The organism is Halorientalis brevis, assembly GCF_023077655.1.
The window spans coordinates 496,002-553,672 of the sequence record NZ_JALLGV010000005.1 but is presented as its reverse complement, the minus strand read 5'-3'; the positions used below and the strand labels follow the sequence as shown (position 1 = coordinate 553,672).

The following is a 57,671-nucleotide window of genomic DNA, read 5'->3' as shown; positions in this document are numbered from 1 at the left end:
GTGGGGTCTTCGACCTCGTACGTCCCGACCGCGGGCCCGCCCGAAAACAGATCGGCGAGGCCGGCGGGGTCGTAGAGGTCGTCGCCGTTCAGCACGGCGAACTCCCCGTCGAGATGCTCCCGGGCAGCCTGCACCGCGTGGGCCGTGCCGAGTTGCTCCTCCTGGACAGCGTAGGAGACTGGCACGCCGCGGTAGCTGTCGCCGAAGTGCTCCCTAACGACCTGCTGTTCGTACCCGACGACCAGAATCAGTTCGTCGACGCCGGCTTCGACCGCGGCGTCGACGGTGTGTGCGACGAGTGGCCGATCGGCGACCGGCAGCATCGGTTTCGGCAGCGACTCGGTCAGCGGACGCATCCGCGTTCCCTCCCCGGCGGCCAGAATCACAGTCTGCATACTCGGCCCGTCCGCTGGCTCCTAAATATGCCTACCGACCGTTCGTCACCGTAGCGACTCCCTTCCGTTCGCCCCCGCTCTGACATGCGCCGTCTTCCGGTGTGTTTCTACACCGATTCGTCCGACTCGTCGTCCAGGTCGGTGCTGTCCCCTCGATCGCTGTACCCCTCTCGACCGACCGCGTCGCTGTCGACCATCGTCAACACAGACTGTCGCACTCCGCCTTTCGACTCGTAGGTCTCCTCACCGAGCGGTCCGAGTATCTCGCGGAGCGGTTCCGATCCGTCGACGAGATCGACCGACGCGTCGCCGTGTTCCGCGAGCAGTTCCTCGAGCGAAATCGGATACTCGTACGCGTCGAGCGCGTCCGCGAGTTCCTCGCCGAACGCGACTCCACTCTCCCGATCGTCCTGGCTTTCGTTTCTCTCTGACATGGTTGGGTTGGCAGGCTTCAGTTGGTGACGCCACCGGTGGCGTCTCCGAAAAACCGCGTCAACAGATACCTGTCTACGCCACGGGATCAGCGCAGTTGTCGCCACGGCTGGCACGTGCAAGCCGGAGGACCGACGCGGCACCGAGCGCGACAGAGGCGGGATTTGGCTGTGGCTCGCCGATGGGGCGGCTCGCCGGACAAATCGCTGAATGGAAGGGGCGGGATTTGAACCACGTCGCCACGTTCCGGGTCACTCCCTTCAGTCGCTTCCCGGGCTGCGTGTCGCCTCATTCAAATCCCACGTTCAACTTCTGCACAGCGATCGCACTCGGCGATAAAACGCCTCGCGGGTGCTGTAAAAAGTGGAAGGGGCGGGATTTGAACTCGCCGAGACGCTCGTGCTCGCTCACTTCGTTCGCTGTGCGCGCTGCGTCTCGTCTGCTCAAATCCCATCATCCATCACGCGATATCGATGTGGCTCGCCGATGGGGCGGCTCGCCGGACAAATCGCTGAATGGAAGGGGCGGGATTTGAACCACGCGAAGCCCTAAGCGGGGTAACCCACGGCCGGGGTTCTGGCACGTCCGACCGTCGGCGCTCTACCACTGAGCCACCCTTCCAAACACCCGAATCTATGGATGCGAGCGGTATCAAGCCTCCGGTGACCCCGATCGGTACCCGCTCGTTTCCCCGTTGGAACCACTACTCTGCCCCAGCTCCAGGTCGTACTCGCGGGCCTGCGCTTTGATGCGCTCGGCGTCAGCGACGACGTGTTCACCGCGGTCGTACAACACGCGGCCGTCGACCATCGTGAAGACGACGTCGTCGCCGTGGGCCGCAAAGACCAGATGCGACAGGACGTCGTTCACTGGCGTCGTCCGGGCCGCGTCCGTCCGCAACCCGACGACGTCGGCTTTCCAGCCCGCTCTGAGTTTGCCGACCTGCTCGAACCCGGCCGCGCGGGCCCCGTTGGCGGTCGCCATCTCGAAGATCGTCGCCGCTGGCGTCGTCGTCGGGTCCAGCGTCTCGACTTTCTGGAGGAGGCTCGCCTGGCGCATCTCCGTGAACGGATCGAGCGTGTTGTTGCAGGGCGGGCCGTCGTTGCCGAGCGCGACGTTGATGCCGCGGTCGAGGTAGTCCACGACCGGCGCGACGCCCGAGGCGAGTTTCATGTTCGAGGACGGGCAGTGACAGACGTGCGTGCCCGTGTCTGCGAGCACTTGCCGTTCGGACTCGTCGGTCCACACGCAGTGGGCCAGGACGACGTCTTCGCCTGTCAATCCGACCTCGTCCAACCAGTGAATGTTTCGTCTGCCGGTCGCTTCCTCGACGGTTTCGACCTCGTCGCGGTTCTCGCTCGCGTGGGTGTGAATCCGGACGCCGTCGTAGGCGTCGGCCAGGTCACGGACGCCCCGCAGACAGGCTTCGGTACACGTCACTGCGAACCGTGGCGTGAGCGCGTACCGAATCCGGCCGTCCTCGTTCCCGTGATACTGCCGAATCAGTCGCTCGCTCTCGGCGAGCGCGTCCTCGGTCGACTCTTCCAGTCCCGGCGGCGAGTTCTTGTCCATCAGAACTTTCCCCATCCGGGCGCGGATGCCCATCTCTGCCGCCGCCTCGAACGCCGACGAGGCGTGGTCGACCGACAGGTGGTCGATCACCGTCGTCGTCCCCGATTCGATACACTCCAGGTAGCCGAGTTCGGCCGCGAGTCGCATGCCGTCGGCACCGAGGTCGGCTTCCATCGGGAGGACGTACTCGAACAGCCACTCCAGGAGTGCCCGATCGTCCGCGATCCCTCTCCCGAGCGATTGGACCGAGTGGACGTGTGCGCCGACCATCCCCGGCGCGACGACGTCGAACGCCCGTCGCTCGCGGTTCGGGTACTGATCGAGCAAGTCCGCTGCGGACCCGACTGCCTCGATGCGATCGCCGGCGACGACGACCGCCCCGTCCTCGATGACCGTGTCGGCGTCGGCGACGACGGTGCCCCGGAGTAACATCCCCTCGTCAGTACTGGACTCGTGTAGAAAATACCTTGGTCGATTGCGCGTTGCGAACCGGTTCGGTTCGCCACGGATATGGTTAGTTACTGAGTGATCGACGAAGACGGCAGCCTTATGCCTTGACACACCATACCAATGATCGTGCGAGAGCACCGGGAACAAGCCGGACGACCTGGTCCAGATCGCCGCATTCGGCGGGACGCATCAGGTTAGGGGCAACAACCGAACTGCCCGTAACAGGGCAACAAGGATACTGCTCCGAAGGAGAACCGCACCGGTCCAGTGCCACTCCACCCGGACCGAGTGGTGGAAGGCCAAGTAACGGACGTCACGTGAGTGGCGTTCGTGAACCTGGGAGACCAGCACAGCCGTGCGGACCGGGGAAAACATCTCCCGTCCGGGTTCTAGCTGGTGTTCTCGCCCCCGGTTCGATTTTATCCAGGCCAGGAACCAACAGCGCCTCCTGTCTGAACCACGTAGCCCGACGCATGTGTGGCCGCACCTCGCTGTTTGCCCCGCGAGCGGAACTCGAATCCCGATTCGACGCGCGCGTGCCCGACGACTACAGACCACGGTACAACGTCGCACCCTCCGATCCGCTCGAAGTCATCACCGCCGACCAGCCGGACGTCGTCCAGCGATTCGACTGGGGATTCATGCCTCGCTGGGCCGATGCTGACGATCAGGGGTTCATCAACGCCCGGGCGGAAACCGCACACGAGAAGCCGGCGTTCAGCGACGCCTGGGAGTCCCGGCCCTGTCTCGTGCTCTCCTCGGGCTTCTACGAGTGGAAAGAGACCGGCAGGGGACGGAAACAGCCGTATCGGGTCTCCCGCGAAGACGACCTGGCGTTCGCGATGGCCGGGCTGTGGCAACGGTGGGAAGACGACGGCGACCGCCGCCAGACTGTGACGATACTCACGACGGACCCGAACGAACTCGTCGAACCACTGCACGACCGCATGGCCGTTGTCCTCCCACGCGAGGCCGAAACCACCTGGCTGACCGCGGGGCCGGACGAACGGGCCGACCTGTGTCGCCCGTATCCGAACGACGACCTCGACGCGTACCCCATCTCGACGGCCGTCAACGATCCGTCGAACGACTCACCGGCCATCGTCGAACCCGATCGATCCGAACAGACCGGTCTCGGAGAGTTCGGTAGCTGACCGGTCAATTCTCCCGGCGTCTGGTCACCAACAGTGCGAATCCGACGAGTGCGATCCCGGCAACTGCGCCGGTAAAGCCGGGCCCCTCGGCCGTCGTCGCCTGTGCCGTCGTGCCTGCCGGCTCGTTGCTGGCCGCTGCCGGACTGGCCGTGACCGTCTCGGTCGTGGACGCTCCCGCTGACGCGTCCGTTTCCTCGGTCGTCGGTGTGTTCTCGGTGGTGGTCGGCCGCGCGGTCGTGTTCGTCGTCCGCTCGTCCGCTTCCGTCGGTGTCGGCTCCACGGTGGTCGCGAGCGGTGGTTCGGAGACCGGCGTCGTCGGCTCGCTCGGTTCCGTCCAGGGGTCCCGGACGTACCCCCGGGCCTCCGCATCGTAGTTGTACGCGCTCACGCTCACGTTGGCACCTGGCAGCACCTCGGACAGATTCAGCGGCAGGGCGAACGTTCGGTTCGCCTGAACGGTGGTTTCGATCGACTGGCTGAACATCTCGTTCTCTCGAACCCGGAAGTTGAGGATGGTCCCAGGTGCGACAGTGGTGGTGCCGTTGACCGTCGCGTTACTGGTCGGCGGGAGCCGTAACTGATCCTCCTCGCCGGCTTCGATCGTAACCGACCGCTCCGTGAACTGCACCGTCGCTTTGACCCGTTCGTCGCTCGAGATTACCTGACTGTCCTCGTCGAGCTCGAACGTGGCCTCGTATCGGTCGTCTGCTCGCACCGTTGCCCGACCGTCGGTGAACTCGAGTGCGTCCGGGTCCATCGTGACGTACACCGTGTCGTTTTCGGGGGCCGGAATCACGTGGAACGCGTCGTTCTCGAAGCTCCGACCGATGGCGACTTCCGGTGGCTCCCTCGCCCAGTTCTCCTTGTCAAGTTCGAGCGAGAACGACGTGTTCGGTGACTGGACCAGTGACCGGAACCGTTCGGTGTCGTCTTCGCCGGGCTGTGCGTCCAGGATACCGAACACGCCCTGCGTGTGAACGGTTGCAACCAGTACGTCGCCCATCGCTACGCTGTCCGTCTCCGTCAGGTTCATCTCTTTCCGTGACTCGCCGAACTGCTCCCCGGGCGCGGTCCCGAACGCGAGAGAAGACACGGACGGTTCACTGAGAACGAGCAGGTCGATGTCCTGGAGTTCCCCGTCGGTTCTGACTTTCAGATCGTAGGTCGCTGGCTCGATCGGCTCGTCCAGCGGTTCAGTCGTGAGGTTGACGCGCTCGACGTCGTCGCCAGCCTCGGCGCTCCAGGCTTGTCGTTCACCGCTCCCCGTGTGATTCCCGGCGAGGTACGTGTTCATCCTGAGCGACACCTCCCCGTCGAAGTCGTCGTCGTCGAACTTGATCACCGCGCGATACCCCTTGTCAGCCGTCCCGGCGATGAGCCGTCCGCTCTCTCCGTGACCGATCGTGATGTTGATCGTCGCGCGATCACCGACTGTCTCCCTGACAGTACCCTCGGCGAACGACGCTTCGGACGCCGCCGAGAGCGCCACGGGCGACGTCGCCGCAGGTGCCGTGCCGTCGGTTTGGAGGGTCTGTGAGACCGCCTCGCCGTCGTGCTGGCCCGGTGCTGCACCGACTGCGGGGCTGCTCGTTGCGACGAGCGAAAGAAGGAGAAGCGATACGAGGGCCGGAGTGAGGTTCGTCTCTGTCATCGTTTGAAGCGAATGCGTCGACCAGCAGTGATCGTGCCTTCTCTTCACTCGCTTCCCGCTTTGTTACACGACTCCTACCATCTCGTAATCTTTCTATACCGGCTTGTTTCATCATCTCGGTGCCACGAATCGCGTTTCAAGGAGACCCTGTACGCCTGTAATCTGGCGGTACGACCCGCTCCGAGAGATCGCGGGGAGCGTCACGACGAAAAATAGCGATCAGCAGGCCTGCGCAACGTGAACGCGTTGTGACCGGGTCGAACGGTCGGAGCCGGTCAGAGACGGCTGGCTTAGTACGACCGTTCTTTCGGTTCGTAGGTCTTGTCCTCGCCTTCGAGGATGACGGGCTTGTAGTAGAGTTCCGGGCTGCCGTCGTTCCAGGCGATCATCGTGTGCTTGATCCACTCCTCGTCTTTGCGCTCCTGGTGCTGTTCGCGCCAGTGGGCGCCGCGGAACTCTTCGCGGGCCAGTGCGCCGAGCGTGATACACTCGGCCACGTCGATGATGTTGCGCGTCTCGATCGTGTGGATGAGGTCCGTGTTGTAGGTGCGCGACGGGTCACGGACGTAGACGTCCTGATACCGCTCGCGAGCGACGCGGAGGTCTTCGAGCGCCTCCTTGATGTTCTCCTCGCGGCGGAAGACGTTGACGTTGTCCGTCATCGTCTCCTGGACGTCCGCACGGACTTCGGCGTGGTTGACGCCGTCGTCTTTCTCCAGCAGCTCGGTGACGCGCCGTTCCTCGGCGTCGACGTGGTGCTGAATGACTTCCTGGGGCTCGACGAGTGCGCCGTCGGCGGCGACGTCCGCGTCGCCAGCGTCGACGGCACCCGGGGAGACCGGGGTATCGAGGTCGCTCTCTTCGCTCTTTGCCGAGAGGCCGGTCGGGATCTCCGCTTCGCCGAGGTCGCGACCGCCCGCGTGTGCGCCGGCGCGGCCACCGAAGACCAGCAGTTCCGGCAGGGCGTTGCCACCGAGACGGTTCGCGCCGTGCATGCTGACACAGGCACACTCGCCAGCGGCGTAGAGACCGTTGATACAGGTCTCGCCGTTCTCGTCGACCTCGATGCCGCCCATCGCGTAGTGCTGGCCGGGCTTGACCGGCATCGGCTCTTCGAGGCCGTCGACGCCCTCGAAGTCCTCCGCGAGGTGGAGGATGTTCTCCAGGCGGTCGAGGATGCGCTCTTCGCCGAGGTGGCGCATGTCGAGGTGGACGTACTCGTCGTTGATACCGCGACCTTCGTTGACCTCAGTGAGTTCGGCGCGGGCGACGACGTCACGAGAGGCGAGTTCCCCTTCGTTGTTCGCGTACCCGTACTCGAACATCAGGCGTTCCCCCTCGTCGTTGTAGAGGATCCCACCTTCGCCGCGGACACCCTCGGAGATGAGGACCCCCGTCGACGGCAGCGTCGTGGGGTGGAACTGGATCATCTCCATGTCCTCGACCGGGACGCCGGCGCGGTAGGCCATCGCCGGCCCGTCGCCGGTGTTGGCCACTGCGTTGGTGGTGTGGTCGAAGGCCTGTCCGAGGCCACCGGTCGCGAGGATCACGCCACCGGTCGCGCGGAAGCCGGCGATCTCGCCGGACTTGATGTCGTAGGCAACGCAACCGTGACACACGCGGTCCTCGGGATCGTCGTGGTCGGTCACCGCGAGGCGGGTCACGTACCACTCGTCGTACACCTCGATCCCTCGCTTGACCACCTGCTCGTACATCGTGTGGAGCATGTGGTGGCCGGTCTCTGCGCCCGCGTAGGTCGTTCGCGGGAAGGAGAGCCCACCGAACGGACGCTGGGAGACGCGACCGTCGTCCTCGCGGGAGAACGGCATACCCCAGTGTTCGAGGTTGATGACTTCCTCGGGCGCGTTCTTCGCGAACGTCTCGATCGCCGGCGCGTCGCCCAGGAAGTCCGACCCCTTCATCGTGTCGTAGGCGTGGTCTTCCCAGGAGTCGGCGTCGCGGAGCGCGGCGTTGATACCGCCCTCTGCCGCGCCCGTGTGACTCCGAACCGGGTGGAGCTTCGTCACGATGGCCACGTCGGCTCCTTCTTCGTGGGCCTCGATTGCCGCCCTGAGGCCTGCGCCGCCACCGCCGATGACCAGAACGTCGTGTTCGTACATTATTGTATCACCAGAATTTCAGGTTGTTCTTGACTGCTTCGCGTTTCAGTTCCTGGATGTGCTCGGTGAGCGGGATGTCCTTCGGACACACCTCGGTACAGGAGAACTGGGTCTGGCAGCGCCAGACGCCGTGTTCCTGCTCGATGATGTTCAGCCGGTGCTGTTTCATGTCCTCGCCCTCGCGCTCGTCCATCGCGAACCGGTAGGCCTTGTTGATAGCCGCCGGGCCGAGGTATTTGTTGTCGCCCGCTGCGATGTTACAGGAAGACATACACGCACCGCACCAGATACAGCGCGTGGACATCTTGATCTTCTCGCGGTTCTCGCGGTCCTGGCGCTGTTCTTCCAGGTCGCTCACGCTCGGCGTGTCGTTCGTCTGGAAGTACGGCTCGACGGACTCCATCTGGTCGTAGAAGTGCTGCATGTCGACGACCAGATCCTTGACGACGTCCTGATGCGGGAGCGGTTCGATGCGAACCGGGTCGTCGAGGTCCGAGAGCTGGGTCTTACAGCCGAGACGCTGGCTGCCGTTGACGAACAGCGCGTCAGAGCCACAGATCGCCTGCCGACAGGAGTGTCGGAAGGTCAGACTCGAATCGAAATGGTCGCGGGCGTAGATGAGCGCGTCGAGCACGGTCATCCCCTTGAAGTACGGGACGTGGAACGTGTCGAAGCGCGGTTCCTCTTTACCCTCGACTTCCGGGTCGTAGCGGAAGACCTTCAGCTCGATCGTCTCGTCGGCGTCGCCGAGTTCTGCCTTGGCCTCCTCCTGGAGGTCCCGCTGTTCGGCGCGCTGGCGTTTGCGCTCCATGCGCTGTGCCTGGGCCGGCGACTCCTCGGCCTCTGCTTCGCTTTCCTGTGCCTCTGTTTCGGATTCTTGAACTCCTGTACTCATTAGATGATCCCTGCCATGACGAGCGCCGTTCGAGTCCCCTGCGCGATCAACACCAGGCTGGCGACGACGAGTACCCACTTGACTGCCTGCTTCTGGCCGCCGTCGAGGCCCTGGTTGATCAAGGCGTTGAACACGCCGTTGACGCCGTGGAAGGTCGCGGTCACGAGGAACGCGACCATCGTCCCGAAGTACCCGACTTGACTCATTCGGGCTTGGGTCCCCATGAACGTAATCTCAGCGGCGTGGTTCACGAAGTGCAACAGCATGAAGTGGAACGCGAGCACGCCGATCAGGAACACCGCTGTAAGTCGCTGGAGGAACCAGCGAGCGTTGCCACGATCGAACGAGGAGTAGTGCTCAGCCATCTCAGAACGCCCCCGAAACGAAGGTTGGAACGCTCGCGACGACGATGGCGCCCGACAGCACCAGCGACGCGTAGAAGCTCTTGTCCTGTGCCTCAAGTCCGATGCCGAGGTCGACGAACAGCAGCCGAATTCCGTTGAGGATGTGGAACACCGCAACGGCCAGCAATCCAACCTCGAGCACGCGAACGATCGCGAGGGCTTCAAGGCCCCGGATGGTCTGCGTGTAGGCTGTCGCCCCCTGCGTCGCGGTGCTCAACACCGCGATGTGGGTGAACAGATAGCCGACCAGCACCCAGCCGGTGAACTTGTGGAAGATCCATGCCCACATGCCGGCCGAGAAGTCTTTCCACCGTCCGAAGTCCTCGACGGTGCCCCGGTCGTACGACTGACTCATAACGTTCGGAGCCAAGGACCGGGGGTGTTTAGTAGTTTCTACATGGTCCTGCACCGTGTCGACAAAACCGCCTGTAGAACCCCTCTTGTTCCACCATTCCACGCATCGAAACGGCAGGATTAATTCACGCTATCTTCTGATCGAACGATGTTCGAGAGACTGGAACACGCGGGCGACTGTCGATCGACGTGTCGCGCCACTCCCCGAATCAGTGCCGACGGAAAACCAGTGACACGTGAGGACGAAACTTCACGCGAAGTCTCGTCGGTGCCACCCACCAATCGAGAGCACTTTCCCACAGCGCTCCCCCATCCTGTGCTGGCAGCGCCATCACCGTTGTAAATTGCTCCATAACCGCCGATACCGGAACGGTAGTTACCACGTAACGGCACGATGGTTCCCGATTACGCCCGAATCCCGTCGGAATCAGTTCCACTGACTCTGTCAAAACCCACGCTCGTCTATCCCGCTTGCCGAGTCAACTGGACGAGTGAGAGGACGAAAAGGCACGTGATGGTGACACAGAATACCAACAACCGGTAATCTTCCAAGAACCCGCCCGTTGGGACGCTTGCGAGGACCACGAGGCCACTACAGGTCGCAAGGAAGAGGTAGTACTGCGCCCAGTCCCCGTTCCCGCGTCGTCGTTGCTGCGTGTCGTGGAGGTAGCGTGCCAGATCAGTCGCGTGGGCCCCGGGTCGTATCTCCTTCCGGTCGGCGTCGAAGTCAATGACGTCGACCGCATCCATCCGGGGAAGGTGGTTCTGGTACAACCCGATGTAGACGCGTTTCCGCTCGGTCGACGTGACCTCCGACACGTCTTTGTCGTTTTCACTGCTCGCGACGTACTCGGCCATCTCACCGAGTTGAACGCTTTCAGACGGCGCCGACAGGAGGTGCTGGAGCACGTGTCGTCTCCGCTGATTGCTCAGAATGTCGAACGCGTCGTCGAGCGAAAGCTGAGACGAACCCTCGATGCCGACGCGGCCGCCTCTGGCGTCGCCCGCCACCGATCCGTTTCTCTTCCCAACTGTTTGCTCGTTGCTCCCTTTCGCTTCACCGCTCCCTTCCCACTGAAGCATGTTGTTTCAAATTTGGATTGTCACCTGTGTAAACTCTTTCCTAGTTCGATTCTGTTTCTCTACATAGGATATTTATTATTTTCTCGGCGATACATCTCTCGGACGTGTAAACTGGCAGGATATGTCGCAATCGGTGGGCTCGGATCGGTAGGCGAGCAGGCTAACGTGGACCCGGCGCCGCTCGGGAACGACTGGGGCTACGTCTTCGATGGGCCGCCCGGGTTCGCTGCCTGCTGGTCGCGTTCCACGGCGCGGAGCGTCCGACCGTCGAGTCTGACCAGGTGGCAGAGCGGATTACCGGGGTACACGAGTGGGTTCTCTAACACGCCGACGAGGACGCCGGTGAACGGTGCGAGCACGGTGTCCGACTCGGATTTGAAAGGGTTCGTGATGGTACAGATCCGGTCACCCTCGTAGACCAACGACCCCTGGTCGTAGTGCATCTCGACGAGCCCACCGGCGTCGGCCCGCAGCCACGTTTTCTCTTTGCTCCCGTCGATGACCGTCCGCCAGCCCGGCCAGTGGACTGCGTCAGTCGGGTGGAGGCCGTACTCGGCCAGGACGCTCACGACGCCGTCCAGCGCCCGGTCGATGAGAGAGCGCTGGAACCGGTGTGCCTCACCCATCTCGACGGTGATCGTCGGCACGCCGGCGTCACTGGCTTCCCGACGGAGCGACCCGCTCGGGCCGGTACTCGAAATGATGACGTTCGATGCGAACGCCTTCGCCAACCGACTGACTTCGGGATCGTCCGTGTCTGCTCGGACGTGGAGCATGTTTGTTCGCCCACGCGTGGACGTGTGGAGATCGATGCCCAGATCGCACGGTTCGATGAAGTTCTCGAAGATGCGGGCTGCGATCCGCTTCGCGTTCGTGCTCCCCTCTGAACCGGGGAACGATCGGTTGAGGTCCCTGTCGTAGATCGGGAGATACCGTTCCTGTGCCATGAACGCGGGGACGTTCAGGACGGGGAGGCAGACGAGTGTGCCTTCGAGTCCCCCGTGGTCCCACTCCTGGGCGACCTCGCGCACCACCTCGACGCCGTTGAGTTCGTCGCCGTGCACCGCCGCGCTGAGAAAGATCTTCGGTCCGGGTTTGTCGCCGTTGATGATCGTCACGGGGATTCGGATCGGGTCCCCGAGGTAGGTCTGGCTGACGCTGTATCGGATGTCCGCTGTCTCTCCGGGCTCCACCCGTCCGCCGTTGTAGGTGAAAGCCGCCGAGTCACTCATGCCCCGCTCTCGGTGAGGGAGGTATAAAAACAGTCGACAAACCTCGACTGCGAGAACCGCCAATGTCAACGCCATGTCGCGAAAATTCGACGTTTTCCGGCCGGCAACAGCAGGCCTTTTTCCGGGGCCAGTCCAAGCCGTGTTATGACTGACAGCGCTGATCTCACCGTCGGGGTTCTGAGTCTCCACAACAGCAAGGAAACGAAAGCGATTCTCAACGCGGTCGCCGACCTCGGATACGGCACCGAGTGGCTCCGGGCCGAGAACACGGCCGTCGACATCCAGGACGGAACCGCCCGCCTGGAACCGGACGTCGACGTCATCGCGAACAGACTCCTCCTCTCGAAAGACGAGCACCCGGCTGAAGGGCTGGGGCTGGCGCACACCTTCGAGCATCTCGCACCGATGCTCAACCCGCCGAACGCGACGTTGACGGCGATGCACAAGTTCGCGACGGGCGTCGCACTCGCTCGCCAGGGGATTCCCGTGCCGGACGCGCTGCTCGCGCTCTCGGGCGACCGGTTGAACGCGGCGCGCGAACGGTTCGGTGACGAGGCCGTCTACAAGACGGCGATCGGAACCCACGGCGGCGGGGCCTGGAAGGTCGACCTCGACGATCCGGTGAACCCGCAGGTCGGCTCTCGGCAGGCGTTCCTCCAGGAGTTCCTCGAACACGACGAGACCCAGCACAGCGACCTCCGCGTGTACGTCGTCGGCGACGAGATCGTCGGCGCCATGAACCGCTACGCGCCGGACGGCGAGTGGCGCACGAACGTCGCACTCGGCGGCGAGGTCGAAAACGCGACCGACCAGATCGACGAGGAAATCGCCGACATCGCGCGACGGTCGGCCGACATCGTCGGCCTCGACTACGCTGGCGTCGACATCGTGGAGGGGTCCGACGGCTGGTACGTCCTCGAAGTCAACCCGACGGCCGGCTTCAAGGGGCTCTTCCAGGCGACGAACCGGAGCCCGGCGCCGTACATCGCCAAACTCGCCATCGAGCGGGCCGGCGGCGACGTCGACGACGAGAAGGTCGAGCAGTTGGCGGCCTCGCTCGACGACTCCCGGCCAGCGTGCATGCCTCGACCCCAGAAGAGTAGCCAGACGAAACCGGTCGTCATCGGCTACATCGAGGAAGTCGTCGTGAGCGGGACCCGCGGCTCGGAGACGGTCATGGCGAAAGCCGACACCGGGGCGACCCGGACCAGCATCGACTCCCGACTGGCCGCCGAGATCGGCACCGGCCCGATCAAAGACATCGTGACGGTGAAATCGGGGAGCGTCAAGAAAGGCAAATCCCGGCCGGTCGTCGACCTCGTGGTCGGCGTCGGTGGCACTCAGCACACCGTCACCGCGAGCGTCGAAGACCGCGATCACATGGAGTACCCCGTGTTACTCGGCCGGGACATCATCGAGAACTACCTCGTCGACATCAACCGCCGCGCCGACGAGAAAGGGGGCGACCGGATCGAGAAAGAACTCGAAGAAGAGGAGTAAGCTCGGCGCCACCGTCGTACGCGGTTCTCCCTGGCCTGTGCTGCCGTGTGACCGAGCGCGCTAAGTTCACCTTTCGACGAACTTCCCGTCGCCGGTGACGTACAGCCACTTACTTACTAACCATGCCGGCGGCGTTCACGCGTCACATGTACGAGACAATCCTCGTTCCGATGGACGGGAGCGATGGATCGAACAGGGCAGCAGAGCACGCGCTCGAACTCGCCGACCGGTTCGACTCGACGCTCCACGCGCTGTTCGTCGTCGACACGCGGCGGTACGGCGAACCCGGTCTCAGCAGCACGGAGATCGTCGTCGACGAACTCGAAGACCACGGCCACACCTTGGTCGACGAATTCGCCGATCGCGCGGACAACATCGACGTCGAGACCGAAACCCGGGTCTGTCACGGCGTTCCCCACGACGAGATCATCGAGTACGCCACCGACGTCGACGCCGACGTCATCGTGATGGGCTATCAGGGCCACACGCACCGCCAGAAGATCGGGAGCGTGGTCGAACGCGTCGTCAGGGAGGGCAGTCGACCGGTCTTTACCGTCTGAGGGCCGTCACTCCGAACTGAGTACCTCGGTGACGTCCTCCTCTGCTCGCCAGAGATAGAGACTGGCGTAACTCCGGTACGGTGCCCATCGCTCAGCCCGTTCGACCATCTCCGCCCGGCTCATCGATTCGTCGAAGACGGTCTCCATCCCTTTCCTGATGCCGAGGTCACCGATCGGGAACACGTCCTCGCGGCCGAGTGAAAAGATGAGCTGCATGTCCGCCGTCCACGTTCCGACGCCCGTGACCTCGGTGAGTTCGGCTCTGACCTCGTCGTCGCTCATCTCGGCGAAGTCGGCCTTGCTCCAGCCGCGGTCGACGAACGCTTCGGCGATGTTCTTCACGTACTGGACTTTCTGTCGGGACAGCCCTACGTCCCGGAGAACGTCTTCGTCGGTCGCGAGCACTGTTGCTGGCGTCACCTGAACTGCCTCGAACAGTCGCTCGCGCGTCGCCGCAGCCGACGCCATCGAAACCTGTTGGCGGAGCACAGAGGTGACGAACCGCTGGTAGAAATCCTCGGCGGGCTCGATAATCAGTTGGCCGTGTGCCTCGACGAGCGGTCCGAGATACTCGTCGCCAGCCAGCGTCTCGTGTGGATCGGACACGGCCGACCCCAGGTACCGAATCGAGAAATGCGTTTCTAACAGTCGGCGAGCCAGTGTGACGACTCCGACTCGATCGCCTCCGCGCGGTCCTCGTCGGTTTTCCTGACGTCCGGCTGCTGTTCGATGATCTCCGCCGGATTGCCGGCGACCGTGGCGTTCGCCGGGACGTCCTCGGAGACGACGGCGCCCGCGCCGATCGTTGCACCCTCCCCGACGGTGATCGGGCCGATCAGCGTCGCGTTCGCGCCGACCGTCGCACAGTCCTCGACGGTCGGATGTCGTTTCTCCCTGCGCATCGATTTTCCGCCGAGCGTGACGCCGTGATACAGCAACACGTCGTCGCCGATCTCGGCGGTCTCGCCGATGACGACGCCGGTGCCGTGGTCGATGAACAACCGATCGCCGATGGTCGCGGCCGGGTGTATCTCGACGCCGGTCAGAAAACCCGCCAGTTCCGAGAGAACGCGAGCGACGAGTCGATGGTCGGTCTCCCAGAGCACGTGCGCGATCCGATACAGCCAGACCGCGTGCACACCTGGATACAGGAGTGCGACCTCGAGGGTACTCTGTGCAGCCGGATCTTTCGCGAGGGCTGTGCGGACGTCCTCGATGACGTGCGTGCGGATCGTGTCGAGTCGTTCGAACATTGTTAGGGGTTGGGGGTCGTGGAGTTCGGTCGGTCTCGGTTCAGTGACTGTAACGTTTAGTTCCCGTGCCGACGGCGAGGAGAGAATCAGCAACAGCGACAGCGTCGCTCGATACGTGCGAGTGGCTGCTCCCGGTGCAGACGGACCGAACGGCGCGAGCGAACCGTCATGTTACTGTGTACTCGTGGGTCAGACCACATAAATGCTGCCGAGAGCGGTGCGACGTACGGCGGTCGCGGTGCTCGCAGTCGAGCCGCGAAAGAAAGTCGAGTCCGTTGCTGGCCTCAGAAGCCTTTGCCGAGGAGTTCGCGGGCGATGATGTTCTTCTGGATCTCCGTGGTGCCCTCGTAGATCTGGAGGATCTTCGAGTCGCGGTAGAAGCGCTCGACGTCGAAGTCGTTGACGTAGCCCGACCCGCCGTGGACCTGGACGGCCTCGTTGGCGACGTCGACGGCCACGCGGGAGGCGTACTCCTTGGCCATGGAGGCGAGTTTCGTGATGTCTTCGCCCTGGTCGACCTGCCAGGCGGACTTGTAGGTCAGGTTCCGCGCCGCCTCGATGTCGGTGAACATGTCCGAGAGCTTGTGCTGGATGGCCTGGAACTCGGCGATCGGACGGCCGAACTGCTCGCGTTCCTGCGCGTAGTCGAGCGCGCGCTCTGCGGCGCCCTTTGCGACGCCGACGCCCTGTGCGGCGACCATCGTCCGGGTCTCGTCGAAGAACTGCATCTGCTGGAGGAAACCCATGCCGCGGTTGCCGATCAGGTTCTCCTCGGGAACGCGGACGTCGTCGAAGATGAGTTCGGCCGTGTCCGAAGCACGAATGCCGAGCTTGCCCTCGATCTTGTCCGCTGTGAATCCGTCGCGATCGGACTCGACGACGATCTGGGAGAAGCCGTTGTAACGACCCTCCGCCTCGGGATCGGTCTGCGTGAGGACGACGAAGTAATCACCGATCGAACCGTTGGTGATCCACATCTTGTTGCCGTTGATGACCCACTCGTCGCCGTCTTTCTCGGCCTGCGTGGACACGGAGGAGACGTCGGAGCCGGTGTCGGGCTCTGAGATGGCCGCGCCCATGATGGCGTCACCGGACGTGATCGGTTCGAGGAAGCGCTCTTTCTGGTCTTCCGTCCCGAAGCCCATGATCGCGTCGGCGCCGAACGACGACGACTGGATACACAGGGCGATGCCGGGATCTGCGGCGAACAGTTCCTCGGAGAGGATCGCCACGTCGAGCGCGGAGTAGCCCGCGCCACCGTAGTCCATCGGGATGTTCGCGCCGAGCATCCCCATCTTGGCTGCCTCGTCCATGACTTCCTGGGGGTACTTCTCGTCGACGTCGTACTCCGTGGCGACCGGCTCGATCTCGTTCTCGGCGAACCGCTTTACCTCACTGCGGAGTTGCTCCTGTTCTTCCGTAATCTCGAAATCCATGTCCGGTTCTTCGCAACAGAACTATAATACTTTGTTGCAATCTCGAACTAGCGAGTTAAAAACTGTTTATAATGTTGTAGACAGGAATCGCCGGACTGCAGCCTTCTATCTCGGTACTGTTAGCTATCTCACGAAAACGTATAACTGAAAATACAATATCGGCGTGGGCGAACTGCTCAGTACCCTTTGCCGAGGAGTTCGCGAGCGATGATGTTCTTCTGGATCTCCGTGGTGCCCTCGTAGATCTGGGTGATCTTCGAGTCGCGGTAGAACCGCTCGACCGGGAAGTCGTCGACGTAGCCGGACCCGCCGTGGATCTGGACGGCTTCGTTAGCGACGTCGACGGCGATGCGGGAGGCGTACTCCTTGGCCATGGAGGCGAGTTTCGTGATGTCTTCGCCCTGGTCGACCTGCCAGGCTGCCTTGTACGTCAGGTTGCGCGCCGCCTCGATCTTCGTGTACATGTCGGCGAGCTTGTGCTGGATGGCCTGGAACTCGGCGATCGGGCGACCGAACTGCTCGCGCTCCTGGGCGTACTCCAGGGCCGCGTCGGCAGCGCCTTTGGCGATCCCGACGCCCTGCGCAGCGACGCCGGTCCGGGTCTCGTCGAAGAACTGCATCTGCTGGAGGAAGCCCATGCCGCGGGTGCCGATCAGGTTCTCCTCGGGGACGCGGACATCGTCGAAGATGAGTTCGGCCGTGTCGGAGGCGCGAATCCCCAGCTTGCCGTGGATCTTGTCCGCTTTGAAGCCGTCGCGGTCGGACTCGACGACGATCTGGGAGAAGCCGTTGTACCGGCCGTCGGCGTCGGGGTCGGTCTGACACAGGACGACGAAGAAGTCGCCGACCGTCCCGTTCGAGATCCACATCTTGTTGCCGTTGATGACCCACTCGTCGCCATCTTTCTCCGCCCGCGTGCTCACGGAGGAGACGTCAGAGCCGGTGTCGGGCTCGGAGATCGCTGCGCCGCAAACGGATTCGCCTGCGGCGACAGGCTCGAGGTACTTCTCTTTCTGCTCTTCCGTCCCGAACTCCATGATGGCCTCGGTGCCGAAGGAGGCAGCCGAGATGCAGAACCCGATGCCGGGGTCGATCGAGAACAGTTCCTCGGCGATGATGATGGTTTCGAGGGTCGAGTAGCCCGCACCGCCGTACTCGATGGGGATCTGGGACCCGAGCAACCCCATCTTGGCCGCTTCGTCCATGACCTCGTGCGGATACTTCTCTTCCCGGTCGTACTCGTTCGCGACCGGCTCGATCTCGTTTTCACCGAACTTCCGGACTTCGGACCGGATCTGTTCGAGCTCGCTTGGCAGTTCAAAATCCATGCCTGGGTGTGAGGGAACATGACATTATAATCTTTTGCAATCAATAGAAAACTTGTAAACTGTTGTTGCCCGTCACTGAAACACTGTTAATTTGTACACTTATCGTTTAAACCGCGAGCACACTGTTAATCGTTGGCATGTGGAACGAAAACGTTGAAAGCCCCCCATGGAGAGAATAACAATGTTCGACTTATGCAACTCGAGGACATCGAGACCATCGCGGTTCTTGGCGCAGGCAACATGGGCCACGGGATCGCAGAGGTCGCTGCACTCGCGGGATACGAAGTTCGACTTCGTGACATCAAAGAAGAGTTCGTTCAGAGCGGCTACGAGGACATCGTCTGGAGCCTCGAAAAGCTCGCCGAGAAAGAGCAGATCAGCGAGGAAGAGGCGCAGGACGCCGAAGACCGCGTGACGCCGCTGGTCGACATGGAGGAAGCCGTCGGCAGCGCCGACGTCATCATCGAGGCGGTGCCCGAGAAGATGGAGATCAAGCAGGACGTCTACGGCGAGGTCGAGGAGTACGCGCCCGACCACGCCATCTTCGCGACGAACACCTCGTCGCTTTCGATCACGGACCTCTCGGAGGTCAGCGAGCGTCCCGAGCAGTTCTGCGGGATGCACTTTTTCAACCCGCCGATCCGGATGCAGCTCGTCGAGGTCATCTACGGCGAACACACCGACGACGAGACCATCGAAGTCATCGAGGAACTCGCCGAGGACTTCGGCAAGTCCCCGGTCCGCGTCCGCAAGGACTCGCCAGGCTTCATCGTCAACCGCATCCTCGTGCCCCTGATGAACGAGGCCTGCTGGATCGTCGAAGAGGGCGAGGCCACCATCGAGGAAGTCGACTCTACGACGAAGTACGACGTGGGCCTTCCGATGGGCGCGTTCGAGCTGGGTGACCAGGTCGGCAACGACATCACCTACCACGTCCTCGAGTACATGAACGAGGTCGAGGGCGAAGAGTACGCACCGTGCCCGATGCTCGAAGAGAAAGTCGAGAACGAGGAACTCGGCAAGAAGACCGGCAAGGGCTTCTACGACTACGAGGACGGCGACGGCGCCGACGTCCCGACCGACGAGATCCGCGAGGACGTCAAAGAGCGCCTCCTGGCGACGATGGCCAAGGAAGTCGCCTACCTCGTCGGCGACGACGTCGCGCCCGCAGCCGACGTCGACGAAGCGACGATGCTCGGCGCCGGGTTCCCGGACGGACCCGCCAGCCTCTGTGACGACTACGGGCTCCAGACGCTCGCCGACACGCTCGACGAACTCCACGACGAGACGGGCGAAGCCCGCTACGACGCCCACGACTACCTCTACAAGGCCGCCGACGAGGGCGGCTTCTACGGTGGCGCCGACGAGGACGAGGACGCCGAGAACTTCGACCTCATCGAATTCGAGCGCAGAGACATCGACGTCCCCGAGGGGCACAGCGAAAAGCAGGTCGCACACATCACCATCGACCGCGCCCACCGGATGAACACCATCAGCCTCGAACTCCTCGCAGAACTCGACGAGGCAATCGACATCGTCGAGGACGAGGACCAGCTTCGTTCGATCCTCGTCACGGGCGACGGTGACAAGGCGTTCTCGGCAGGCGCAGACGTGCAGGCGATGGCGACGAGCGCCGACCCGCTCGACGCGATCGACCTCTCCCGGACCGGCCAGCAGACGTTCGGTCGTCTCGAAGAGTGTCCTGTGCCTGTGGTCGCCGGTATCGACGGCTACTGTTACGGTGGCGGCATGGAGCTGTCGATGTGTACCGACATCCGCATCGCCTCCCAGCGCTCTAGCTTCGGCCAGCCCGAGCACAACCTCGGCCTGATCCCAGGCTGGGGCGGCACCCAGCGCCTCGCGAACCTCATCGGCGAGAGTCGCGCGAAGGAGATCATCCTGACCGCGGACCAGGACTACAGCGCCGAGGACATGCAGGAGTACGGCTTCGTCAGCGAGGTCGTCGACAACGACGAACTCGAAGACCGCGCCTTCGAGCTGGCCGCCGAACTCGCCCAGGGTCCGCCGCTGGCCAACGAGTTCTCCAAGAAAGCCATGCTCAAGGGCCGCGACGACACCGAAGCCGGGCTGGAAGTCGAAGCCCAGGCCTTCGGCCACCTCATCGGCACCGACGACATCATGGAAGGCATGACCGCCTTCATGGGCGACGGTGAGCCCGATTTCGAAGGTGAATAATCGGGCGAACGTCGTCAGATCGGCGGTCTGACGGAAGCGACCCCGACTTCCAGGGCGAGTAGCGCCCCACCAGCGTCCGAGTTTTCCTTTACTTTCACCGTGGCTGGTCTAGTATTTTGTGTGGCAGTGGCATTTCTGGTCGACAGTCATTTCGATCACGGCGGCTCTGACCGACAACTGCAAGTCCATCACGTTATCCCGGTTCGATGCTTCCGAGAGGCGAGCGGAGCTGACGTTTCAGAAGCCCATCATCTTGATAGTTTAATGCTGCTCTGTAACGAGTGCCATCCGAAAGCCGACCATAGGCTCATTGAGTCCGAATCCAGTGTCGAACGCCCTGGGAACAGACACTGTCATCCTCACCCAATACGAGGATGAAAAGCAGGGTTTATTACTTGCCCACTCTCAGCTATGAATGCGCACCGTTGGTGTAGTCCGGCCAATCATCTTGGCCTTTCGGCAAAGTCGCGGCACTCGTGTCCGCCTTTGGAAGACAGCCGAGGACCTGGGTTCAAATCCCAGACGGTGCATTCTCAACTTTCCTACTGGATAGCCGCTGTGCTGTGACTCATCTCTGTCTCGCAATCCGCGATCCGGCGTTCTCTTCGACTTTCCCGGGTAGGTTTCGATGCGGGTGACGACGCCGATCGCACTCGGACACAAATGTTTGGAGGGCGAGTAGTGTTTATATACTGTCAGCAACGGGTACGATTCAAGACCTGTTACTGACCCTGGTATATTTAACGACAGATACGTAAGCAAACAGCATGTCACCACCCGACACCTCTCAACATTGGCGGGAGGCTGAGGAGGAGTACACGGACGAGGTCATTGGGAACACGACGATTCCCCAGTTGTTCGAGGAGAGTGTCGAGCGAAACGCCGATCGTGATGCCCAGATGTACAAGGGTGGGATCTATCCACGGTCGCTCACGCCGGGGATTCTCCCGGAGCCGAAACCCGGTGAGTTCACGACGATCAGCTACGAGAAGATGGCCCAGATCGTTCGCCGACTCGCGACCGGGTTCCGTGAACTCGGGCTAGAGCCCAACGAGCGCGTCGGCATCCTCTCGAACACTCGGATGGAGTGGGCGCTGTCGGACTTCGGATTGCTGGCGGCTGGTGGCGTCGTCACGACCGTCTACACGGAGTCGTCGCCCAAGCAGATCAGGTACCTGTTGAACAATCCCGGTGCGATCGGCGTCGTCGTCGAGAACGAGCATCTGCTCGACCGTATCATCAAGGTGCAGGACGACCTCAGTCTCGAGTTCGTCGTCGTGCTGGACAACCTCACGAAATACGAAGACGTCGACCAGATTTACACGCTGGACGAGGTGTACGACCTCGGTGCGGAGCACTTCGACGAGGACGAGTACTACTCGATGGTCGAGTCCCGGAACGTCCACGATCTGGCGAGTCTCATCTACACCTCGGGAACGACGGGGAAACCGAAGGGCGTGAAGCTGACTCACCACAACTTCCGTGCGAACATCAACCAACTGCGCAAACGAGCCGGTCCGAGACCGGACAAAGGTGACGACGTGCCGGTGATGGACGCCGGAAAACGCTCGATTTCGTTTTTACCGCTGGCACACGTCTTCGAGCGGACGGTCGGGCACTTCTACATGTACGCGTCGGGAGTGACGGTCGGGTACGCGGAGAGTCCGGACACGGTCAGCGAGGACATCAAGAAGATCGAACCGTACGGCGCTGCCAGCGTGCCGCGGGTGTACGAGCGCATCTTCGACGAGATGCGCGACCAGGCCAGCGGCTCGGATTTCAAGGAGAGCATCTTCGAGTGGGCCGTCGACGTCGCTCGCGAGTACGGGAAGACCGACGACCCGGGGCTGTCGCTCAAACTCAAACACGGCATCGCCAACCAGCTGGTGTACAAACAGGTCAAGCAGCAACTCGGCGGCAACACCGGCTTCCTCATCAGCGGGGGCGGGAGCCTCGACAAACGCCTCGCGGAACTGTTCGACGGGATGGGCGTTCCGATCTACGAGGGCTACGGGCTGACCGAGGCCTCGCCCGTCGTTTCGGCGGCTCCAACAGAGGATCACCGGTGTGGGACGCTCGGAACGCCCGTCGCGGACGTCGAGATCAAGATCGACGATTCCGTCGTGTCACAGGATCAGTTCAGCCAGGCCGAGGGTCAGGTCGGTGAACTCCACATCAAGGGCCCGAACGTCACGGAGGGCTACTGGGAGATGGAGGAAAAGACTGAAGAGGCGTTCACGCCCGACGGCTGGTTCAGGACCGGTGACATCGTCGAAGCCCGTGACGACGGGTATCTCGTCTATCACGACCGCTTGAAGAACCTGCTCGTGCTCTCGACCGGGAAAAACGTCGCACCCGAACCGATCGAGAGCGAGTTCTCCACGTCCTCGCGAATCGAGCAGATCATGGTAATGGGCGACGACGAGAAGTTCGTCAGCGCGCTCATCGTGCCGAACTTCAACGCGATCCGTCGGTGGGCCAAGAACCGCGACATTAGCCTGCCGAACACCAAAGAGAAAGTCTGTGAGAACGATCAGGTGAGCGAGTGGGTCAACGAGGACGTCCAGCTGGTCAACCGAAACCTGGAGAAACACGAGACCATCAAGCAGTTCGAGCTCGTCCACATGGAGTGGACGCCCGAAAACGACATGCTGACGCCGTCGCTGAAGAAGAAACGGCGAAATATCAAAGCGGAGTTCAGGGACAAAGTCGACCGCATCTACGACGAGCAGAGCGAAGCGGCGACGGCCGACGACTAGTCTCTCACCGCATCAACGAGGACAGCACGCGCGACTCGGCTTTTCTGAGGTGTTCGTCGACGGTGCTGGGCGCACACCCGAGGGCGTCGGCGATGTCCTCGTGAGTGGCCTCGCGGGGGATCTCGTAGTATCCCTCCTGGATCGCCGTCTCGAACACTTCGTGTTGGCGTTCGGTGAGGATCGAGAGGATGTCCTCACGGTCGGGTGAGTACTGCCCGGCCTGCTCGACGGCGAAGCGAACGCCGTCGGGCGTCTCGCCCAGGGCCTGCCGGAGCATGTCGTGTGTCCCGACGATCGTCGTCCGGAGTCCGCCCTGGTTGGTGTATTTCAGGGGCGTGTCGATGATGAGCGCGTACTTCTGTGCGAGCGCCATCAGACTCCCGGCCGGTTGTCCCGGTGGAACGTGGAGGTAGAGGTGAAAGACGTCCTCTTGGACGTCGAGGACGTCCCAGGCGAGCACGGAGTTCGACTCGTCAATCGACTCGCTCAGTGCTTCGTGGTCGCCGCGGAGTCGGTAGAGCAAGACGCCGGTCCCGTCGCCCAGCGCGTTGACGTGCATGAGCGACACGCGCGAGACGTCGGGGTGGTCGGCGATGACCTTCCCGGCAGGATGAATGGCTCCGTTCTCCGGTGTGATCGTGAAATCGAAGTACCTCATGTAGCGCCCCCTTCAGCGACCGAATGTCATCGTTCCTTTCGTTCCCGACACATTATGTGTTTCGGCACACATCTCACTTGCCGCCAGCACAACGGACGCTCTCCCGCGGCTGCGCGAATGCTCCCGGCGCCTGTCACTCCGACGCGTCTTCCAGTGCGACCATCGGGCGTGGATAGTCGCTGCCGAGTTCGACGCCGTGTGTTCGTTGGGTTTGCGTGTCCATTCGCCACGGCTCGTGGACGTACTCGGGCGGAAGCCCGTCGAGTTCGGGCAGCCACTGCGTAACGTACTCGCCCGCTGGATCGTACCGATGGGCCTGCCAGAGCACGTCGAATCGCTTGTCGCGGGAGTCGTTGCCCGTGCCTGCGACGTAGGCCCAGTTCCCCCAGTTGCTGCAAACGTCGTAGTCGATCAGTCGCGACTCGAAGTACGACGCGCCCGTCCGCCAGTCGAGGCGGCGGTCGTTCGCGAGGAAACTCGCGACGTTCTGGCGGCCCCGATTCGACATGTACCCCGTGGCGTTCAACTCCCGCATGTTGGCGTCGACGAAGGGAACACCCGTCTGGCCGTTCGCCCACCGAGAGAACGCGTCCTCGTCGGTGTGCCACTCGACGTCGCGGTCTCGAATCCCGCCCGGCCGAAAGAAGGCCGCGCCGTGTTTTGCGAACTGGAACTGGAAGAAGTCGCGCCACGCGAGTTCGAAGCCGAGCCAGTACGTCGAGTCGTTCTCGACGCGCTCGCGTTCGTACCGGTCGATTTCGGCATAGATCTGCCGCGGCGAGAGACAGCCGTGTGCGAGCCAGGGAGAGAGTTTCGAGGAGTAGTCGGCACCGAGGAGACCGTTCCTGGTCTCCTTGTACTCTCGGAGGCAGTCGCGGTCCCAGACGTACTCCGCTAGGCGGTCGAGCCCGGCCGTTTCCCCGCCATCAAACGCGTAGACAGCTCGCTGGTCCCGCCCGAGTGGGGCGTCGTCGAAGCCGAGTGCGGCCAGCGTCGGTATCTCGCTTACGTCGAGCGTCGAGCTGGGGACCTTGTTCGGGCTCGGGAGTGGCTCTCGGGGTTCGATCGTCGCTTCGACGTCCTGTCGCCAGGGCGTGAACGTGTCGTCGATGTTCTGAACCGGTGTTGGGAGGTCGGCCGGATGATACAGCGTGTGCGTCCACGCGGTCTGCAGGGCCCGGCCCTGATCGCGTAATGCGGTCCGAACGGCGGTTTCGACGTGTCGTTCCTCGGGTGCGGGAAGCGTCTGCGAGTAGACGGCGTCGGCGTCGTATTCGCTCGCGACGGCCGGAAGCACCGTCGACGGACGGCCGTATCTCACGACCAGTTCGCTGTCCAGCCCCCGTAGCGTGGCACGGAGGGCCTGGACGCTCTCCCGGAGAAACTGGGCACGTCGGCGGCCGGTCTTCGGGAACCCGAACGTCGTCGTCGCGAACGCGTCGGGATCGAAGACGAAAACCGGGACGATGCGGGTTGCCGACTCGAGTGCCCGCGTGAGCGTGGCGTTGTCGTGGAGTCGGAGATCGGACCTGAACCAGACGACTGCTGTGTCTTCTGTCATCGGTGGGGAGACCGGGAGTCGGTCTCCTGCTAGTTGGTCTGGATGGACATCAACGTAGTTACTCCGTGACCACGGTCACGGTGCGCGTCCGCGGCCCGTCACACTCCACCAGCAGCACGGACTGCCAGGTTCCCACGTCGAGTTCGCCGTCGACCACGGGAACCGTGACGCTCCGGCCGAGCAACATCGATCGGAGGTGCGCGTCGGCGTTCCCGTCGAGTCGGTCGTGATCTCATCCCTCCTCGGGGACGATGTCCGCGAGCGCCCGCTCGATGTCCCCGAGCAGCCTCGGCTCGGCTTCGTTCACGCTCACACCTGCTGTCGTATGGCGAACGAACACCGTACAGGTACCAGTCGCGTCCTGCGGCACTGCGTCGTTCACCTGTTCTGTGATGTCGACGACCGTCAGTCGGTCGTCCGTACTCACTTCGACGGTCGCGTTACCACTCATACAAAGACGGACGATCGACCGGCGCTTGAATGCTGGGCTCGGGGTTACTCCTGGCGGTCCGAAGGACTCGTCTGTGACCAGAGTCCCTCGAACAGCTGCCGGTCCTGGGAGTTGACGTGGTAGGCTGCCGACGCGACGAGAATGAGGAGATACGTCGCTGCGACGGCGGGCGCACCAACGGCACCGAGCAGCGGCGTCCCGATAGACGCCGAGAGCACCGTCCCGAACCCGAGGATACCGAGAATGAGATAGTATTCGGCCCAGGTGATGCCGTACCGTGGGACGACCTCCATGTACGTCGTGATCTCGGCGGCGCGATCGCGGAGCCGCACCTCCTTCGAGTCAGTGTCGTAGTTGACGATCCCGAGGTCGTCGAGTTTCGGGAGATGCGTCTGGTGGAGCGAGACGTACACGCTCCGTCGTTTGTCTCGTGGCGCCGGTGACTCGCCGGTTTCCCGGGTCGCAACGTCCTCGGAGAGATCACGGACGCTCAACGTCCCGCTGTTCTCCCGAAGACACTTGATCGCCAACCGCCGCCGGTCGTTCCGTAAGATGTCGTGTATCTGACTTGCTTCCAGTGATTCCTTCGTAGTAGTTTGGGCGACCATACTCACCTCCCGGATTCGTTCGGTTTGCACGCACGTCCCTGCGGCTGCTCGTGGCTGTCCCTTACGATTCGTACCACTTATCTTATTCTATAGACGGATTTCTCCAGTGTTAATCTCTCCTAACAACTCATTACCCTATATAACGAACAGATTAATATGGGTGGACAGAATACCTCAGATAACCACAATTGGTTGGTGGGGTTACATGAGTGGGGCAACACAGGAGCCCGTCTCCGGTCGGGGGGCCGGCGTCGGGCCAGACAGTCCGTCGACAGTGGAATCGGAAACGGCGCAGTCGCTGCGTCGAGAAGATGCGTTCGAGGTTCTGAGCAACGCACGCAGACGACACGTCATTCACTATCTGCTGCAACAGGAGGATCGGGTGACGTTACGGGACCTCTCGGAACAGATCGCAGCGTGGGAAAACGACGTGGAACCGGTTGACGTCTCCTCGAAGCAACGCAAACGCGTGTACACTGCACTGCGTCAGTCGCATCTGCCGAAACTGGACGACAAGGAGATCGTTCACTTCGACGCGGATCGTGGGACGGTCCAACCGACCGATCGCCTGTCGGATCTCAAGGTCTACATGGAGGTCGTTCCAGAACACGAGATCCCCTGGAGTCACTACTATTCGGGGATCGGTGTGATTTCGGCGTGCGTCACAGTGCTGTCGTGGACGGGACTCGTCCCGTTCAGTGAACTCCCCGGCCACCTCCTGGCGGGCTTGACTGCCGGCCTGGTGTTGGTGTCGGGTCTGGTCCACGCGTACGAGACCCAGAAAAGCCACCTCGGGTCTGACGGTCCGCCGCCGGAGTGCCGACGCTGACGGATCCGAAACCTTTCGCTACTGGTTCCCCGTGTAATTGCTGATTACGGCCGTTCTCGGGCCGTTCGACGTCTCTCCGTCTGCCCTTCGCTTTCGTTCACGGCCTCCATTCTTGATTTCAGCATTGGATTGCTCGGTTCCAGTATGTGTATACAAAAGGACGTGTGGCCAGTACGATGGGACAACACGCACTGATGAGGGCACAGTCGGTCGGGTTGTCGGATTCAGTGACGGGGGACCATGGGGTGCGTGGGACCAGCCGCTCCGGCAGGGAGTGGCATCGAGAGTGAGACCTATGACAGACAAGAACATCGAACTCACGCGACGCAAAGTATTGGGCGGTATTACGACAGTCGGCGTTGCAAGCGCGGCTGCGGGTGCGGGGACGTTTGCACTGTTCTCCGATTCAGAGAGTACTACCGATCAAACAATTAGTACTGGGACCGTGGATCTGAACGGGAGTGAACCGACAGTACAAAGTCTCACTGCGGAAGATCTCGCGTCGACTTCGACGTTTAGCGGCAAGTTCGAGACGACCTACGAAGGAAGTCTCAACGGGGACATCTACCTCGGTATGACCATCACCGATGACTCCGACTACGATACTGATGGTGATGGTACAAACGAAATCGATCCACTATCCACAAAAGTAAATCTTGAAACCGGTGGTGACAACGTCGTTACAATTGGTGCCAAAAACGATGATGGCACCATTGACGGTGAAACCGATGTTATGACTAAAGGGGAATCAAGTGGCGATTCTGGAACTCTACCGACCGAAGTCGCAAACGAAATCAACACGAGCGCCGAACTCAACAATCCGAATCCAGATACGCTGCAGTCTCTTTCCAGCCAGTTGAAAACAGACGAGAACGATAATCCGACGTTCAAATATCTGACCGACGTCTCGGAGAATACAACTATCAATATCCAATTGAAGTGTAAGATCTCGGACCTCGGTAATGACTACCAGGGGAAGGAGCTAGTCCTCAATCTCCACATCTATGCTGTTGAGACAGGTCAGGACCCGACCTACTTGTAATAACGACCACAATTCCTTTTAGTACTTGCCGTGAGCACGAAACGCCAGGCCGTCGGGTTCGCTGTGTTGCTCGTAGTAGTTCTGCCGTTTCTGTTGGTTGCGGCCCCCGACCTCGCAGGGGCGGACCACAGTTATGTGGTTCTGTCATCCAGCATGTCGCCATCGATCAACGCTGGTGACGTGGTGTTCGTCTCCGAAGACGACCCAACGAAAATTCGCGAGAACGATGTTATCACGTTCAATCCGAGCGGTGGACCGCTCTCGGAGCGCGATGAACTCATCACCCATCGGGTCGTGAACGTCACCGAGAGCGATGGAACGCTGTATTTCGAGACGAAGGGCGATGCGAACGATTCGCCGGACGCTGAACCAGTCCCAGCAGAGAACGTCGTCGGACGGGTCACGTTCACTATCCCGTTCATCGGTCACGTCGTCTCCTTTGCGAGCTCGGGCGCAGGCACGTTGTTGCTAATCGTCGTTCCGGCCGTGCTCCTCGGACTACTGGAACTGCGGGACCTGTACCGCGCGACGGAAGCCGCTGACTCCGACTCTCCGAAATAGGTCCCACCAATGTCACTAAACCGAATCGCACTGCTGGTCGTGATCATCGTGTTCCTGAGCGTAGCCGGAGCTGGAGTGGGACACACCACTGCGTCGTTCAAATCCGAGATGACGACAACGGGGACTGTCGAAACCAAGCCGGACTTCACGATGACGGCGAAGAACTTCAGCGTTGCTGGGATTTCTACTGTCCGGGACGGAGACACGAGATACACCGTCCGTGTGTCGGTTCCGGCGACTGCCGAGGTTCGCTCTGACCAGTTCGAGTTGACAGTCGGCGATGGCGGCCACCAGGTCAAGCCGGTCAAGGCTGCTTGCAATCAGGTGTCGACTGAACGAGTTATCTGTACGCTGGAAGTAGCGGGCGCTGATCTTCGGGGTCACGCCGGACAGTCTGGGGCAGTTGCGACCACCGTTCGAGGATGGTGGGAATACGACCGCGATTTCGTGTCCCACGGCCGCATCGAACTGATCGATACCGAAGGCAGTCACGGGCCGGTCAGCGACACGAGTGCACAGACTGCGACGGTGAAAGAGTCGAGCAGTTCTGATCTCAGCACCGTTAATCAGTCACAGGGGTCGGCCAATCAGTCAACGCCTGTCGCGACGTCTCTGTCCGGGACAAGTACTGCTACGGACCAGACAGTAAACGGCACAGACAACGAGACGACTGCATCCAACCTGAGCGTTAATTCCACTGGTTCGACTACCGGTTCGGCGGGAGGGGCGAACTCAACCAATCCAGGCTCGAACGAACAGTCTTCAGCAACCGACGACAGCACGGGTAACAGTGATACCGCGGAGGCCACGTCGTCACCAACGGGCGAGACACAGACCTCGGCGTCAGCCGACGATTCGAAAACTGTGTCCGAAAGTACTCCGACATCGTCGACTGACGACCAATCCGCCTCGAAGAGCGACTCCGCAGACGGATCTACGGGTGAGACGACGAGCGACAGTGACGGAGATGCAGATGCCGACACCTCGCCTCCGACATCGACGAGTTCCGATAGTACTGATTCGATGACTGATGGAGAGGGTTCGGACACGACCGAGACACGGACTGCATCGAAAAGTGAGGGTTCGGACACAGATTCGGCTGACGAATCCACTGATTCCGGGACGGATTCGACGACAGTTACCGAAGGTGAGGAATCGATTGATTCGGGGACTCGAACGACGGATTCGGATACAACGACGGAGTCCGATTCGACAGGGAGTACTGATAGCTCGACAAGTGGAAGCGCTACAACATCAGATACGGACTCTGACTCGGATGACCAGACGAGTGACTCCGAATCTACGCAAACCGAGGATACATCCGGTTCGGGTGAAGAGGAAGGTACCTCGGATGGTAGTAACTGAAAAAGAGGTCCTGTCAGAGTTGCCGGTCAGGCAAGCCACTCGTCGGGTTTCGTGTCGTAATCGACTTCGGTGGCGGCGATGTCCTCGACCTCTTCCCAGTCTAAATCGCGGATCTCGATTTCCTCGCCGTCGAAGCGGATGAGTTTGCCGCGCTCTTCGGGTTCCGGCTCTCGGTCGCGTCGTTTCGCGACTTCGATGTCGTGCTCGTCGAGTTCCTTGACGATGGTCTTCAGGTTCACGGGCCGACCCCAGAGGTGGAAGACGCGTTCGAGCGTCTTTTTCGCCTGCTCGATGTCGAGCATGACGCCGTTGTACTTGTGGGCCAGCAGCAGTTCGTTGCGGTTGTTGTAGTTGCCGTCCTGGACGACGATGGTCGGTTTCCCGAAGTTGGTGAACCGCAACATCAGCTTCTTCTTGACGTCCTCGTAGTCGGTGCTGGTGACCCGGTAGTCGCCGGTCGACTGCGTGAACTCGTAGGTGAAGTAGTGGTTGTCGTCCACGAACTCCTGGGTGAGAAACTGATCCAGGAAGGTCACGTCGTTGTGACTCTCGCGAATCTCGCGCATCCGGTCCCAGCCGCGGGTGTAGTCGACGTCCGCGAGCGCCTCCGCGATCGAGTCGTACCGGGAGTCGTCGAACATGTACCGCGAGGTCCGTTCGAGTTCCTCCTGGCTGACCCGGCTGACGAACCCGCGGTTCTGCGGTTCGACCAGCGAGTAGTGACGTTCGGCCAGTCCCTCGTAGGTCAGCACCTTCCACGGGTACTTCTCGACGTCGAGCTCGCCCTCTCTGGCGCGGTCGAGTTGCGTCGCGTCGACGCGCGGGTCCTCGGGATCGAGGTCGTCGAGCGAGTTCGCGTCGATGGCGGTGATCTGCTGATCCGGGGCGATGAGGCTCTGCACCTCATCGAAGTCCACGCGGTCGTGGAAGTTCCGCCAGGTGATCCCGTCGACGCGGAGGATGTGTTCGACGACCTCGCGACGGTTCGTCGTGTTCTCGACGTACTGCCAGAGTTCGAGGCCGAGTTTGTACGGGTTGAGCCCCGGCGAGCCCAGCACCTGCGCCATGTGGTCGGCGTAGTTGATGAACTCGTCAGCGCCGGCGAAGGCCTCCTTCGTCATCATCACCGACTCCCAGTAGGCGGCCCACCCTTCGTTCATCACCTTCGTCATCTTCTGGGGGGCGAAGTAGTACGCCTCCCGGCGGAGGATCTCTAAGATCTCTCGCTGCCAGTCGGTCATGCCGACGGCCTTCTCGGCGTCCTCGTCGTACTGCATCCCGTGTTTTCGGAGGAAACCGAGCACGTCCTTTTCGGGCTCTTCCGGGAAGGTGACGTCGTCGTCGTCGGGACGTTGGGCTTCGAGCCACTCCTCGTCGAACACCTGGCCTTTCACCTCGTCGGAGAGGTCGAGTTCGTCCAGTTTGTCCGAGAGGTCCTCGACGTCCTCGTCGGCGTCGACGAACTCGTCGGGGTGTTCGGTCTCGACGGGGGCGAACCGCTCGTGCTGGTCGATGTTGTCCTCCAGGCAGAGGACGTTGTCGATCCACTTCTCGACGGCCGCACGGTCGATGTCCGGGTCGAGCATGTACTCCCGGATGGCGTCGGCGTGACGCGCCAGCATCGCGGCGGCGTCGGGGTCGTCCGCGAACATCCCGAACCACTCGTTGTTCTGGAAGAAGTCCGCGTGGGCCTCGACGTGGGTGATGACCGCCTTCTGGTCGGCCATCGTGTTCGACTCCTGGAGGAAGGCGTGGCTGGGGTTGTCGTTGTTGACGATCTCGAAGGCCTTCCCGCCGAGGAACTGGCTCTGTTTCTGCTGCTGGTCGTACTGCATCCCCCAGCGCCAGTGCGGGTAGCGCTGCTGGAACCCGCCGTAGGCGATGAGTTCGTTCATCTCGTCGTAGTCGACGATCCAGTAGTTCACCGGATACGGCGCCAGCCCCAGTTTGTGGGCCAGGTTCGAGGCCTCCGTGACCGGTTCCTCCAGGCTCTCGGCGATCTTCTTGGCTTCGTGTCTGTCGGTCATTGCGCTTCCTCCTCCGTGGACAGGATGGTGTAGATGGCGTCGACGACGTCCTCCGGGCTGGAGACGTAGGCGACGGCGACGTCGCCGCTCTCTCGGAAGTGTCGCTCGACTTCTTCGGCGTGGGTGGCGTTGATGGCGTTCCCGCTCGGTTGGGTCTCCACGTAGGCGTGGAGGTTCGCGGGGATCTGCTCCATCAGCGGGATGACCTGCTCTTCGGTGTCGTTCGAGGAGTTCTCGGAGTCGCCGGCCGCGAACACGTAGCGGTTCCAGTCGGCCCAGGGGTACTCCTCTTCCAGGATCGCCGCCGCGAGTTCGTACGCGCTGGAGATGCGCGTCCCGCCGCCCGAGCGGATGCCGAAGAACTCGTCGCGGTCGACTTCCCAGGCTTCGGCGTCGTGGGCGATGTAGACGAACTCCGCGTGGTCGTACTTGCCCGTGAGATACCAGTCCAGCGGCGTGAACGTCCGCTCGACGAGTTCGCGCTTTTTCTCACGCATCGATCCGGAGACGTCCCGGATGTTCACGACGACGACATTCTTTTCGCGCTCTTCGATGATCTCGGGGTAGCGGTAGCGCTCGTCCTCGCGACGGAAGGGAATGCTGTCGACGCCGTCCCGTCGGATGCGCTCTGCCGTCGAGGACTGCTCGACGTTCGCCTCCATCTCCTCCATCGACGTCCAGGTGGTCTTCTCGTCGGAGCTGAGGTCGGCGTACTCCTCTTCGAGCCAGGCCTTCGACACCGGGATGTTCTCGCCGCGGGCCCACTCGAACACCGAGGACGGCCCCATGCCGTCGACTTTGAGCGCCTCGCGGACGTACTCCCGGTCGAAGTCCATCGCCAGTTTGCGCTTGAGGCCCTTCTTGAACAGGCGCTCGAAGTCCAGCGTCGAGGAGGGACCCGTCCGGGTCATGTCCGTGAAGTCGCCTTCCTTCTCTTCGATGACCTTCTTCCCCTTGGGTTCGAGATCCAGACCGAGTTCCTCGTCGAGTTCCTGGGCGAACTCCTCGGGGTCCATCTCGTAGTACTCGTGTTCGCCGCCCTCTTCGCCGGGTTCGCCGTCCTCGTCGCCGTCGCCGGGCTGTGGCTGCGGTTCGCCGACGGGTTGGCCCTCTTCGGCGCCTTCGCCCTGGCCGACGCCGCCCATGTCGCGCTGGTCGTAGGCGAACTCCGGGAGGTCGACGATCTTGATGGGGATCTTCACCTCGTCCGGCCGCGACTGGCCCAGATCCCCGTACTGAATGAACTCCGCGAGGTCCTGCCGGCGCTCCTCGCCGACTTCACGGTACCGTTCGAGGTCGTCCTCTAGTCCCATTTGTAACTCACCTGGCTCATGACGTGTCGACTGGTCAGTTCGGCCGAGGCCTCGCTGTACTCGAACATCTCGATCATGTTCTGGATCGTGTCCTCCTTGACCGCGGCCGTCTGGGTCCCGCTCGGCGGGTTGTCCCACTGCTTGGGGTCGAAGTCCTCGAAGGTCCGTCGGACGTCCTCCCAGTCGTGGGAGCCCAGCACCGACTTGATGACGGGAATCTCCTTCGTGTTCACGTCCGACACCTGGAACTCCTCGTCGCGGTTGTGCCAGGCGTGGCGGTTGAGCGCCGTGATGATCTTGTTCGTCCGGAACTCCGTGACGGCCTCCGTGGGCTCGTTGCCGTCGTACTGGTCCTCGCTGAAGCGGCCGAGGTGCTCGATCTCGAACACCTTCATCTTCAGCGGGTCCGGGTCGACGTACTCGCCGCGATCGTTCTCGATCTGTTCGTCGGCCTCCCAGGCGTAGACGTGCTCGATGTACTCCTCGACGGTGTCCTCGTCGACGCGCTTGTCGCGCATCACGGCCTTGAGCACGTCCGACTCCTGCTGGCTGAACACGTGGTTTTTCACGGTGACCACCTGGTTCTCGAACTCCACGCGCTCGCTCCCGGAGAACACGGGGGCGTCAGAGAGCCCCTCGGCCATCGCGTTGAGGATGTCGCGGGGCATGATGACGTGTTCGACCGGGAGGTCGGCGTGGAAGCGGTCCTGTTCCTCGTGGAGCAGATCCGCGATGACATCCCGGGTGTAGGTGACGGGGATGCCCTGTTCGCCGTCGTCGGCGTCGTCGTCCCACTCGAAGTCCTCCATCTCGATCTCCTCGTCGCCCTCGCGGAGGTAGCCCCGATCGAACAGCAGCGCCTTGTCCACGAGGTCGAGCCCGTTGGGAACGTCCGTGTCGTCGAGCCGCGTCACGACGGCGTACAGGCCCGCCGCCTCGATGGCGTGGGGCGCGAGTTCCTTCTCGTTGACTTCGGCGTCGTTGTCCCTGACCCGGATGGACAGGGGTTCGCGAATCCAGGACTCGAGTTCGTCCCACGTCGTCGCCGTCCAGACCTCCGTCTCGTTGGTCAGCTCCCGCCGCAGAAGCTGTGCCTCCAGCGAGAGGTTCGTGAGGTAGATAAACTCGTGTTTGTCCAGCCGGCGCTTGAGCGCCTTGAGCGGGTCCTGGCCCTCGCGGTCGGCGTGTTGATTCAGCCGCGCTTCCAGATCCGGGTTCGAGATGATGATCATCTGGGTGTCGATGTCCATCCCGATGCCTTTGTCCAGTTTCACCTTGCCCTCGTCGGGGACGTTCAGGAGTTTCTGGAGCAGGTCGGCGTGCTGGGCGGCGTCCTCGACGATGGTGAGCAGGCCGTTGCCCTGGGAGAGCACGCCGTCGTAGGAGAAGGCCTGCGGGTTCTTCCGACCCCGGGAGTCGAGCTCCCGGAGCATGCCGGCCATCCAGGAGCCGACGAGGCGTTCTTTGGGGGAGCCGTCGTCCTCGCTGTGCAGGACGCCGATGCCCCGGCCGACGTCGACGACGAAGTTCTTCACCCGGAGGTGTTTGGGGTCGGTGACCGCCGAGAAGAGGTCCGTGACCTCTTGGCGGCGGTACTGCTCTTCGAGGTAGTCGTAGGCCTCACGGCAGAACGGGTCGAGCTGGCCGTCGACGCGGATCTCGATGTGGTCGTCGAGCCGGCCGTTGACCTCTCGAAGCAGGTCCTGCCTGACCTCCTGGGGGAAGACGGTGAGCGGATGGGACTGGACGGGACTCTCGTACCAGTCGTCCTCGTCGGTCGCCGGCACGTCGCCGTAGGTCATGCCGCTACTGGCCTCGCCGGCGCCAGCGACGTTCCACTCGACGGTGTAGCGCCGTCCGTCGTCGGTCTTCGAGAACTCGCGAAGGCCGTTGATGAGACACCGCTTGAGCTCGGACTTGCCCGTCGCCGTGGGGCCGTCGAGCCAGATTATCTTCTCGTCTTTACCCCGCGAGGCCGCGATCGAGCGCAGGTCGTCGACGAACTGGTTGAGCGTGTCCGTGTTCCCGAGGATGGCGTGTTCGCCGTCGTTGTGCGGGTCGTCGAAAAAGCGGTAGCGCTCTTTCTCCTCGCCTTCCTCGATGACCGTCCGAGTGCCCGCGGCCTCGATGGCCGAGAGCAGGTACTTCGAGGCGTGGGCGGCCAGCTGGGGGTCCTCCAGGACGAGGTCGACGTACTCGGCGAGGCTCATCGGCTCCTGGTAGGTCGCTTCCAGGGCGTCGTCGGCGGCGTCGATGAAGTCGTGTCCGGCCATTACTCTTCCATCTCTGCTTTGGCGACCTCGGCACCGGCGAATTCGAGCACCTCCTTTGCCCCTTCGCGGGTGTAGCCCTGTTCCATGAGCGCGTCGACCCACGCGTTGCGCTCGTCGTCGTCCATCTCGTTGCTCGACACCAGTGCCGAGAAGTTGATGTTGTGCTTCTTGTCCTCCCAGAGCTTGCGCTCCAGGGCGCGCCGCAGGCGGTCGTTGTCCTGCGGGTTGAACGTGTCACCCTCGCGTGCGCGGCGGGAGACCCAGTTCGACACTTCCTGACGGAAGTCGTCCTTGCGGTCTTCGGGCACGTCGAGTTTCTCCTCGACGCTGCGGAGGAACGTCTCGTCGGGTTCCTGCTCGCGGCCGGTGATCTCGTCTTCGACGGTGTCGTCGTCGATGTAGGCCATGACGTGGTCCATGTACTTCTCGCCCTGGCGCTGGATCTCGTCGATGTCGTAGGCCAGCGCGTGGCGCACGTCCTCGATGGCCCGGTCCTTGTACTCCTCGCGGACGAGTTCGAGGTAGCGGTAGTACTTCTCGAACCGGTCTTCCGGGATGGAGCCGTGGTTCTCCAAGTTCTCCTCGAAGTGGTTGAACGTCGTCAGCGGCGAGAGGAACTGGCGATCGCGGTGCATCGAGTCCATGATGGCCTCGGCGATCTCGTCGCCGATGAACCGGGGCGAGACGCCCTCCATGCCTTCGCCGATCTCGGCCATCTCGGCGGCCTCCTCGCGGAGCTTCTTGACGTCGACGTCCTCGGTCTCGTCGACCTCGCCGTTGTACGCTTTGGCTTTCTGGAGGAGGTCCACGGTGCCCGAATCGGGTTCTTCGATGCGGGTGAGGACGCCGAAGAGGCCGGCCATCTCCAGGGTGTGGGGTTCGACCTGGATGTCCGGGAGGTCGGCGTTGCGGAGCATCTTCTCGTAGATGCGCGCCTCCTCGGTGTACTGGAGGACGTACGGGAAGTCGATCCGCTTGGTGCGGTCGTTGAACGCTTCCATCTTCTCGTCGCCCTTCTTGTCCTTGTACTCGGGCATGTTCGTCCGCCCGACGATCACCTGGTCGATGTCGATCCGGGGGTTGTTCTTGGGCTTGATCGTCTGTTCCTGGGTGGCGTGCAGGAAGTCGTAGAGGAACTCGCGCTGGAGTTTGAGCAACTCCTCGCCGGAGAAGATCCCGCGATTCGCGTTACAGAACGCACCCGAGTAGTCGAACGCTCGCGGGTCGGACTCGCCGTAGATGGCGATCTTCGAGTAGTTGACGTCGCCGGTGAGTTCGGTCTCGTCCTGGTTTTTCTTGTCCTTGGGCTCGAAGGTCTCGATGCCCTGGCGCTGGTTCTCGTCGGCGACGAGCCTGATGATCTCGACGTGGTTTTCGAGGACGCTCTGGAGGTCGTCGTCGTAGTTGGCCAGCAACTTGTCCATGTAGAACTCGCTGGCCGGGTCGAGCGCCTGCTCGTTGCGGATCGTGTACGGCGCTTCGAGGATCTCGTTGATGTCCTCGATGATCGAGTCCCGCTGCTCCTGGGGCAGCAAGACGATTGGGTCCTGGTTCATCGGGGACCGGACCACGTCGTCGGCGGGGTCCTGATCCGGAATCACGTCACAGAGGTTCGTCCACCGGAACGTGTACATGCGCCCCTCGTCGCGCCGGGTGTAGTCCTCGTAGTAGCGCCGGATCTGGCGGTCGAAGTCGGACTTCCCGGAGCCGACCGGCCCCAGCAGGAGTTTGATCCGCTTCTCGGGACCGAGTCCGCGGGCACCGCTTTTGACTTTGTTGACGAACTCGTGGATGGCTTCGTGGATGACGCGGCCGTAGAACGTGTTTTCGCCGTTCTGGAGCGGATCTTCGGCGGCGAGTTCGTACTCGACGACGCCGGCGTCTTCGTCGTACTCGGTGCCGTAGTAGTCGAACATGTCAGCAACGCGCTGATGGGCGTTGCGGGCGATCCGCGGGTCGTCGTACAGCTGTTCGAGGTACCAGTCGAACGTGTGGGTCTCCCTGAGGTCCGATGGGATCGAGTCCTGGTACTCCCGACTCAGCTCTGCGAGGGTGTCCTTGTTACCGGTCATGCTATCGTGGACAGTGTTAGGGTGCGAGTCCGGCCACAACGTGTTCGGTCGGGCCCAACCCGTCTTCGCGGGCACGAGCCCGCGCGTTTCGGTGGTAGGTTCCACGGACCGCCCACGTCGCGAGGATCACACTCGGTCTGCGTGCCTGCAAACCGTCCGCGCGCCCGTCCTCGACGGGTGAGGGATTCGTGTGCCATGAGTGGCCATACCACCCCCGGATGCCAGCAAGCCGGTTGCCGTGTGGCAAAATAAAACACCGGAGCGGCTGGGGGCGGGGTGGGGGCGATGGTGGGGGTATGGGTGGGCTTACCACCGATACTATTTATTTATTGAGTCCTACGGATACATAAGGCTTCTCCCGGAACCGGGTTTTCGGCCCCTTTTTACGCTCTCTGAATCGCCGTAAAACTCGCGTACGACGGCCGATACGGGACGGTTTCTGAAACGGCCGTGGTTACCCCAGTTTATATACTCACGTCTGACATACGTCTGGTGCCGATACGAGCTGTCGGTTCTGCCAGCGTCGTTCGACCGCGCCACTCATTGGTCTCGCCCGGCTACGACCGGCAATGACCTTCGAGGACCTCGCTGACGGGTGGGTGGTGTGGAACGAGGAACCGACCAAGTGTATCCTCGCCTATCGACCGGACGTGTTCGACAGCACTGCCTTCCCTGCGCCCTGTTTGCCGACCATCTATCTCACGAAAGGGAAACGGAGTCGCAGGCCGGGCCGGGACCGTCCGGCGTCGGACGACCCCTGGTACGTAACGCTGTTCCTGGAGCCCGAAGTCGACCACGGGGGCGAGACGTACGAGTCCCGCGAGGCTGCCGTCGAGGGCACCAAGGACCTCGCAGCCCGCTTTGCGAAGGGGGAGATCGACGTGCACGAGCTGTATCAGGTCCCCCGCGAGGAGTATCTCGCAAAACTCGACGAGTTGACTGGCCAGCAGTAGTCGCGTTCAGGACGGACCGCTGCATCCGCGACCGAGCGCAGTGAGGTCGCGTTTTTGGTTCACCGGAAGAGCTTGCTCTTCCGAGCTCCCACTCGCAAGCTCGCGGAAAAAGGTGGGGCGGGACACTTAACCGGAGCGCGAGGCTACCGCCGACTATGTCGAAGGTCACGCTCATCGGGACTCGCCTCGCGGAGGTGGGATCCGAGTTCGTCTATCAGGGGGAAGCGGACGTCTGCGAGGGCTGTCCCTATCGCGATCAGTGCCTCAATCTCACTGCGGGCCAGAAGTACCGTGTGACCAGCATCCGCGAGAACGCGAGCACGCTCGACTGCGGCGTTCACGACACCGGCGTGACCGCCGTCGAAGTCGAGCCCGCCCCCGTGCTGGCGAACGTCGACTCGAACAGCGCCTACGCCGGCAGCAAAGCCGCCCTGGAAGGCCCGTGTCCGTACACCGGCTGTCCGAGCCACGAGTTCTGCGAGCCCGCCGGCGCCGAGTTCGACCAGGAGTACCAGATCAGCGAGGTCGTCGGCGAGCCACCCCACGACTACTGTATGCTCGACCGCGACCTGACGCTCGTCGAGTTCGCGCCGTCGAACGAAGACTGACTCAGTTCCGTCACATCTCCATCGTTCCGACGCGGTTCGCGGCGTAGCCGAACACGTCCTCGTAGCCGTACGCCGAGAGCAAGATGGGGTAGAACGGCTCCTCGGCGACGTACTCGCGCTCGTCGGCAGCGGCGTACGTCTGGCCCGCGGTCACGCGCGCGAAGTTCGTCGCGAACACCTCGTAGGCGTCGGCAGCGGCTTTCGGCATCGGCTCGGTGAGTCGATAGATCGGGCGCTCCTCGGTACCGCCGTCGGCCGTGGGAGCCACCGTTTCCGGCAGCGCGCCCGTCGCTGCGAGGAACTCACGCGTGATGTCGACCGCGTTCTCGGCGGCCGTCTCCGAACGCTGGTAGCCACACTCGACCTCCACCAGCCGGCGTGAGACCTCGAACAGTCGCCCTTCTTTGAAGTCACACGTCTCGACGACCGCGTCGACCGAGAGGTGTGGGCAGACGCGCCGCTCGAACTCGTGGACGCGGTCGACGAGTGCGAACTTCCCGCCGTAGGACTGCGTCGAGTGCAGCGCGAGGATCTGGCAGTCGGCGACTTCCTGGCTGAGGCGGTGGGCGAGGCGACGCTCGTGGGTGTCGCCGTCGGGATCGCCCGGGAACGCTCGGTTCAGGTCCTCCTCGACGTAGCGGGTGTCTGCTTCGATGGCCTCCTCGTTCGCGACGATGAACTTCACCGCGCGTTCGAGGTCTGGCTCCGCTTCGAGGAGTGTCTCGACGGCGTGGACGCCACAGGGCTCGTCGCCGTGGATACCACCGATCACCGCGATCTGGGCGGGACCGTCACCGACCGTTTCGACGCGCATTCGTAGTCGGTACTGGCCAGTCACCTGTCTTAGTTCTCACGGGTTCGCCTCCGCCGAGCGGTGGGTCAGTGCTCCAGTGACTCGGCGTACTCGACGTCTCGCTCGCGTGCTTCCGGCCGTTCGTCGTCGAGCACGATCTGCCAGCCGTGCAGCGCGCTCGGGTCAGACAGCGCGTTCGTCAGGACGGTTCGAACGTCGAGCACGTCGACCCCGTAGAAATCGTTGGGGACGCCCTGGAAGTACTGCAACGCGGTGCGAAACAGCGACCGCATGCCGTCGTCGTCCTCGAAGTCGAAGTGCTTGTACGCGCCCGCCGCGACCTGCACCATTCCGTGGAGGAACTTGCTCTCGGGGCGTCCGCGACCGTAGTTGTACCACTCGTCTTCGAAGCAGTCGTGTGATTCGTGGTAGTCGCCCGAGTTGAAGAGTCGCACGCCGTGGACCGTCGCCCGCCGGAGCGTATCGTGTTTCCACCGGTCTCGTTCGGGGAGCCACCCGGTCGGTGTTCCCCGTGCTGGCGGCCCCACCGAGTCGTCGCGGGTGTGGTCGTCCATCACTGCATCCTACACCGCTCGCACTGGTGAATCCGTCGGTCGTAGCGACCCGTGACGTGGACGCGATCGTGGCGTCTCGGAGACCGGCAGGGACGGCTGGACCCATGTGAGGCCCCACGTGTCGTGGTCGGCCTCGGGAGACCGCGGCGGCGAAACGGGCACGGGACGAGGCCCGTTGGCAGGCGTGAAAACTGTCCCGGCCGGCCAGGGCAAGCCGGCCGGAAGGCGACGAGTCACGAATCGGCTCGGTGCGGTCGGATTGCCGACAGGGCGGATGTCGGCACTCGATGGGACGACGGGCAGGAAAAAAACGCCGGCGATGGCTCAAATCCTGCCTTTTGTGACGCTGTCACACACTTCGCGAGAGTCCTGTCGCGCCCCCGGTGTTTGATACGTCCCGGTCCCGTATTGGTGTCTCACCACATGCCGACCGTAGCCGAGTTCACGATCCCTGCGAGCGACTTTCCGCTGGGCGGAGCCTTCCAGCAGTTGCAGGGGGTGGCGGTCGAACTCGAACGGGTCGTTCCGACCGGCTCGGGAGTGGTGCCGTACCTCTGGGTCAGCGGTGTCACTGCCGATGCGATCCGGGCGGCCCTGACCGACCGTCCGGAGATCGAGACGATGCAAGTGGTCGATACGATCAACGATCAGCACCTCCTCCGCGTCGTGTGGAGCGTGGAACACGACGGTATCCTCCGGAGCATCGCGGATTCGGACGTGTCGATGCTCTCTGGCACGGGCACGGCGACCGAGTGGATCTTCGAGATTCGGGCGGAGGACCGCGACGATATCGCGCGGTTTCAGGAACGCTGTCGGGAGCGGTCGATTCCGGTCCAGATCAGCGCGATCACGCGACTGAGCGAGAACCTCTTCAGCGATCGATACGGGTTGACGGCTCCCCAGCGCGAGGCGCTGCAGGTCGCTTTCGATCAGGGGTACTTCGAAGAGCCGCGGGAGGCGACGCTCGAAGAGATCGCGGGAACGCTCGGCATCACCAGACAGGCCCTCGCAGCCCGTCTCCGCCGCGCTCATCGGAACCTGATTCGACACACGGTCGCTCCGCCGTAGATACCCCTATATCAAGGGATTACATAGTCAACAGTCAATCTCAATCACGCGACTGGGATAGCTAACTCAGCGATGAGCGATGGCAACGACGCGGCGAAGTCAAACCTCAGGGAAAACGGGTCAGATGGCCCCGCTCCGCCCGCCTCGATCCCGGTATCGTACACGGAATCGTTCGATACCCTCGACTACGACGTCGATACCGACTCGTATCGATCGTCCTTCGACGTCACCGTCGACACGCCGAGTTTGGCAGTGATCTCGGCAATAGCGGCGGTCACGGGCGTGGCGATCACCGAACTGGACCCGCTGCATGGCGTTATCGATCCGGACGCGTTAGACAAACTCTGGCTTTCGTCGGGGACGACGGAGCGCGCCGACTCGCGAGTCACGTTTCCGTTTGCTGGCTACGACGTTTCTCTCTCTCGCGACGGGCTGCTCTCGATTCGACGAGAGGGGGTTTAACGATCGGCTACTGGCACGTGAGGCCGATCCCGACTTCCGCGAGTAGTTCGCCCGCCCACTGTGTGTGATTACCATACGACAGTGTCTGATTGCTGTACTGACCCATCGCTGTCTCCGAGCGTGACGACGCGACGTGAGCCACGGGCACCGTCGAGTTCTTGACGCTTGTCTGTCCACGGGACGTCCTCGACGCGGAGGAATGGGTGACCGATGAGGGTGAACGTCCCGAGCCGGCAGCCGACACCGGAAACGTAGGATATTCAAGCCGGACCGTCGAAGCAGAGACCGCGTGCGAGGGTAGCCAAGCCTGGAAACGGCGGCGGACTCAAGACTCGCTGGCGCTCGTCATATGGGACCGTTGTCGGGCATAGCCCTCAATCCCCATCTCGTCTTCCGATTCCTGTGGGCCGTGCAAGGAGACAGAAACTATGCACGAGTCCACTTCCGTAAGCAGTACTGGCACAGAATCCGTTGAGATTCCTTTCCCGCTGGTACCCGAAGATGCTGCCGAGTTGCTGAGCGACAAACAATTGTTTGACTACAGGAACAAGCGCGAAAAGTTCGCTCAATGGTTGTTGGTGTTCGGGAAGCGTCCTGAGAGCATTACTGGCTACTCTGTTCACACCGCAAAGCGGTCCATGTATCGGGTTGGCTACTTTGAGCGGTGGGCATGGGAGCAGGAAGGAGAGTATGTCGCTTTCCCAACCCGCCAGAACGCCGATGCCTATCTCAAGGACCTTGCCTATAGCGACTACTCCGCGTCGCATAAGGCCGGGTGTCAGCAAGCTCTGAAACGATACTTCCGCTGGCGGGCGCACGAATTTGACCACGAAGAGTGGACCCCCGAACACACCTTCTCGACGGACAATACCAACCAGCCGCGAGACTATTTGAGCATTGAGGAGCGGCAGAAGATTCGACAAGCAGCATTAGAGTACGGTGACTTGCCGTACTATCAAAACTACACTTCTGAGGAACGTGAGAGAATGAAACCCTACATTGCCGAACGTGTAGACAAACCAACCGACCTGCTAAGCCGTGACGACTGGAACGGGCTTACAAGTTGGAAGTTCACTTCGTTGGTATGGACTTCGCTTGATACCGGACTTCGACCTGTAGAAGTGAACCGAGCTACGACTAACTGGGTTGATACGGACAATGCAGTCCTTCGTATCCCGGCTGATGAGTCCTCGAAGAACCGCGACAATTGGGTTGTGAGCGTCCGTGAGGAAACGGCGGAGGTACTTGACAAGTGGATGCAGGAACGTCGTCACAAGCCAATGTACGACGATACGGATGCTCTGTGGCTTACACAGAAGGGCAACCGCTACAAATCGCAGTCCCTTCGGCGGCTAATTCAACGGCTCTGCGACCGTGTGAGCATTGAGTACGGAAACCGGAAGATGAGCTGGTACTCGATACGGCACTCTGTTGGAACCTATATGACCCGAGAGGAAGACCTTGCGGCGGCTCAAGCGCAGTTACGGCACAAGAGTCCTGAGACGACAATGAAGTACGATGCTGCCCCGGTAAGTGACCGCCGTGATGCACTGGATAGGATGGGATAATCCGATTACAGAGCTATCTGGTCATATGGTCTGGCTGCATAGAATTGCAGGTGTATAACAATACTACGACGCCCGGACTGAAAGCGAGAAGCGAGAGTTACGACGGGAAGCATTCGATATGACAGAGTAGCCACCCCAAATATAATTATATCTAATTATATATGCTCCCTGTTCGTGTTTATTGAGGTACGTTGGAATATTGAGTGTAAACCACAATTCCATCAAAATTTTATATTGTAAAGTTATGTAGAAGATGGTGCTTACGGCTACCGTCATCGGTGGAGCCATTTCCATAACTTATCCAAATTATCCAAATGAGTTCTAAAGTAGTTATATGCCGCTTAGAGAGATTTTTATTTGAGATGATGGATACTACCTATCTCTCTCAAAAATCTGTTGTGGGGGAACTGAGGCTGCTTAGAATAGACATGAGGTGATATGTTGGCCTCGGTTGTGCTGTGAATCAATCTGCGGAGGATTAGTGCCAATTGTTAGTTGATTTTCTTTGAGTATACCGTAGTCCATTGCTTAGCGGCAGGAAGGTCAATGAGCTTAATGGATTACTGAACATAGAATATTACCAATCCATCTATTATTCTAATTGATTAACGGCAAGAACCCGGCAAGAGATAGTGTTCAGTGATAGTATCTCAATATATTCCTATACTATTGTTATACTATATTGAGGGTGGTATTGTACTACTGTATGTCTTTACGGCAGGAAGGTGGCGATAGATAGTGTTCAGTGATAGTTTCTTTATCTATTCTATACTATTACTATACTATATTGGGGGCGGTCATGTACTACTGTATGGGAACCCAACGATAGGTAGGAAAAGGGAGAAAGAAGAAGACTGGGCCGGGTTCTCGCCGCTAACTGAACTGCTGCCTGATTGTGTCAGAACAGTCTCAGACGACGGGCAACTGAGGAAAGAAACTTGTGACGTATCCTGCCAAGCGGAGCCGGGCAGAATTTTACATTGTTAAATTCTGGTGTTTGTGGCAGCGCTGGGCCATCTCTCCGCCACTCGGCTGTGCTACCGACCATCGGATACTTAAAACCGCCAAATTTTCTCTACCAACCTGCTAATCTCTGAACCCCCTACCCCTTTTACTGATGTCAAAACCTGCCCTGCGTTCCCGCCGTTAAGATTTTTGTGAGCTGGTTGTAGAATCAATTTCCGTGGAAGTGTACCTCAGTAGATAATATACTGCACCAAAAACACCTGTCAAAAGAACAATGGTAAACCAGATTACGCTCTTTGCGCGGCTTTTTTTCGAGGCATGATTCGCAACAGCAGTGGCAGTACAAAGCCATAATATACCAATATAACCAAGTAGGAGGTTAGCCATCTTTTCTAAGAGTAATATCACTATACCCTATAATATTGTCTATTGGAATAGAATCTACAGCCAACATATTCGCGCCTCGTTCACAGCTGTTAGACGTTCGTGGGAAACCTCGCACCGAAGTGTTCCAGCGCTCACCTCCTGTTCTAAACAGTATCGCATACTTGTAAAATGAGTTTGTCCTTGCCTTTGGGAACAGAAAAGTAATCTATCGGTCGCCAGAGAAAGAAGGAAACCTATTTTTAGCTCTTGTTTCTCAGACCAAATATGGCAAAGCTCGGCCCTATCGAAATTGAGACAGGATACGGTCTGCTCTTTATCGTGGGCTTTGCTATCTGGCTTGGTGTTCCCGTGCTTAATTCCGTGTTTGATACTACGGTCATGACAGGAACCGCATCTTTGCCTGTTGTGGGAAGCAACCCCATCTATTCAGTGGTAGGTGGCGGAAGCGCCCTTACAGGATTTGTCTCCTATCTCGGGCACCTATTCGGCTGGTGGCAGTGAGTTATAGGCCGTTCACCACCTCTTGTCTCACGAGCAGTCGCCGGACACAGGAACCAATACGTCTCTAAGCCAGTGTCTTTTGTGAATACTGAAAATGGCAAGTGGCTGTAGTCCACTTTCGTACAACCTTTATACCAGCCAAGGCTGAAAATGAAGTACGGCTCCACCGGAGTCGGAAAACAATAAAAAGAGATACCGAAAACCGCGCTTAGCGCGGTTGCGTGCGAGGGTAGCCAAGCCTGGAAACGGCGGCGGACTCAAGATCCGCTCCCGTAGGGGTCCAAGGGTTCAAATCCCTTCCCTCGCATCGCAGTCCGGCGTCACCACGCGCCGGACGAGATGCACGGAAGGATTTGAATGACGGCACGCCGCAGGCGTGTTGGTGGTTCAAATCCCTTCCCTCGCACTGTTGGCCACTACGGCCCCTCGCAAACAGTGCGCGGAAGTCCGCGGGCGAGGCCGACGATCGGGAGGCCTCGTTGTGAACGGCGCGTCGCGCCGTGAACGGAGCGGCCTTCCCTCGCAAACCTTACTGACGTCGACGCTCGCTACTGACGAGTGACATATAAAGCCCCGTCTCAAACCGGCGCATTTCTAAATATGGGCCATTCGGCAAGTAAGAGTAGCTACTACTATGCGACGTCGTGCATTCCTTGCGACAGCTGGGACGCTACTTACGGCGGGGTGTGGGGCCTTGACTGGTGGAAACGGTGGTGGCAGTTCCGATGGGCCTCCCAAACACAGGGACGATATCGGCGTCGACCCGTCGTTCGACGAGAACGTGAGGATAGACAATCCCGACGTCGAGGGGAACGTCCGCGACGTCGACGCGAACATCGACGGCGAGTTCAGCGTCGACATCAACGTGAGCGACATCGACGGCGAAGTCGACGCGAATATCGGGGCGAACCTGGGGGATGATCGGGGCACGGCGACGCCGGAGAATCAGAAGGCGACGAAATACATCATGAAGGCCCGGGACGAGCTGACGACCGCCCACCAGGAGTACGCGAAGCAGGCTTCGAATCGCAACTCCATCCTCGCCGTCAGGCCCACCCTCGGCTCGTTCTCCTGGTTACCCATCAAGCGACACGTCAAGAAGGCCATGGACCACCTCGAAGAGGGCGCCAAGTACGCGCGAGGGGGCCAGGCGAACAACGTCCTCGCGCTCGAACACGCAGGATACTTCCTGCTACTCGGCGCGAAGGCCGACGGACGGCTCATCAAGGCGTTCAAACACTTCAAGTTCTCCCGGGACCGGCTGTACAACGAAAGTCTCGTCCAGTCGACGATTGCGCGGCGGCGGATGAACACCGACTGGAAGGAGGCCCGCGACATCTACCGCGAACTCGATAAGAAGATCAAGCCAGAGGGGTTGAACGTCCTCTCCCAACTCGACGAGCGCTACTACGAGCGAAAGAATCGACAGCTCGACAACGGGATCGCCGCCTTCATCGAATTCGACGACAGCCTCAAAGCAGCGAAACAGGGGCTCGAACGCGTCGAGCCGGGCGTCGATGCGTACCTCGGCGACGAATTTGAGCGGGCCGTCGACGAGTTCACCCGCGCGAGCGCCAGGTTCGGCGTGGCGAACTCGCCGCTGACGGTCACACGGGACAAAACGGGACTCGCGTCCGTGGCACGGGACTTCCATACCGTCATCAAAACCATGGAACAGGCGACGGAAGACCTGCGCCGTAGCTCGCAGGGGAAAGTAGACGGCGATCGGTTGATCTACTACGAGGCCCAACGGTCGGCGAAACAGCACATCGAATCGAACGAGACCGTCAAGGACATCTCCTCGTTCGAAGATATCCGGCTCTGACCGTCCGGTCGGCGTTCGCGTTTCGACTCGCGCGTGTCACACAACCCAGAGCAATGGGTCTATGTCCGTCGCCAGGGAGCACCAGGTATGGACGAGACTCCGCTCGAACTCGCGCGGGAGGCCGCCCGCGCAGGCGGTGTAGCTGCGAACGACCGTTTTCGAGAGGCGATCGCCGTCGAGACGAAAGCACACAAGAACGACCTCGTGAGCGCGGCCGACACCGCTGCGCAGGACCGCGTCGTCGAACGGCTCGGCGCGTCGAGCGATGCGCCGGTCGTCGGCGAGGAAGACGAGGACCGAGCCGAAATTCCGGCCGAAGGGATGGCGTGGGTCGTCGATCCGATCGACGGGACGGCGAACTATCTCCGAGGACTTCGGTTCTGGACGACGACCGTCGCAGCGGTCGAAGACGGCGAGCCGATCGCGGCAGCGACCGTGATGCCGGCGCTCGACGACGAGTACGTCGGCGGCGAGGGGGAACCGACGTTGAACGGCGACCCGGTGACGGTGAGCGGTCGGGACGACGTCGAGACGTTCGCGGTGGCTGTCCTCGGGTGGGGACCGCACGGCCAGCGCGAGGCGTACGCGGCGCTCAGCAGCGCAGTCGTCGAGCGGTGCGGTGACATGCGTCGGTTCGGGAGCATGCAGTCGGCGCTGGCGTTCGTGGCGAGCGGCGGTCTCGACGCGGCGGTGACGACGCGTCAGCCGAGTCCCTGGGACTCGGTGGCCGGCGTGCACCTCATTCGGCAGGCCGGCGGAACCGTGACCGACCTCGCGGGTGACCGGTGGCAGCACGACAGTACCGGTCTGGTCGCCTCGAACGGTCGGGCACACGACGAGGTGCTCGCGGTCGCACAGGACGTCGTCGACGACGTGGACGGGTAGCAGCGGAACGATCGCTGACGGGTTCGGTCGTGCAGGGAGGAGACATCGGACCGGAAACCTGAAACGGTCGGCTCGCGGGGGTTCGACCATGCAGGTGACAGAGCAGTTCGATACCGGCCGTGCGTGGGTCGGAACTGCACTCGCCGCCCTGGCTGTGTTCGTCGTCGGCTCGCTCGTCCTCACGGAACAGGTGTACTGGGGATTCATCTGGCAGTACTTCTGGGGACCAGTGTACGCTGACGCGCACAACGCGGCGTGTGCGGTCCACGGTGCCGGCGGCACGGAGTTGTTGTACCAACCGAGTGCGTGCCGAGCCGCGATCCAAGAGGGGCTGATCGTCGCCGAACCGGGCTATACGCTCGTCTCGGAGGTCGGGTACATGATCATCCTCCTGTTTTCCCTGATCGGTGTGCTCCAGCTGCTTCGCGCACTCGACATCGGCACCGACAGAAGCCTCTTTTTCTCGCTCGTGCCGTTCATGCTGTTCGGCGGTGCCCTCCGCGTCGTCGAGGACGCGAACGACGCCGTTCCCGAAGGCGTCTCGCAAGCCATCGCCTACCCGTGGAATTCCCTCATCATCAGTCCGATCATCTACTTCACCGTCTTTTTCATCACGCTCGCCGCACTGATCGGCGCGCACAAACTGGAGGGTGCGGGCTACGTCGAGGCGTACAGCTACCCGCTGGCAGCCATGGGGAGTGTCGCCTTTCTCCTCACCTTTGGCTATCTGACCGTCCTCGGGGTCACGACGGAGTACGTGAGTTTCTATCCGCAGGTGCTGCTTTCGGTCGTCCTCATCGCCACGCTGCTGGCCGTCGTCATCTGGCGCGGTGTCGATTCTGTCGTGCCCTCGGTCAACGAGGGAACGGGTCTGATCGGACTCGTGGTCATCTGGGGCCACGCGATCGACGGCGTCGCGAACGTGATCGCTGCCGACTGGCTGGGCCTCCTGGGCGTGAATCTCACCTACAGCCCGAAACACCCCGCGAACGAGTTCATCATTAACGCGACCGAAGCGATCGTCCCACCCTCCGTGCTGGCCACGCTGGGATCCTCCTGGCCGTTCCTGTTGGTCAAACTCGTCGTCGCGGTCGCGGTCGTCTGGGTGTTCGACGCAGAAATCTTCGAGGAGAGCCCGCGCTACGCGTTGCTGTTGTTGGTCGCGATCGTGGCGGTCGGTCTCGGGCCCGGAACCCGAGACATGATTCGGGCGACCTTCGGCATCTAAAGCTGCTCTAACGTCGCCTTCGGGTAGTACTGGCCGCCGCAGTTCGGACACTGTGCAACGGTCACTGAAGTCCCCCCACGTGTCACCTGCTGGCGGACGAGCTCCTGCCCACAGTCCACACACGGGAGATCGAACTCTGTCGTCATCGCGAACACGGGGTACTAACGAACCGGCGAACAACCCCGTGTAAACAACTCCCACGGTTTCGCATAAGCTTTGGTATCAGACACTCTACTGTTCGATCCGGTCAGGGGAACGGATGATGGTCTCGGTCGAGCCGTGGCTCGAACCCGATCTCCCGGGGGACCGTCTCGGCTCGTTCTCCGAAGTACGGCTCGTCGAAAAAGAGCGGTTGCGCCGCCGGGACGAGGGCCCGGACCGTCTCGAATCCGAGGGCTGCGACGTCTGGCGTCGTCGTCCGCGCCGCGTACACGTCGAGAGCGGCATCGCGGAGTCGGTCGATGACGGTTTCGAGGTGCGACGTGCCGGTCGGGACCGCCTCGACGCCGACGCTCTCTGCGGGGACGGAGCCGTCCGCGTCGAGGAACGCCTCCGCAGCGGTGGGGCGGTCGGCGTAGTGGCCGATGGCGCCGCTGGCGTCGGCGGCGGTCTCCCGACCCATGCCACGCAGTTCGAGCCAGTTCTGGATGGCTTCCGCGAGTGCTGACCGGGCAGCCGTCGCCGCGTCGAGGTGGGCGCTCGATCCGAGCGCGAAGCGCGGCCACTCGTCCCGGTGGACGGCCACGGCGACGACGGGCACGTCCACGTCCTGCGTGAGCAACAGCGGGGTAACCGCCAGGTCCTCGGAGCGCGCCCGCGTCACGAGCGTCTCGAAGTCCTCGTCGTCCACGTCGAGTTCGAGCGGATCGAACGTCGAGTACCAGGACAGCATCGCGGCGTCACGTTCGATCACCTCGTAGAGCCCGCTCAGGAGTGCTTCGACGGCGCCGTTCCCCAGTCCGAGTCCGGTCGTGACCGCCGAGCGGAACCGCTCTGCCGGCGGCGGGAAGTGCACGAACTCGGCGGGCAACTTGACGTCCCCGCCAGTGACGAGGTTCTGGCCGCGGACCCACTCGATCTCCGTCTGTGCACTCGGGTCGGTCCACAGCTCTCCGGCCGGTCGGACGAACGCCGACGGTGGCACGGCGTTCTCGATCTCGGACGGCGGACCGGTCTCGAACTCCTCGAGGCGGTAGACGCCGGCGCAGTAGCGTTCGAGCCCCTCGCCGAGCGCCTTCATGAACGCGCTGTTCCAGTTCGTGTCGACGCCGGCCGCCTGGTTCGCGGCCGTCGCGTCACTGAACCGCGAGGTGTCGGCGAGCGTCGCCAGGTAGTACGGGACTGGGAACGATTCGGCTTCGCCGACCCGGGTGACGATTCCGACGCGGTCGTCGAGCGCTCCTTCCGCCAGGGCGAGCGACTCTTCGAGGTCGCGATCGACGACAGTGCGATCGAGCGTGCGGTCGCGCGCTGGTTGGCACTCACAGTGGGGCACGGGGAGGAACCGACGTTCCGCGTGGGGAATCTCGATGACGCCACCCATGACCGTCGATCCTTTCCCGGCGAGGAGTCGGGCGGCCTCGCGACCGGCGACCGCCCCGGCGAACCTGGTCGTCTCCGGGTTCGGAGCGGCCTGGGGTTCCTGGGAAGGGTCCGCGTTCGCGCCGACGCGAGTCCTGAGACAGTTGTAACACCCGGTCTCGGGGTTGAATCCGGAGACGGCCGCTTCGACGACGGGATAGCCGCCGAGGCCGCCGATCTCGACCGCGAGCCAGGGGATTCCCAGCGTCTCGGCGGACGTGTTCACCGTCTCGAACACGACGTCACCGGCCTGTCCAACCACGACTGCGAGTTCGACCTGGTGGAGGTCGTCGGGGGCCACGTCGGTTACCGTGACGTCGACGTCGTCGAGCGCCGCGGCAACCGCATCGCGCGCCGGCCCCGAACCGACGAGGGCGACAGTCATTACTGACGGATAGAGACCGGGGGAGAAAAAGCGCCGGGGTCAGTTCGAGAGCAGACTCTGGGCGACGTTGGCCAACTGGTCCGCTTCGGCGTCCTGGAGTCGGTCGTCACCGAGCATCAGCCGGAGCCGCGGGCGGCCGACGTCGATCGGGACTTTCTCGGTGTCGATGAGACCCATGTCTTCCAGTTTGGTCTTGGTGCGAGAGAAGGTCGCCTTCGACGCGAGACCGATGTCCTCGCCCCACTTGCTGATGTCGTACAGGAGCTCGCCGTTTTTCGCGGCAACGAGGAGACTGATCGTCACCTCGTCGAGCCCGTCCCCGTTACCGCGGGCGGTCTGAAGAGACGCGAGCACCTGATCGAAGTCGTCCGCCGTCGTCTCGCTGATGTCCGCGGAGAGCGTGCTCCGCACTTCCGTCAGCGGCGGGGTCCGCAGCGTGTACTCGTCTGCAGACTCCCAGTTTTCCGCGTAGCGGTCACGCGCACTCTCGACGAACTCCTCGTCGCCAGTCGTCAGCCCCGCAACGTGCTCGCCGGCCGTCACGATCGCGACGACTTCTTTTTCAGTGATGAGAAGTGAGTTCTCCGGTTCGGCAGACGTCGTCCGAACAGTGAGGGTCCCGGCATCGACCAGGTTCGCTGCCCGACTCGCAACGATGAAATCGTCCATCACGTCCTTGAGCGGTCGCTCACCGGCCAGCAGCTTGACGCTTGGCGGTGATTCCAACTCCGACATCACCGACACCAACTCTTCGATGGTCCGATGTGACGGGTTTACGACGTACAACTCCGTGTCTGTGGTTTCTAACTCCGCCCCGAGCAACTCCGTGATTCCGTCAGTGAGTAAATTTTCACTCATCGTCCTATGAATGTATATATTGTTTAACCGTATTTAATTTTATCGTTGATAACGAGTTGAATTACGCGCGTTGGGAGTAAACACCGTCAGTTGATGGGGAGTAAATATATGTCTTGCGAAGCAATATCAAAAATGAATATCCGAGAAGGGAAATACGACGACGGAGCCGCACCTGGCAGGAGCCGACAGCACCGGCTCTCCGGACTGACTGCACGCGCGGCGATCTGTCAGAACAGTTGCTCGCCGGGGCTCAGAACTCGTCGGCGAGTTGCGTGGCGAGTTCCTGTGACCAGTGGAACTCGTTGTCGTAGATGACGGGGAGCGCTCGCTCCTGGAGCACCGAGACGAGTTCGTCGGGGGCGAGCGTGGTCCCCGTCGTGGTCCCGTGGAGGAGTGACTCGTCGCTGACCGGCGGGTGGTAGCTGTCACCGATGTCGCGGGCGGAGACGGCTTCACAGGTGAGTCGGTACCCGCCGTCGACCCGTTCGAGCCAGCCGACCGTCGGACTCGTCGGCGTCGGCGCGAGGGTGTACGTGCCGTCGCCCACGACGGTGTAGTCTTTCCCCATCATGATCCGCCTGCGGGAGAGTTGCATCGCCGGTTCGAGACCGAAGCCGTGGACCAGCAGGCGAGCGAACGCCGTCCCGACCTTCGCGGCCTGCCGATCGAGCACCTTCGTGAGCGTGACCGCGCCGGCGACGCTTCCGCGCTCGACGAGCTCCAGTCCCTCGTGATAGGAGCCACAGGCGTTGAGGAAGAACGTGCGCGCCCGGCACGTGTCGAGCGAGGAGGCCGTGAAGGTACCGTCGGCACACTGCAGCCCGTTGGTATCGCAGTGGCCGATGTAGTGAACGAAGTCGTTCTCGGCGGCGAACACGTCCGCGAGTTCGTCCCGGCGCAGGTGCTCGTGAACGGTCACCGAGAGCGGCAGGTCTGCCGACCGTTCCCGGTAGATGTCCGCGACTGCGGCGTGCTCGTCGGCCATCGCGTCGTCGTTCAGGACGACGGTCACCGAGAGTTCCGTCCCTCGCCCACCCTGGTACTGTCGCCGGTTCTCGTAGGCCGCCGGCGTCGTCTTGAACGCGTCGATGGGGGCCCCCGACGCGAGCCAGGCGTGGACGCGGCCGGCCTGCAGTTCCGGCTTCACCATGTCGACCGAGGCGACCGGCGCACCGCTGGCGCTCCCCGACCGATAGCAGTCGTCGAGCGTTCGTTCCAGCAGCTCGGTCCCCCGCAGCTCAGAGGATTCGGGCAGGTAGATCAGACTGAGCGCGTCGAGCAAGTACGGGAGACACCGTGCGTTCGTCGTCTCTGGGGCCGCGTACGTCGAGAAGTGCCACTCCGGGAGGTACGTCGCGAGATCGTCCTCCGACACCCAGAAGTATCGCGCCAATCGCTCGGCGGGGGAGAGCTGCCGAATCCTCGCGGGGGCCAGCCCGAACCGGTCGGCGAGTCGTCGCCGCTGGTCGGTCGCGTCGGTCTTCACGTCGCGCACGAGCGTATCGAAAAAGAACACCTGCCGTAACAGCCGCGTGACGCCGTGCTGGAAGGTCGGCAGTTCCCGGAAGCGATACTCGAAGTCGGCCGACGGCGCGACGAGCCGCGGCACTGGCCGATCGGCGACCGTCACCTCGGCACCGAGGTAGTACGCCAGCGGCGCACCGACGAACAGGTAGTCCATCGATCGGGGCACCTGAAGCTCGATCCCGGTGTCCGGCGTGGCCTTCCGAACGGCGTCGGGAATCGACGTCTCGTCACCGACTTCGACCATCGGCGGATGGTCGCGCAGCGATGGGTGCGAGCGCTCGGGGCCGGTCGTCCGCAACGCTGCAGAGAGATGCGTGATCGCGGTCGCGATGCCGTCGGGCGTTCCCGGCACAGTGATCCTCGCCGGGTCGTCGCGGCGTTCGTCGAACCCGAAGGTCACTGGCGCCGAGTCCTCGAACGAAACGGAAAGCGAGTCCCCCTCGCGGCGAACTGCCGCTGGCCCCTCGAAGCGTAGCGTCACCGCCAGTTCTCCGGGCGACTCGCTCATCGCCTGATGACACGTCAACCGATACGATCCCGAATGCAGGGTCACCCCGTCTCCGATCTCGTACTCGCGTTGTTCGGCAGCGTCGAGTAGCGTCGCGTCCCGAGCCGGGACGGTGAGCGACGACACGCGGCCGGTCAGCGTCTCGTCGACGGGTTCCGTGAGTGTGGGTCCGACAGCGCAGTCCTGCCAGTCGGCAGTCTGGACCGTCACCGAACCAGTGTCGCCGATGGCTCTGACACCCCCACTTGCTGCGACCCACACCATCATACTACGGAACCGAGAACGTGCTACTCGTCCATTACTTTTCGGACGGTATATCGCCGGGTTATTAAGTCAAATCCGGCTCCCGCGGGGGCACTCGTCGGGCGAGTGTGGGGCCTTGTCAATCGGGGCCGGGTTAGGTAGATTATTGACGGCCCGGCGCAGACTCCTCAACATGAGCTACGAGCACGTCCGGGACGTGGACCCGGCCGTTGCGGACGCCCTCGAGGGCGAAGTACAGCGACAGAACGACACCCTGGCGATGATCGCCAGCGAGAACCACGTCAGCGAAGCCGTCCTGGAGGCCCAGGGCAGCGCCCTGACGAACAAGTACGCCGAAGGCTATCCCGGCGAGCGCTACTACGCCGGCTGTGAGTACGCCGACGAGGTCGAGCAACTCGCCATCGACCGCGCGAAGGAACTCTGGGGCGCCGAACACGTCAACGTCCAGCCCCACTCTGGAACCCAGGCGAACCAGGGCGTCTACTTCGCGATGCTCGAACCCGGCGACAAGATCCTCTCGCTGGACCTCAACCACGGCGGCCACCTCTCGCACGGCCACCCCGCGAACTTCACCGGCCAGTTCTACGAGGTCGAACAGTACGAGGTCGACGCCGACACCGGCTACATCGACTACGACGAACTCCGCGACCACGCCGAAGAGTTCGACCCGGACATCATCGTCTCTGGGTACTCCGCGTACCCCCGCGAAGTCGACTTCGAGGCCATTCAGGAAGCCGCCGACGCCGTCGACGCCTACCACCTGGCCGACATCGCCCACATCACGGGTCTGGTCGCCGCCGGCGTCCACGCGTCCCCGGTCGGCGTCGCGGACTTCGTCACCGGTTCGACGCACAAGACCATCCGCGCCGGCCGCGGTGGCATCATCATGTGCGACGAGGAGTACGCCGACGACATCGACCCCGCCGTCTTCCCTGGCGGTCAGGGCGGTCCCCTGATGCACAACGTCGCCGGCAAGGCGGTCGGGTTCAAGGAAGCGCTCCAGCCGGAGTTCGAGGAGTACGCCGCACAGACCATCGCGAACGCCAAGGCACTGGGCGAGCGGCTCCAGGAACACGGGCTCGAACTCGTCTCCGGCGGCACCGACAACCACCTCGTGCTGATCGACCTCCGTCCCTCCCATCCTGACACGACCGGAAAGGACGCCGAGGAAGCTCTCGAAGCGGTCGGCGTCGTCCTCAACGCGAACACGGTCCCCGGCGAGACCCGCTCGGCGTTCAACCCCTCGGGCATCCGCGCGGGCACGCCCGGTCTCACGACCCGTGGCTTCGACGAGGACGCCTGCCGAGAGGTCGCCGACATCATCTACGACGTCGTGGACAACTACGACGACGAGGACGTCAAAGCCGACGCCGCAGAGCGCGTCGACGCACTCACCGACGAGTACCCGCTGTACGAGTAGCGAACGGTCCGCCCTGAAACGCGGAAAAAGACGTCGTCACTCTGTTTTCTTCGGCGATCGTCTGCGCTATACGTCCGCGGAGCGGCTGACGGAGCTGCCGGCGTCGTCCCGGACGTACTGCACGCCGTCGACGACGACGCGGCCGTCGCCGTGAACTTCGACCTCGTGGTCGAGCATCGTAAACGAGACGCTGACAGGATGCGCGTCCGGTTCGCCGAATCCGTGGAACAGCCGGTCCAGTGCGTCGGGGTCCATGACCTCGAACAACGTCGTGTCGAGATCCAGCGCCGAGCAGTCCTCGTGCGCTGCGAGCGCAGACAGAACGAGATCGCTCGGCTGATCCGCGTCACCTGCCGCGATTGTGGGTTGCTGAGCCATAGCTTGTCTCTATATGGCTGTCCGACATCTTTCCGAAAGTACCTGACTTCAGTAGTAATGCACTGACCGGACCTGGGATGGCTATTAGTATAGATGGTGTCTGTGGGCCGTTACCGTTCGCCAAGCAACGCCCGGAGGAGTTTTCGCTGCGCGACGCGGAGGTGATGATTGAACGTCGGTTGCGTGATGTCGAGCGATTCGGCGATTTCCGTCCCGGTCTGCTCTTTCGGTGACTCGAAGAACCCGCTACTGTAGGCCGTTTTCAGAACTTCCAGCTGCCGGTCGGTCAGCGTTCGCTCGAACTCCTCGGTGAATTCGGCGTGTGACTGGCCGCCTTCCGTCCGGTCGCGCCGGGCGACGAGTTCGACCGACTCGTAGTGGTCTTTGAGTTTCTCGATGAACGGTCGGACGTTGGTCTCCGAGGGCAGTTCGACGACGACGGTGGTTCGGGTCGCGTCCACCGAGATCTGCTGCGGCCGGGCTCCGTATTCGATGACGGTGTTCGGGACGGTCTGCCCGGTGACGCTAGCCCGGAAGCGAAGCCGGTCGTCGTCCGCCGAGAGCAGCGTGACGTCGCTGATGTTCACGAACGTGGACGCGGCGTGGTGGACCTCGTCCGCGGTGACGCCCTCGACGGTGAAGAAGGCAGTCGTGTGCCCCTCCGTCTCCGGCACGAGGTCGGTCACCTCGATCTCGGCGTCGAGCGACGCGGCGAGATGGTGAAACACGCCCTCGTCGTACACTTCGAGTTCGAGTTCGACCGCCTGGTCCGAGAGGATGCCCCGCCGGGTTTTGATCGCGTTGATGGCGTGGCCGATCGTCTCGCCTAACTCCTCGATGACAGCGCGCGACATCTCGTCCAGCGTCGTCGGATCCGCCGTGTAAACGGTCAGTGCCCCGTAGTTGATGTCGCCGTACACGAGCGGGACGCTCACTACCGCCTGGTAGTCTCGTTTGAGCGCTTCGGTGCGCCACGGGTCGTCCCGGAGTCGAGTGGCCGGGTCGGCGACGTACGTTACCGATTCCGTTTCCAGCGTCTCCGCAGTCGGCAGCGTGTTCGATCCATCGATGTCGAGCGGAATGGCGTCCAGATACCCCTGTTCGTTACCGGCCCACGCTCGCGGCTCGATCCGGTCGGTTCCCCAGTCCGGTTTGCCGATCCAGACGAACTCGAACTGGTCGTACTGCGCCAGCCGGTCGCACACTTCGCGCTCGATCTCCTGTCGAGTCGACGCGTGGATGATCGACTGGTCCAGCTCTCGGATGATGTCGTTGATACCCTTGAGATGGGTGAGCTGGCGGTTCCGCTTTTGCAGCTTTCGGTCGTGAGCCCGCAGTTCTCGGTCGCCTTCGACCCGATCCAGCGTCGCTTCGGCCGTCGCGGCAAACAGGTCGAG

The 57,671-nt window shown here is 62.1% G+C and carries 47 protein-coding genes, 3 tRNA genes and 1 pseudogene (2 of these 51 cut by a window edge); 20 read left to right on the top strand and 31 right to left on the bottom strand.

The features are described 5' to 3' along the window. The 4 genes from glmU to MU553_RS14765 all read right to left on the bottom strand — a co-directional run. Window positions 1–395, bottom strand: partial view of a bifunctional sugar-1-phosphate nucleotidylyltransferase/acetyltransferase gene (gene glmU / locus MU553_RS14780; RefSeq protein ID WP_247378775.1) — the beginning only. Its footprint begins 787 nt before the window's first position; the window shows 395 of its 1,182 coding nt (coding positions 1–395); the start codon lies at window positions 393–395; the stop codon falls past the left edge of the window. A 107-nt stretch (window positions 396–502) separates the two neighbouring features. Next, on the bottom strand, window positions 503–829 hold the full coding sequence (locus tag MU553_RS14775) for a DUF5789 family protein (protein ID WP_247378774.1): 327 nt from the start codon (window positions 827–829) through the stop codon (window positions 503–505). 514 nt (window positions 830–1,343) lie between these two features. Further along, window positions 1,344–1,448: transfer RNA gene (locus MU553_RS14770), tRNA-OTHER, on the bottom strand. A 30-nt stretch (window positions 1,449–1,478) separates the two neighbouring features. Further along, window positions 1,479–2,831 (bottom strand): 5'-deoxyadenosine deaminase, encoded by a 1,353-nt coding sequence (locus tag MU553_RS14765; protein WP_247378773.1) that lies wholly within the window; start codon window positions 2,829–2,831, stop codon window positions 1,479–1,481. A 491-nt stretch (window positions 2,832–3,322) separates the two neighbouring features. Between MU553_RS14765 and MU553_RS14760 the strand changes: the two genes are divergently transcribed. Further along, entirely contained in the window at window positions 3,323–4,003 is a 681-nt protein-coding gene (locus tag MU553_RS14760) for an SOS response-associated peptidase (RefSeq protein ID WP_247378772.1), read from the top strand. Window positions 4,004–4,007: 4 nt separating this feature from the next. Here the strand turns inward: MU553_RS14760 and MU553_RS14755 are convergent, their stop codons facing one another. From MU553_RS14755 to MU553_RS14725, 7 genes are all read right to left on the bottom strand, one after another. After that, a complete protein-coding gene (locus MU553_RS14755) occupies window positions 4,008–5,654 on the bottom strand; it encodes a DUF7827 domain-containing protein (protein WP_247378771.1) in 1,647 nt (548 codons plus the stop codon). Window positions 5,655–5,944: 290 nt separating this feature from the next. After that, the gene (locus MU553_RS14750; protein WP_247378770.1) at window positions 5,945–7,774 is read right to left on the bottom strand and encodes an FAD-binding protein; all 1,830 of its coding nucleotides are present in this window, start codon (window positions 7,772–7,774) and stop codon (window positions 5,945–5,947) included. Between the two features lie 7 nt (window positions 7,775–7,781). After that, a complete protein-coding gene (locus MU553_RS14745) occupies window positions 7,782–8,669 on the bottom strand; it encodes a succinate dehydrogenase/fumarate reductase iron-sulfur subunit (RefSeq protein ID WP_247378769.1) in 888 nt (295 codons plus the stop codon). Further along, the gene (locus MU553_RS14740) at window positions 8,669–9,034 is read right to left on the bottom strand and encodes a succinate dehydrogenase hydrophobic membrane anchor subunit (RefSeq protein WP_247378768.1); all 366 of its coding nucleotides are present in this window, start codon (window positions 9,032–9,034) and stop codon (window positions 8,669–8,671) included. Before MU553_RS14740 ends, MU553_RS14745 begins: the two co-directional genes overlap by 1 nt. Before the next feature lies 1 nt (window position 9,035). After that, the gene (gene sdhC, locus MU553_RS14735) at window positions 9,036–9,428 is read right to left on the bottom strand and encodes a succinate dehydrogenase, cytochrome b556 subunit (protein WP_247378767.1); all 393 of its coding nucleotides are present in this window, start codon (window positions 9,426–9,428) and stop codon (window positions 9,036–9,038) included. A gap of 461 nt (window positions 9,429–9,889) precedes the next feature. Continuing rightward, complete coding sequence (locus tag MU553_RS14730; protein ID WP_247378766.1) at window positions 9,890–10,510, bottom strand: DUF7344 domain-containing protein; 621 nt, start codon at window positions 10,508–10,510, stop codon at window positions 9,890–9,892. A gap of 197 nt (window positions 10,511–10,707) precedes the next feature. Further along, window positions 10,708–11,742, bottom strand: a complete 1,035-nt coding sequence (locus MU553_RS14725) for a succinylglutamate desuccinylase/aspartoacylase family protein (RefSeq protein WP_247378765.1) — start codon at window positions 11,740–11,742, stop codon at window positions 10,708–10,710. 144 nt (window positions 11,743–11,886) lie between these two features. Here MU553_RS14725 and MU553_RS14720 point away from each other — a divergent pair, with 144 nt between their 5' ends. After that, window positions 11,887–13,242, top strand: coding sequence for a RimK family alpha-L-glutamate ligase (locus MU553_RS14720; protein WP_247378764.1), 1,356 nt, complete (start codon window positions 11,887–11,889; stop codon window positions 13,240–13,242). A 146-nt stretch (window positions 13,243–13,388) separates the two neighbouring features. Continuing rightward, window positions 13,389–13,802 carry a universal stress protein gene (locus tag MU553_RS14715; protein WP_247378763.1) on the top strand — a complete coding sequence of 138 codons (414 nt, stop codon included), beginning with the start codon at window positions 13,389–13,391 and terminating at the stop codon, window positions 13,800–13,802. A 6-nt stretch (window positions 13,803–13,808) separates the two neighbouring features. Here the strand turns inward: MU553_RS14715 and MU553_RS14710 are convergent, their stop codons facing one another. The 4 genes from MU553_RS14710 to MU553_RS14695 form a co-directional block, all read right to left on the bottom strand. Then, on the bottom strand, window positions 13,809–14,408 hold the full coding sequence (locus MU553_RS14710; RefSeq protein ID WP_247378762.1) for a DNA-3-methyladenine glycosylase family protein: 600 nt from the start codon (window positions 14,406–14,408) through the stop codon (window positions 13,809–13,811). Window positions 14,409–14,443: 35 nt separating this feature from the next. Further along, the gene (gene cysE / locus MU553_RS14705; protein ID WP_247378761.1) at window positions 14,444–15,055 is read right to left on the bottom strand and encodes a serine O-acetyltransferase; all 612 of its coding nucleotides are present in this window, start codon (window positions 15,053–15,055) and stop codon (window positions 14,444–14,446) included. A gap of 284 nt (window positions 15,056–15,339) precedes the next feature. Next, on the bottom strand, window positions 15,340–16,491 hold the full coding sequence (locus MU553_RS14700) for an acyl-CoA dehydrogenase family protein (protein WP_247378760.1): 1,152 nt from the start codon (window positions 16,489–16,491) through the stop codon (window positions 15,340–15,342). 176 nt (window positions 16,492–16,667) lie between these two features. After that, window positions 16,668–17,819: an acyl-CoA dehydrogenase family protein gene (locus MU553_RS14695; RefSeq protein ID WP_247378759.1), complete on the bottom strand. Its 1,152-nt coding sequence runs from the start codon at window positions 17,817–17,819 to the stop codon at window positions 16,668–16,670. A gap of 192 nt (window positions 17,820–18,011) precedes the next feature. On the opposite strand from MU553_RS14695, the gene MU553_RS14690 reads away from it, so the two are divergent. The 3 genes from MU553_RS14690 to MU553_RS14680 all read left to right on the top strand — a co-directional run bounded on the left by MU553_RS14690 (window position 18,012) and on the right by MU553_RS14680 (window position 22,774). Then, window positions 18,012–20,015: a 3-hydroxyacyl-CoA dehydrogenase/enoyl-CoA hydratase family protein gene (locus MU553_RS14690; RefSeq protein ID WP_247378758.1), complete on the top strand. Its 2,004-nt coding sequence runs from the start codon at window positions 18,012–18,014 to the stop codon at window positions 20,013–20,015. 419 nt (window positions 20,016–20,434) lie between these two features. Then, a tRNA-Glu gene (locus tag MU553_RS14685) sits at window positions 20,435–20,545 on the top strand. A gap of 237 nt (window positions 20,546–20,782) precedes the next feature. Then, window positions 20,783–22,774: an AMP-dependent synthetase/ligase gene (locus MU553_RS14680; RefSeq protein WP_247378757.1), complete on the top strand. Its 1,992-nt coding sequence runs from the start codon at window positions 20,783–20,785 to the stop codon at window positions 22,772–22,774. A gap of 4 nt (window positions 22,775–22,778) precedes the next feature. Here the strand turns inward: MU553_RS14680 and MU553_RS14675 are convergent, their stop codons facing one another. From MU553_RS14675 to MU553_RS14660, 4 genes and pseudogenes are all read right to left on the bottom strand, one after another. After that, window positions 22,779–23,432 carry a helix-turn-helix domain-containing protein gene (locus tag MU553_RS14675; protein ID WP_247378756.1) on the bottom strand — a complete coding sequence of 218 codons (654 nt, stop codon included), beginning with the start codon at window positions 23,430–23,432 and terminating at the stop codon, window positions 22,779–22,781. 133 nt (window positions 23,433–23,565) lie between these two features. Next, window positions 23,566–24,993 (bottom strand): DASH family cryptochrome, encoded by a 1,428-nt coding sequence (locus MU553_RS14670; protein ID WP_247378755.1) that lies wholly within the window; start codon window positions 24,991–24,993, stop codon window positions 23,566–23,568. A 58-nt stretch (window positions 24,994–25,051) separates the two neighbouring features. Then, a pseudogene (locus MU553_RS14665) lies at window positions 25,052–25,444 on the bottom strand (secondary thiamine-phosphate synthase enzyme YjbQ). Between the two features lie 44 nt (window positions 25,445–25,488). Next, window positions 25,489–26,052, bottom strand: coding sequence for a DUF7344 domain-containing protein (locus MU553_RS14660; RefSeq protein ID WP_247378754.1), 564 nt, complete (start codon window positions 26,050–26,052; stop codon window positions 25,489–25,491). Between the two features lie 205 nt (window positions 26,053–26,257). On the opposite strand from MU553_RS14660, the gene MU553_RS14655 reads away from it, so the two are divergent. From MU553_RS14655 to MU553_RS14645, 3 genes are all read left to right on the top strand, one after another. Continuing rightward, complete coding sequence (locus MU553_RS14655) at window positions 26,258–26,881, top strand: DUF7344 domain-containing protein (protein WP_247378753.1); 624 nt, start codon at window positions 26,258–26,260, stop codon at window positions 26,879–26,881. Window positions 26,882–27,176: 295 nt separating this feature from the next. Further along, a complete protein-coding gene (locus MU553_RS14650) occupies window positions 27,177–27,923 on the top strand; it encodes a TasA family protein (protein WP_247378752.1) in 747 nt (248 codons plus the stop codon). Window positions 27,924–27,953: 30 nt separating this feature from the next. Further along, complete coding sequence (locus MU553_RS14645; RefSeq protein WP_345893375.1) at window positions 27,954–28,484, top strand: signal peptidase I; 531 nt, start codon at window positions 27,954–27,956, stop codon at window positions 28,482–28,484. 587 nt (window positions 28,485–29,071) lie between these two features. On the opposite strand, the gene MU553_RS14640 is transcribed toward MU553_RS14645, so the two are convergent. The 5 genes from MU553_RS14640 to MU553_RS14620 all read right to left on the bottom strand — a co-directional run bounded on the left by MU553_RS14640 (window position 29,072) and on the right by MU553_RS14620 (window position 37,534). Further along, entirely contained in the window at window positions 29,072–29,533 is a 462-nt protein-coding gene (locus tag MU553_RS14640) for a hypothetical protein (protein ID WP_247378751.1), read from the bottom strand. A gap of 342 nt (window positions 29,534–29,875) precedes the next feature. Next, complete coding sequence (locus tag MU553_RS14635; RefSeq protein ID WP_247378750.1) at window positions 29,876–31,876, bottom strand: SpoVR family protein; 2,001 nt, start codon at window positions 31,874–31,876, stop codon at window positions 29,876–29,878. Further along, entirely contained in the window at window positions 31,873–33,189 is a 1,317-nt protein-coding gene (locus tag MU553_RS14630; protein WP_247378749.1) for a YeaH/YhbH family protein, read from the bottom strand. Before MU553_RS14630 ends, MU553_RS14635 begins: the two co-directional genes overlap by 4 nt. Further along, window positions 33,180–35,462 carry a PrkA family serine protein kinase gene (locus tag MU553_RS14625; RefSeq protein WP_247378748.1) on the bottom strand — a complete coding sequence of 761 codons (2,283 nt, stop codon included), beginning with the start codon at window positions 35,460–35,462 and terminating at the stop codon, window positions 33,180–33,182. Before MU553_RS14625 ends, MU553_RS14630 begins: the two co-directional genes overlap by 10 nt. Next, a complete protein-coding gene (locus MU553_RS14620) occupies window positions 35,462–37,534 on the bottom strand; it encodes a PrkA family serine protein kinase (RefSeq protein ID WP_247378747.1) in 2,073 nt (690 codons plus the stop codon). The genes MU553_RS14625 and MU553_RS14620 overlap by 1 nt, the downstream gene beginning before the upstream one ends. A gap of 569 nt (window positions 37,535–38,103) precedes the next feature. Here MU553_RS14620 and MU553_RS14615 point away from each other — a divergent pair. Both MU553_RS14615 and MU553_RS14610 read left to right on the top strand, forming a co-directional pair. Then, the gene (locus MU553_RS14615) at window positions 38,104–38,487 is read left to right on the top strand and encodes a DUF5820 family protein (RefSeq protein WP_247378746.1); all 384 of its coding nucleotides are present in this window, start codon (window positions 38,104–38,106) and stop codon (window positions 38,485–38,487) included. Between the two features lie 155 nt (window positions 38,488–38,642). Beyond that, window positions 38,643–39,095, top strand: a complete 453-nt coding sequence (locus MU553_RS14610; protein WP_247378745.1) for a UPF0179 family protein — start codon at window positions 38,643–38,645, stop codon at window positions 39,093–39,095. Window positions 39,096–39,105: 10 nt separating this feature from the next. On the opposite strand, the gene MU553_RS14605 is transcribed toward MU553_RS14610, so the two are convergent. Then, complete coding sequence (locus tag MU553_RS14605) at window positions 39,106–39,909, bottom strand: M14 family metallopeptidase (RefSeq protein WP_247378744.1); 804 nt, start codon at window positions 39,907–39,909, stop codon at window positions 39,106–39,108. A 65-nt stretch (window positions 39,910–39,974) separates the two neighbouring features. Then, window positions 39,975–40,463: a DUF309 domain-containing protein gene (locus tag MU553_RS14600; RefSeq protein WP_247378743.1), complete on the bottom strand. Its 489-nt coding sequence runs from the start codon at window positions 40,461–40,463 to the stop codon at window positions 39,975–39,977. A 423-nt stretch (window positions 40,464–40,886) separates the two neighbouring features. On the opposite strand from MU553_RS14600, the gene MU553_RS14595 reads away from it, so the two are divergent. The 8 genes from MU553_RS14595 to MU553_RS14560 all read left to right on the top strand — a co-directional run bounded on the left by MU553_RS14595 (window position 40,887) and on the right by MU553_RS14560 (window position 49,353). Beyond that, complete coding sequence (locus MU553_RS14595; RefSeq protein WP_247378742.1) at window positions 40,887–41,531, top strand: helix-turn-helix domain-containing protein; 645 nt, start codon at window positions 40,887–40,889, stop codon at window positions 41,529–41,531. A 72-nt stretch (window positions 41,532–41,603) separates the two neighbouring features. Continuing rightward, the gene (locus MU553_RS14590) at window positions 41,604–41,993 is read left to right on the top strand and encodes a HalOD1 output domain-containing protein (RefSeq protein WP_247378741.1); all 390 of its coding nucleotides are present in this window, start codon (window positions 41,604–41,606) and stop codon (window positions 41,991–41,993) included. 428 nt (window positions 41,994–42,421) lie between these two features. Continuing rightward, on the top strand, window positions 42,422–43,561 hold the full coding sequence (locus MU553_RS14585) for a tyrosine-type recombinase/integrase (protein ID WP_247378740.1): 1,140 nt from the start codon (window positions 42,422–42,424) through the stop codon (window positions 43,559–43,561). A 1,617-nt stretch (window positions 43,562–45,178) separates the two neighbouring features. After that, on the top strand, window positions 45,179–45,415 hold the full coding sequence (locus MU553_RS14580) for a hypothetical protein (RefSeq protein WP_247378739.1): 237 nt from the start codon (window positions 45,179–45,181) through the stop codon (window positions 45,413–45,415). Between the two features lie 223 nt (window positions 45,416–45,638). Then, window positions 45,639–45,722 (top strand) — tRNA-Leu (locus MU553_RS14575). 474 nt (window positions 45,723–46,196) lie between these two features. After that, window positions 46,197–47,240 carry a hypothetical protein gene (locus MU553_RS14570; protein ID WP_247378738.1) on the top strand — a complete coding sequence of 348 codons (1,044 nt, stop codon included), beginning with the start codon at window positions 46,197–46,199 and terminating at the stop codon, window positions 47,238–47,240. Window positions 47,241–47,327: 87 nt separating this feature from the next. Beyond that, the gene (locus MU553_RS14565) at window positions 47,328–48,125 is read left to right on the top strand and encodes an inositol monophosphatase family protein (RefSeq protein WP_247378737.1); all 798 of its coding nucleotides are present in this window, start codon (window positions 47,328–47,330) and stop codon (window positions 48,123–48,125) included. Between the two features lie 88 nt (window positions 48,126–48,213). Beyond that, window positions 48,214–49,353 (top strand): DUF63 family protein, encoded by a 1,140-nt coding sequence (locus MU553_RS14560; RefSeq protein ID WP_247378736.1) that lies wholly within the window; start codon window positions 48,214–48,216, stop codon window positions 49,351–49,353. 247 nt (window positions 49,354–49,600) lie between these two features. Here the strand turns inward: MU553_RS14560 and MU553_RS14550 are convergent, their stop codons facing one another. The 3 genes from MU553_RS14550 to MU553_RS14540 all read right to left on the bottom strand — a co-directional run bounded on the left by MU553_RS14550 (window position 49,601) and on the right by MU553_RS14540 (window position 54,479). Next, window positions 49,601–51,319, bottom strand: coding sequence for a YcaO-like family protein (locus MU553_RS14550; protein WP_247378734.1), 1,719 nt, complete (start codon window positions 51,317–51,319; stop codon window positions 49,601–49,603). A gap of 39 nt (window positions 51,320–51,358) precedes the next feature. Next, a complete protein-coding gene (gene tbsP / locus MU553_RS14545; RefSeq protein WP_247378733.1) occupies window positions 51,359–52,177 on the bottom strand; it encodes a transcriptional regulator TbsP in 819 nt (272 codons plus the stop codon). A gap of 250 nt (window positions 52,178–52,427) precedes the next feature. Continuing rightward, entirely contained in the window at window positions 52,428–54,479 is a 2,052-nt protein-coding gene (locus MU553_RS14540) for a hypothetical protein (protein WP_247378732.1), read from the bottom strand. A gap of 169 nt (window positions 54,480–54,648) precedes the next feature. On the opposite strand from MU553_RS14540, the gene glyA reads away from it, so the two are divergent. Continuing rightward, a complete protein-coding gene (glyA, locus tag MU553_RS14535) occupies window positions 54,649–55,896 on the top strand; it encodes a serine hydroxymethyltransferase (RefSeq protein ID WP_247378731.1) in 1,248 nt (415 codons plus the stop codon). A 66-nt stretch (window positions 55,897–55,962) separates the two neighbouring features. Here the strand turns inward: glyA and MU553_RS14530 are convergent, their stop codons facing one another. Further along, window positions 55,963–56,274 carry a HalOD1 output domain-containing protein gene (locus MU553_RS14530; protein WP_247378730.1) on the bottom strand — a complete coding sequence of 104 codons (312 nt, stop codon included), beginning with the start codon at window positions 56,272–56,274 and terminating at the stop codon, window positions 55,963–55,965. 110 nt (window positions 56,275–56,384) lie between these two features. Beyond that, a protein-coding gene (locus MU553_RS14525; protein WP_247378729.1) for a PAS domain S-box protein crosses the window boundary here: on the bottom strand, window positions 56,385–57,671 show its end. The gene runs 2,391 nt beyond the window's last position; the window shows 1,287 of its 3,678 coding nt (coding positions 2,392–3,678); its start codon lies beyond the right edge, outside the window — the gene reads right to left on this strand; the stop codon is at window positions 56,385–56,387.

Bases quoted from the DNA above. Each gene is read 5' to 3' on its own strand.
- MU553_RS14595 (WP_247378742.1), top strand. From the start codon at position 40,887: ATGCCGACCGTAGCCGAGTTCACGATCCCTGCGAGCGACTTTCCGCTG.
- MU553_RS14725 (WP_247378765.1), bottom strand. From the start codon at position 11,742: ATGAGTGACTCGGCGGCTTTCACCTACAACGGCGGACGGGTGGAGCCC.
- MU553_RS14675 (WP_247378756.1), bottom strand. From the start codon at position 23,432: ATGAGGTACTTCGATTTCACGATCACACCGGAGAACGGAGCCATTCAT.
- MU553_RS14655 (WP_247378753.1), top strand. From the start codon at position 26,258: ATGAGTGGGGCAACACAGGAGCCCGTCTCCGGTCGGGGGGCCGGCGTC.
- MU553_RS14680 (WP_247378757.1), top strand. From the start codon at position 20,783: ATGTCACCACCCGACACCTCTCAACATTGGCGGGAGGCTGAGGAGGAG.
- MU553_RS14700 (WP_247378760.1), bottom strand. From the start codon at position 16,491: ATGGATTTCGAGATTACGGAAGAACAGGAGCAACTCCGCAGTGAGGTA.
- MU553_RS14580 (WP_247378739.1), top strand. From the start codon at position 45,179: ATGGCAAAGCTCGGCCCTATCGAAATTGAGACAGGATACGGTCTGCTC.
- sdhC (WP_247378767.1), bottom strand. From the start codon at position 9,428: ATGAGTCAGTCGTACGACCGGGGCACCGTCGAGGACTTCGGACGGTGG.
- MU553_RS14600 (WP_247378743.1), bottom strand. From the start codon at position 40,463: ATGGACGACCACACCCGCGACGACTCGGTGGGGCCGCCAGCACGGGGA.
- MU553_RS14660 (WP_247378754.1), bottom strand. From the start codon at position 26,052: ATGGTCGCCCAAACTACTACGAAGGAATCACTGGAAGCAAGTCAGATA.
- MU553_RS14690 (WP_247378758.1), top strand. From the start codon at position 18,012: ATGCAACTCGAGGACATCGAGACCATCGCGGTTCTTGGCGCAGGCAAC.
- MU553_RS14755 (WP_247378771.1), bottom strand. From the start codon at position 5,654: ATGACAGAGACGAACCTCACTCCGGCCCTCGTATCGCTTCTCCTTCTT.
- tbsP (WP_247378733.1), bottom strand. From the start codon at position 52,177: ATGAGTGAAAATTTACTCACTGACGGAATCACGGAGTTGCTCGGGGCG.
- MU553_RS14605 (WP_247378744.1), bottom strand. From the start codon at position 39,909: ATGCGCGTCGAAACGGTCGGTGACGGTCCCGCCCAGATCGCGGTGATC.
- MU553_RS14635 (WP_247378750.1), bottom strand. From the start codon at position 31,876: ATGACCGACAGACACGAAGCCAAGAAGATCGCCGAGAGCCTGGAGGAA.
- MU553_RS14730 (WP_247378766.1), bottom strand. From the start codon at position 10,510: ATGCTTCAGTGGGAAGGGAGCGGTGAAGCGAAAGGGAGCAACGAGCAA.
- MU553_RS14615 (WP_247378746.1), top strand. From the start codon at position 38,104: ATGACCTTCGAGGACCTCGCTGACGGGTGGGTGGTGTGGAACGAGGAA.
- MU553_RS14565 (WP_247378737.1), top strand. From the start codon at position 47,328: ATGGACGAGACTCCGCTCGAACTCGCGCGGGAGGCCGCCCGCGCAGGC.
- MU553_RS14670 (WP_247378755.1), bottom strand. From the start codon at position 24,993: ATGACAGAAGACACAGCAGTCGTCTGGTTCAGGTCCGATCTCCGACTC.
- MU553_RS14610 (WP_247378745.1), top strand. From the start codon at position 38,643: ATGTCGAAGGTCACGCTCATCGGGACTCGCCTCGCGGAGGTGGGATCC.
- MU553_RS14620 (WP_247378747.1), bottom strand. From the start codon at position 37,534: ATGACCGGTAACAAGGACACCCTCGCAGAGCTGAGTCGGGAGTACCAG.
- cysE (WP_247378761.1), bottom strand. From the start codon at position 15,055: ATGTTCGAACGACTCGACACGATCCGCACGCACGTCATCGAGGACGTC.
- MU553_RS14590 (WP_247378741.1), top strand. From the start codon at position 41,604: ATGAGCGATGGCAACGACGCGGCGAAGTCAAACCTCAGGGAAAACGGG.
- MU553_RS14625 (WP_247378748.1), bottom strand. From the start codon at position 35,462: ATGGCCGGACACGACTTCATCGACGCCGCCGACGACGCCCTGGAAGCG.
- MU553_RS14560 (WP_247378736.1), top strand. From the start codon at position 48,214: ATGCAGGTGACAGAGCAGTTCGATACCGGCCGTGCGTGGGTCGGAACT.
- MU553_RS14695 (WP_247378759.1), bottom strand. From the start codon at position 17,819: ATGGATTTTGAACTGCCAAGCGAGCTCGAACAGATCCGGTCCGAAGTC.
- MU553_RS14760 (WP_247378772.1), top strand. From the start codon at position 3,323: ATGTGTGGCCGCACCTCGCTGTTTGCCCCGCGAGCGGAACTCGAATCC.
- MU553_RS14715 (WP_247378763.1), top strand. From the start codon at position 13,389: ATGTACGAGACAATCCTCGTTCCGATGGACGGGAGCGATGGATCGAAC.
- MU553_RS14630 (WP_247378749.1), bottom strand. From the start codon at position 33,189: ATGGGACTAGAGGACGACCTCGAACGGTACCGTGAAGTCGGCGAGGAG.
- MU553_RS14585 (WP_247378740.1), top strand. From the start codon at position 42,422: ATGCACGAGTCCACTTCCGTAAGCAGTACTGGCACAGAATCCGTTGAG.
- MU553_RS14765 (WP_247378773.1), bottom strand. From the start codon at position 2,831: ATGTTACTCCGGGGCACCGTCGTCGCCGACGCCGACACGGTCATCGAG.
- MU553_RS14775 (WP_247378774.1), bottom strand. From the start codon at position 829: ATGTCAGAGAGAAACGAAAGCCAGGACGATCGGGAGAGTGGAGTCGCG.
- MU553_RS14740 (WP_247378768.1), bottom strand. From the start codon at position 9,034: ATGGCTGAGCACTACTCCTCGTTCGATCGTGGCAACGCTCGCTGGTTC.
- MU553_RS14745 (WP_247378769.1), bottom strand. From the start codon at position 8,669: ATGAGTACAGGAGTTCAAGAATCCGAAACAGAGGCACAGGAAAGCGAA.
- MU553_RS14550 (WP_247378734.1), bottom strand. From the start codon at position 51,319: ATGACTGTCGCCCTCGTCGGTTCGGGGCCGGCGCGCGATGCGGTTGCC.
- MU553_RS14750 (WP_247378770.1), bottom strand. From the start codon at position 7,774: ATGTACGAACACGACGTTCTGGTCATCGGCGGTGGCGGCGCAGGCCTC.
- MU553_RS14650 (WP_247378752.1), top strand. From the start codon at position 27,177: ATGACAGACAAGAACATCGAACTCACGCGACGCAAAGTATTGGGCGGT.
- MU553_RS14530 (WP_247378730.1), bottom strand. From the start codon at position 56,274: ATGGCTCAGCAACCCACAATCGCGGCAGGTGACGCGGATCAGCCGAGC.
- glyA (WP_247378731.1), top strand. From the start codon at position 54,649: ATGAGCTACGAGCACGTCCGGGACGTGGACCCGGCCGTTGCGGACGCC.
- MU553_RS14720 (WP_247378764.1), top strand. From the start codon at position 11,887: ATGACTGACAGCGCTGATCTCACCGTCGGGGTTCTGAGTCTCCACAAC.
- MU553_RS14540 (WP_247378732.1), bottom strand. From the start codon at position 54,479: ATGATGGTGTGGGTCGCAGCAAGTGGGGGTGTCAGAGCCATCGGCGAC.